60 protein-coding genes and 3 pseudogenes (1 of these 63 cut by a window edge) are annotated in these 56094 nt (G+C 59.9%); 21 read left to right on the forward strand and 42 right to left on the reverse strand.

From position 1 onward, the window contains the following. Positions 1-23 precede the first annotated feature (23 nt). Entirely contained in the window at positions 24-272 is a 249-nt protein-coding gene (locus OKW27_RS06365; RefSeq protein WP_429332942.1) for a hypothetical protein, read from the reverse strand. Here OKW27_RS06365 and OKW27_RS06370 point away from each other — a divergent pair. Genes OKW27_RS06370 through OKW27_RS06380 form a run of 3 tightly spaced genes read left to right on the forward strand, consistent with a single transcriptional unit; the run spans position 271 to position 2183 of the window. Then, entirely contained in the window at positions 271-777 is a 507-nt protein-coding gene (locus tag OKW27_RS06370; RefSeq protein ID WP_429332943.1) for a reverse transcriptase domain-containing protein, read from the forward strand. The genes OKW27_RS06365 and OKW27_RS06370 overlap by 2 nt on opposite strands. A 59-nt stretch (positions 778-836) precedes the next feature. After that, positions 837-1976, forward strand: coding sequence for a patatin-like phospholipase family protein (locus OKW27_RS06375; RefSeq protein ID WP_187614604.1), 1140 nt, complete (start codon positions 837-839; stop codon positions 1974-1976). Between the two features lie 48 nt (positions 1977-2024). After that, positions 2025-2183 (forward strand): hypothetical protein, encoded by a 159-nt coding sequence (locus OKW27_RS06380; RefSeq protein ID WP_429332944.1) that lies wholly within the window; start codon positions 2025-2027, stop codon positions 2181-2183. A 273-nt stretch (positions 2184-2456) separates the two neighbouring features. Here the strand turns inward: OKW27_RS06380 and OKW27_RS06385 are convergent, their stop codons facing one another. Continuing rightward, the gene (locus OKW27_RS06385) at positions 2457-3164 is read right to left on the reverse strand and encodes an IS6 family transposase (RefSeq protein ID WP_429334559.1); all 708 of its coding nucleotides are present in this window, start codon (positions 3162-3164) and stop codon (positions 2457-2459) included. A gap of 275 nt (positions 3165-3439) precedes the next feature. Between OKW27_RS06385 and OKW27_RS06390 the strand changes: the two are divergent. Further along, positions 3440-3554 (forward strand): annotated as a pseudogene (locus OKW27_RS06390) (integrase); the annotation flags it as partial. Between the two features lie 149 nt (positions 3555-3703). On the opposite strand, the gene OKW27_RS06395 reads toward OKW27_RS06390, so the two are convergent. The 6 genes from OKW27_RS06395 to OKW27_RS06420 form a co-directional block, all read right to left on the reverse strand. Then, positions 3704-4441, reverse strand: coding sequence for a dienelactone hydrolase family protein (locus tag OKW27_RS06395; protein ID WP_429332945.1), 738 nt, complete (start codon positions 4439-4441; stop codon positions 3704-3706). Positions 4442-4840: 399 nt separating this feature from the next. Further along, positions 4841-5296, reverse strand: a complete 456-nt coding sequence (locus OKW27_RS06400) for a thioesterase family protein (RefSeq protein ID WP_184062656.1) — start codon at positions 5294-5296, stop codon at positions 4841-4843. 56 nt (positions 5297-5352) lie between these two features. Then, a complete protein-coding gene (locus tag OKW27_RS06405; protein ID WP_429332946.1) occupies positions 5353-6711 on the reverse strand; it encodes an FAD-binding oxidoreductase in 1359 nt (452 codons plus the stop codon). A gap of 450 nt (positions 6712-7161) precedes the next feature. Further along, positions 7162-7431 carry a hypothetical protein gene (locus OKW27_RS06410; protein WP_184062652.1) on the reverse strand — a complete coding sequence of 90 codons (270 nt, stop codon included), beginning with the start codon at positions 7429-7431 and terminating at the stop codon, positions 7162-7164. A gap of 375 nt (positions 7432-7806) precedes the next feature. Then, complete coding sequence (locus OKW27_RS06415; RefSeq protein ID WP_184062650.1) at positions 7807-8607, reverse strand: class I SAM-dependent methyltransferase; 801 nt, start codon at positions 8605-8607, stop codon at positions 7807-7809. Between the two features lie 84 nt (positions 8608-8691). After that, the gene (locus OKW27_RS06420) at positions 8692-10119 is read right to left on the reverse strand and encodes an FAD-dependent oxidoreductase (RefSeq protein ID WP_429332947.1); all 1428 of its coding nucleotides are present in this window, start codon (positions 10117-10119) and stop codon (positions 8692-8694) included. 459 nt (positions 10120-10578) lie between these two features. On the opposite strand from OKW27_RS06420, the gene OKW27_RS06425 reads away from it, so the two are divergent. From OKW27_RS06425 to OKW27_RS06440, 4 genes are all read left to right on the forward strand, one after another. Next, positions 10579-11004 (forward strand): hypothetical protein, encoded by a 426-nt coding sequence (locus OKW27_RS06425; protein WP_429332948.1) that lies wholly within the window; start codon positions 10579-10581, stop codon positions 11002-11004. A 100-nt stretch (positions 11005-11104) separates the two neighbouring features. Further along, on the forward strand, positions 11105-11920 hold the full coding sequence (locus OKW27_RS06430) for an IclR family transcriptional regulator (protein WP_429332949.1): 816 nt from the start codon (positions 11105-11107) through the stop codon (positions 11918-11920). A 164-nt stretch (positions 11921-12084) separates the two neighbouring features. Then, positions 12085-13449 (forward strand): MFS transporter, encoded by a 1365-nt coding sequence (locus tag OKW27_RS06435; protein WP_429332950.1) that lies wholly within the window; start codon positions 12085-12087, stop codon positions 13447-13449. Between the two features lie 76 nt (positions 13450-13525). Further along, the gene (locus tag OKW27_RS06440) at positions 13526-14203 is read left to right on the forward strand and encodes a hypothetical protein (RefSeq protein ID WP_429332951.1); all 678 of its coding nucleotides are present in this window, start codon (positions 13526-13528) and stop codon (positions 14201-14203) included. 89 nt (positions 14204-14292) lie between these two features. On the opposite strand, the pseudogene OKW27_RS06445 reads toward OKW27_RS06440, so the two are convergent. The 5 genes and pseudogenes from OKW27_RS06445 to OKW27_RS06465 all read right to left on the reverse strand — a co-directional run bounded on the left by OKW27_RS06445 (position 14293) and on the right by OKW27_RS06465 (position 18938). Next, positions 14293-15452, reverse strand: a pseudogene (locus tag OKW27_RS06445) (IS30 family transposase). Between the two features lie 345 nt (positions 15453-15797). Then, positions 15798-16598 (reverse strand): IS21-like element helper ATPase IstB, encoded by an 801-nt coding sequence (gene istB, locus OKW27_RS06450; RefSeq protein WP_429332102.1) that lies wholly within the window; start codon positions 16596-16598, stop codon positions 15798-15800. After that, positions 16576-18075 carry an IS21 family transposase gene (gene istA, locus OKW27_RS06455; RefSeq protein WP_429332103.1) on the reverse strand — a complete coding sequence of 500 codons (1500 nt, stop codon included), beginning with the start codon at positions 18073-18075 and terminating at the stop codon, positions 16576-16578. Before istA ends, istB begins: the two co-directional genes overlap by 23 nt. Then, positions 18068-18457, reverse strand: coding sequence for a hypothetical protein (locus OKW27_RS06460; RefSeq protein WP_429332952.1), 390 nt, complete (start codon positions 18455-18457; stop codon positions 18068-18070). The genes istA and OKW27_RS06460 overlap by 8 nt, the downstream gene beginning before the upstream one ends. Next, on the reverse strand, positions 18429-18938 hold the full coding sequence (locus tag OKW27_RS06465; RefSeq protein ID WP_429332867.1) for a hypothetical protein: 510 nt from the start codon (positions 18936-18938) through the stop codon (positions 18429-18431). Before OKW27_RS06465 ends, OKW27_RS06460 begins: the two co-directional genes overlap by 29 nt. Here OKW27_RS06465 and OKW27_RS06470 point away from each other — a divergent pair. From OKW27_RS06470 to OKW27_RS06485, 4 genes are all read left to right on the forward strand, one after another. Continuing rightward, positions 18937-19161, forward strand: coding sequence for a hypothetical protein (locus tag OKW27_RS06470; RefSeq protein ID WP_429332105.1), 225 nt, complete (start codon positions 18937-18939; stop codon positions 19159-19161). The genes OKW27_RS06465 and OKW27_RS06470 overlap by 2 nt on opposite strands. Before the next feature lie 497 nt (positions 19162-19658). Continuing rightward, on the forward strand, positions 19659-20492 hold the full coding sequence (locus OKW27_RS06475) for a DUF932 domain-containing protein (protein ID WP_187629872.1): 834 nt from the start codon (positions 19659-19661) through the stop codon (positions 20490-20492). 77 nt (positions 20493-20569) lie between these two features. Next, a complete protein-coding gene (locus OKW27_RS06480; RefSeq protein WP_429332953.1) occupies positions 20570-21196 on the forward strand; it encodes a hypothetical protein in 627 nt (208 codons plus the stop codon). A gap of 85 nt (positions 21197-21281) precedes the next feature. Further along, the gene (locus OKW27_RS06485; protein WP_187619994.1) at positions 21282-21527 is read left to right on the forward strand and encodes a hypothetical protein; all 246 of its coding nucleotides are present in this window, start codon (positions 21282-21284) and stop codon (positions 21525-21527) included. Here the strand turns inward: OKW27_RS06485 and OKW27_RS06490 are convergent. The 3 genes from OKW27_RS06490 to OKW27_RS06500 all read right to left on the reverse strand — a co-directional run bounded on the left by OKW27_RS06490 (position 21428) and on the right by OKW27_RS06500 (position 23360). Then, entirely contained in the window at positions 21428-22201 is a 774-nt protein-coding gene (locus OKW27_RS06490; RefSeq protein ID WP_429332954.1) for a hypothetical protein, read from the reverse strand. The genes OKW27_RS06485 and OKW27_RS06490 overlap by 100 nt on opposite strands. Next, positions 22194-22886, reverse strand: a complete 693-nt coding sequence (locus OKW27_RS06495) for a protein mobD (RefSeq protein WP_429332955.1) — start codon at positions 22884-22886, stop codon at positions 22194-22196. The genes OKW27_RS06490 and OKW27_RS06495 overlap by 8 nt, the downstream gene beginning before the upstream one ends. A gap of 210 nt (positions 22887-23096) precedes the next feature. Next, on the reverse strand, positions 23097-23360 hold the full coding sequence (locus tag OKW27_RS06500) for a hypothetical protein (protein WP_429332956.1): 264 nt from the start codon (positions 23358-23360) through the stop codon (positions 23097-23099). A 769-nt stretch (positions 23361-24129) separates the two neighbouring features. Between OKW27_RS06500 and OKW27_RS06505 the strand changes: the two genes are divergently transcribed. After that, positions 24130-24699 carry a PucR family transcriptional regulator gene (locus OKW27_RS06505; RefSeq protein WP_429332957.1) on the forward strand — a complete coding sequence of 190 codons (570 nt, stop codon included), beginning with the start codon at positions 24130-24132 and terminating at the stop codon, positions 24697-24699. A gap of 260 nt (positions 24700-24959) precedes the next feature. Here OKW27_RS06505 and OKW27_RS06510 read toward each other — a convergent pair whose 3' ends face one another. From OKW27_RS06510 to OKW27_RS06585, 16 genes are all read right to left on the reverse strand, one after another. Next, a complete protein-coding gene (locus tag OKW27_RS06510; protein ID WP_429332958.1) occupies positions 24960-25838 on the reverse strand; it encodes an intradiol ring-cleavage dioxygenase in 879 nt (292 codons plus the stop codon). 127 nt (positions 25839-25965) lie between these two features. Continuing rightward, positions 25966-26271 carry a YciI family protein gene (locus OKW27_RS06515; protein ID WP_429332959.1) on the reverse strand — a complete coding sequence of 102 codons (306 nt, stop codon included), beginning with the start codon at positions 26269-26271 and terminating at the stop codon, positions 25966-25968. A 58-nt stretch (positions 26272-26329) separates the two neighbouring features. Beyond that, entirely contained in the window at positions 26330-26968 is a 639-nt protein-coding gene (locus OKW27_RS06520) for a glutathione S-transferase family protein (protein ID WP_429332960.1), read from the reverse strand. Further along, on the reverse strand, positions 26968-27582 hold the full coding sequence (locus OKW27_RS06525) for a glutathione binding-like protein (RefSeq protein ID WP_429332961.1): 615 nt from the start codon (positions 27580-27582) through the stop codon (positions 26968-26970). Before OKW27_RS06525 ends, OKW27_RS06520 begins: the two co-directional genes overlap by 1 nt. A 103-nt stretch (positions 27583-27685) precedes the next feature. Then, on the reverse strand, positions 27686-29035 hold the full coding sequence (gor, locus tag OKW27_RS06530; RefSeq protein ID WP_429332962.1) for a glutathione-disulfide reductase: 1350 nt from the start codon (positions 29033-29035) through the stop codon (positions 27686-27688). Positions 29036-29217: 182 nt separating this feature from the next. Next, complete coding sequence (locus tag OKW27_RS06535) at positions 29218-29520, reverse strand: Dabb family protein (protein ID WP_429332963.1); 303 nt, start codon at positions 29518-29520, stop codon at positions 29218-29220. Between the two features lie 200 nt (positions 29521-29720). Next, positions 29721-30635 carry a LysR family transcriptional regulator gene (locus tag OKW27_RS06540; RefSeq protein ID WP_429332964.1) on the reverse strand — a complete coding sequence of 305 codons (915 nt, stop codon included), beginning with the start codon at positions 30633-30635 and terminating at the stop codon, positions 29721-29723. Between the two features lie 209 nt (positions 30636-30844). Further along, positions 30845-31363 carry an RNA polymerase sigma factor gene (locus OKW27_RS06545; RefSeq protein WP_429332965.1) on the reverse strand — a complete coding sequence of 173 codons (519 nt, stop codon included), beginning with the start codon at positions 31361-31363 and terminating at the stop codon, positions 30845-30847. A gap of 1 nt (position 31364) precedes the next feature. After that, positions 31365-31577: a YgaP family membrane protein gene (locus OKW27_RS06550; RefSeq protein ID WP_429332966.1), complete on the reverse strand. Its 213-nt coding sequence runs from the start codon at positions 31575-31577 to the stop codon at positions 31365-31367. 247 nt (positions 31578-31824) lie between these two features. Next, entirely contained in the window at positions 31825-32898 is a 1074-nt protein-coding gene (locus tag OKW27_RS06555; RefSeq protein WP_429332967.1) for a porin, read from the reverse strand. Positions 32899-32979: 81 nt separating this feature from the next. Beyond that, entirely contained in the window at positions 32980-33294 is a 315-nt protein-coding gene (locus OKW27_RS06560; protein WP_429332968.1) for a hypothetical protein, read from the reverse strand. A gap of 146 nt (positions 33295-33440) precedes the next feature. Then, the gene (locus OKW27_RS06565) at positions 33441-33947 is read right to left on the reverse strand and encodes an SCO family protein (protein ID WP_429332969.1); all 507 of its coding nucleotides are present in this window, start codon (positions 33945-33947) and stop codon (positions 33441-33443) included. A 519-nt stretch (positions 33948-34466) separates the two neighbouring features. Continuing rightward, the gene (locus tag OKW27_RS06570) at positions 34467-35135 is read right to left on the reverse strand and encodes a class I adenylate-forming enzyme family protein (protein ID WP_429332970.1); all 669 of its coding nucleotides are present in this window, start codon (positions 35133-35135) and stop codon (positions 34467-34469) included. Next, positions 35128-35997, reverse strand: a complete 870-nt coding sequence (locus OKW27_RS06575) for a class I adenylate-forming enzyme family protein (RefSeq protein WP_429332971.1) — start codon at positions 35995-35997, stop codon at positions 35128-35130. The genes OKW27_RS06570 and OKW27_RS06575 overlap by 8 nt, the downstream gene beginning before the upstream one ends. A 40-nt stretch (positions 35998-36037) precedes the next feature. After that, positions 36038-37141: an NAD(P)-dependent alcohol dehydrogenase gene (locus OKW27_RS06580; RefSeq protein WP_429332972.1), complete on the reverse strand. Its 1104-nt coding sequence runs from the start codon at positions 37139-37141 to the stop codon at positions 36038-36040. Positions 37142-37176: 35 nt separating this feature from the next. Beyond that, positions 37177-38619, reverse strand: a complete 1443-nt coding sequence (locus OKW27_RS06585; RefSeq protein ID WP_429332973.1) for an aldehyde dehydrogenase family protein — start codon at positions 38617-38619, stop codon at positions 37177-37179. A 268-nt stretch (positions 38620-38887) separates the two neighbouring features. On the opposite strand from OKW27_RS06585, the gene OKW27_RS06590 reads away from it, so the two are divergent. From OKW27_RS06590 to OKW27_RS06605, 4 genes are all read left to right on the forward strand, one after another. After that, on the forward strand, positions 38888-39586 hold the full coding sequence (locus OKW27_RS06590; RefSeq protein WP_429332974.1) for a TetR/AcrR family transcriptional regulator: 699 nt from the start codon (positions 38888-38890) through the stop codon (positions 39584-39586). A gap of 250 nt (positions 39587-39836) precedes the next feature. Further along, a complete protein-coding gene (locus tag OKW27_RS06595; RefSeq protein WP_429332975.1) occupies positions 39837-40280 on the forward strand; it encodes a nuclear transport factor 2 family protein in 444 nt (147 codons plus the stop codon). Between the two features lie 263 nt (positions 40281-40543). After that, positions 40544-42073 carry a hypothetical protein gene (locus OKW27_RS06600; RefSeq protein ID WP_429332976.1) on the forward strand — a complete coding sequence of 510 codons (1530 nt, stop codon included), beginning with the start codon at positions 40544-40546 and terminating at the stop codon, positions 42071-42073. 283 nt (positions 42074-42356) lie between these two features. Further along, positions 42357-42824, forward strand: a complete 468-nt coding sequence (locus OKW27_RS06605) for a hypothetical protein (RefSeq protein ID WP_429332977.1) — start codon at positions 42357-42359, stop codon at positions 42822-42824. Positions 42825-42932: 108 nt separating this feature from the next. On the opposite strand, the gene OKW27_RS06610 is transcribed toward OKW27_RS06605, so the two are convergent. The 9 genes and pseudogenes from OKW27_RS06610 to OKW27_RS06650 form a co-directional block, all read right to left on the reverse strand. Continuing rightward, the gene (locus tag OKW27_RS06610) at positions 42933-44024 is read right to left on the reverse strand and encodes a DUF2167 domain-containing protein (RefSeq protein ID WP_429334560.1); all 1092 of its coding nucleotides are present in this window, start codon (positions 44022-44024) and stop codon (positions 42933-42935) included. 459 nt (positions 44025-44483) lie between these two features. Continuing rightward, a complete protein-coding gene (locus tag OKW27_RS06615; protein WP_429332978.1) occupies positions 44484-44912 on the reverse strand; it encodes a DUF3331 domain-containing protein in 429 nt (142 codons plus the stop codon). A gap of 331 nt (positions 44913-45243) precedes the next feature. Continuing rightward, positions 45244-46170: an NAD-binding protein gene (locus OKW27_RS06620; RefSeq protein ID WP_429332979.1), complete on the reverse strand. Its 927-nt coding sequence runs from the start codon at positions 46168-46170 to the stop codon at positions 45244-45246. 13 nt (positions 46171-46183) lie between these two features. Further along, on the reverse strand, positions 46184-46981 hold the full coding sequence (locus OKW27_RS06625) for a c-type cytochrome (RefSeq protein WP_429332980.1): 798 nt from the start codon (positions 46979-46981) through the stop codon (positions 46184-46186). Further along, a complete protein-coding gene (locus OKW27_RS06630) occupies positions 46978-48600 on the reverse strand; it encodes a b(o/a)3-type cytochrome-c oxidase subunit 1 (RefSeq protein ID WP_429332981.1) in 1623 nt (540 codons plus the stop codon). Before OKW27_RS06630 ends, OKW27_RS06625 begins: the two co-directional genes overlap by 4 nt. Continuing rightward, the gene (locus tag OKW27_RS06635) at positions 48590-49159 is read right to left on the reverse strand and encodes a cytochrome C oxidase subunit II (protein ID WP_429332982.1); all 570 of its coding nucleotides are present in this window, start codon (positions 49157-49159) and stop codon (positions 48590-48592) included. Before OKW27_RS06635 ends, OKW27_RS06630 begins: the two co-directional genes overlap by 11 nt. A gap of 41 nt (positions 49160-49200) precedes the next feature. Next, complete coding sequence (locus OKW27_RS06640) at positions 49201-49392, reverse strand: hypothetical protein (protein WP_429332983.1); 192 nt, start codon at positions 49390-49392, stop codon at positions 49201-49203. Positions 49393-49399: 7 nt separating this feature from the next. Beyond that, positions 49400-51103 carry a c-type cytochrome gene (locus tag OKW27_RS06645; RefSeq protein WP_429334561.1) on the reverse strand — a complete coding sequence of 568 codons (1704 nt, stop codon included), beginning with the start codon at positions 51101-51103 and terminating at the stop codon, positions 49400-49402. Between the two features lie 21 nt (positions 51104-51124). After that, positions 51125-51319: pseudogene (locus OKW27_RS06650) on the reverse strand (c-type cytochrome); the annotation flags it as partial. A 388-nt stretch (positions 51320-51707) separates the two neighbouring features. Between OKW27_RS06650 and OKW27_RS06655 the strand changes: the two are divergent. The 4 genes from OKW27_RS06655 (at position 51708) to OKW27_RS06670 (ending at position 56024) form a co-directional block, all read left to right on the forward strand. Further along, positions 51708-52934: a CaiB/BaiF CoA transferase family protein gene (locus tag OKW27_RS06655; RefSeq protein ID WP_429332984.1), complete on the forward strand. Its 1227-nt coding sequence runs from the start codon at positions 51708-51710 to the stop codon at positions 52932-52934. A gap of 93 nt (positions 52935-53027) precedes the next feature. Beyond that, on the forward strand, positions 53028-53774 hold the full coding sequence (locus tag OKW27_RS06660; RefSeq protein ID WP_429332985.1) for an acetoacetate decarboxylase: 747 nt from the start codon (positions 53028-53030) through the stop codon (positions 53772-53774). 55 nt (positions 53775-53829) lie between these two features. Further along, positions 53830-55035, forward strand: coding sequence for an acyl-CoA dehydrogenase family protein (locus OKW27_RS06665; protein WP_429332986.1), 1206 nt, complete (start codon positions 53830-53832; stop codon positions 55033-55035). A gap of 35 nt (positions 55036-55070) precedes the next feature. Continuing rightward, on the forward strand, positions 55071-56024 hold the full coding sequence (locus tag OKW27_RS06670; RefSeq protein WP_429332987.1) for a 3-hydroxyacyl-CoA dehydrogenase NAD-binding domain-containing protein: 954 nt from the start codon (positions 55071-55073) through the stop codon (positions 56022-56024). Between the two features lie 20 nt (positions 56025-56044). On the opposite strand, the gene OKW27_RS06675 is transcribed toward OKW27_RS06670, so the two are convergent. Beyond that, positions 56045-56094, reverse strand: partial view of a PucR family transcriptional regulator gene (locus OKW27_RS06675; RefSeq protein ID WP_429332988.1) — the end only. The gene runs 1189 nt beyond the window's last position; the window shows 50 of its 1239 coding nt (coding positions 1190-1239); the start codon falls outside the window, past its right edge; it ends in the stop codon at positions 56045-56047.

Genomic DNA, 56094 nt, shown 5'->3' on the forward strand with positions numbered 1-56094 from the left:
TGAAAAGCAACGCCTGCGTTCGTCTAGCGCTCAAGATATCCGCAATGCGTGCAGCGCTTGCCGAGGCGGACGGCGCACGTGGCGTCCTCGCTGAGCACGCGGCGCGCGGCGTCGTCGGCGAAGTCGCGCTGTGCGAGAGTCTGGCCGCCGAGGTGTCGGCACTGAGCGGGATCGTGTCCGAGGCTCAGGTGGCGAATGCTGCATGCGACAAGTTCATCGCGGACGCGCGTAGCCGGTTCACCCATCTCACCACTGCTGGCAAACGTGTACATGCGCCGGTTTGTGCTGGCATGGAAGAAGCTCGGACTTCAGCGCACGCTTGGCAGTCGAATCGTGACCTACGCGGACGATCTGGTGATCCTGTGCAAGCGAGGCAAGGCCGAAGAGGCCATACTGCAACTGCGCGCAATCATGGGCAAGCTGAAGCTGACGGTCAACGAGGAGAAGACACAAATCTGCAAGGTTCCGGAAGGGGAATTCGACTTCCTGGGTTACACGTTTGGGCGGATGTACTCAGCAACGACTGGCCAGGCCCGTATGGGCATGCGTCCGTCGAAGAAGAGTATTCGGCGCATGGTTGAGAAAGTCCATGCGCTACCGGAGGTTGAGCGCGCTTGGTCGCCAGATGAAATGGAGGTCAGCGTGCGTCGATCGCCTACACTTGCTAATGGCATTCGGGTCCCATCGTCGCACGCCGTCACGCAACGCCAGGGAAACAGGATCGCATCCTGGCAATCGATTCGCGCTCGCCCCGCGCACCGCTACCCCCAACTGTGAAACTGCGCGTGGGGCGCCTTACTCAGGTCGCGCTACCGAAAAGATCAGCGAGGCAATCGATGAGAGTGAACCCCCCAGCGCGCACAGAGTTGCCCGGGCAAGTCGTACTCGTCTTTCAGGGTGGCGGGGCGTTGGGCGCGTATCAGCTTGGTGTCTATCAGGCGATGGACGAAGCGGGCATACAGCCGGATTGGGTGATCGGCACCTCCATTGGCGCGATCAACGCAGCCTTGATCGCCGGGAATCCACCGGAGCGCCGATATCGACGGCTGGAGGAATTCTGGAACCAGGTGACCGATCGCACCCGCCTGGACGTGCCTGCTGCCTGGCCTGGCTGGGACAAAATCTTTGCAAAATGGATGATCATCGGCGGCGGCATCGAGGGATTCTTCCAGCCCAATCCGGCATCCTGGCTCGGACCGCTCGCCCGGCTCGGCGTGGATCGAGCGTCGTATTACCTGATTGCGCCGTTGCGCGATACGCTTTGTTCGCTGGTCGACTTCGATCTGCTGAACGCCGGGCATCCGCGACTGACCGTGGGCGCAGTTCACGCCTGCACGGGCGCGATGCGCTACTTCGACTCGCGCGACCAACGGCTGAATGCCTCGCACATCATGAGCTCGGGCGCGCTGCCACCCGCGTTCCCGGCCGTGCGGATTGACGGAGAGCCGTATTGGGACGGCGGCGTTTATTCCAACACCCCGGTCGAGGTGGTGCTGGACGACAAGCCCCGCAAGAGTTCGGTCATCTTCTCGGTACAGGTATGGAACCCGATCGGCCCTGAGCCGGAAAGCATATGGCAGATCTCGGAACGGCAAAAGGACATCCAGTACGCCAGTCGCACCGACAGTCACATCGCGCGTCAGCAGCAGATACACCGTCTCCGCCATGTGATCCGCGAACTGGTTAAGCGCTTGCCGGAAGCCGAGCGCGCCTCGTCCGAAGTTCAGGAGCTTGCCGCCTGGGGGTGCCAGACCACCATGCGTATGATCAAACTTGCTGCACCCCGCCTGGACGGGGACGACCAGTTGAAGGATATCGATTTCACCCCAGCCGGCATTGCTTCCCGACAGCGCGCGGGCTATGAAGCAGCAATGCGGGCCATTGCCGCGTGCCCGTGGGAAGCACCGATGGACCCAGTAGAAGGATTGACCGTCTACAGCGCGGATGAAGACGTAACCGGTGAGAGACGCGTTTGACGCCTGCCCGAATAAGGACCCGTCGCCGTTGACCGAATGATGCGATTGATGAAATTCCCGGTGGCCGGTGATGGCGTAATGCCAACTTTCTTCGACGCTCCGGGTGCAGGCAAGGCCGCGCTGATTGGCCGTCCGCAGGATCAGGGCTGGCGACGTATAGCGCGTCGCGCAGCGATGAACTTTACTTCGGCCGCCCGCCGCAGCTGATGCACTGCGCCAGGTCGAATGGGCGGCCAAGGCCGTGCACCGTGCACCAGGAGAGAGGACGTGCGCAGCGATGCGGTCTCGCCGATTTGCGCGACTTCGCTGTGCAGCCGGCAACATGGCGGGGCGTCGGGCGTCGGGCGCCGCAGCGAGGCTGCGCCGCTCGTTCTTCTCCCGCCCGTGCACGAAGCGCGAATCTGGGCGCCACCTAAGCGCCGCGGCTCTGGTGCAATTAGGCGGTCCGGACGAGATTTTTGTTATAGAAAGGATACCTCATCAAGCAGACAGGACGGCCTCCCAAACTGCGGGCGCAGCGGTATCTTTGAGGCCGAGCTTCGCGAGGCTGAATTGGCCCTTGCGAATACGATGGACCAACTCAATACCTGAGAGAGTAATCGCTGCGTTCCTGAAACGTTTGAAGCCGAGCATGACTTTCGTCCGGGACTTGATGTTGCGGTGGTCCTGCTCGACCAAATTATTGAGATATTTCGAGGATCGGATCTTCGTGTCCTCAGGCAGCAAGCCATCGGCCTTCATCTCGCGCACGGCGCGGTGCGAGGCTGCATAACCATCAAGCGTGATGGTCTTCGGTGGCTGGCCTTGAAGTTTGATTGCCTTCCTGAAAAAGGTTTTTGCCGCCTTCACGTCGCGTCTGGCGCTGAGCATGAAGTCTACCGTCTGGCCCACCCGATCCACTGCTCGATAAAGATAGACCCACTTGCCGCGCAGCTTGAGGTAAGTCTCGTCGACACGCCACGACTGGCCGGTGGGCCTGCCAAAGCGGTTCCACCGTTTGACGAACTCCGGCGAAAAGCGCCGCACCCAGCGCAGGATCGTCGTGTGCGCCAGCGACAGACCCCGTTCCGCCATCATTTCGACCAGATCGCGCAGGCTAAGCTTGTAGCGCAGGTACCACCGAACACACAGAATGATCACATCGCGGTCAAAGTGACGGCCTGCGAACAGTTCGTCCAGGCTCTTCAGCTTGCTCATCGTCGGTTCTCAATTCGTTCAGCCCGACAGCTTAACCGATTCGCCCCCCGCGCTATTTGCACCAGAGACCTCGGAACGACCTGGATACGGTTGCAGTCATCTGCGGAGAGGCTGTGGGTCTGTTAAAAGACCGCCCGGGTGCGGAATCAATCGTGCAATCGATGGCGGCACAGGCGGCCGATCTCCTCAGTAAGGGCAGCAAGCTCAAGTTCACCTCAACGTCGTGATAGTAGGTGAGTTGATCTGCCACCGGGCTGACCGAGCACCACCTCCGCGCCGTTCAGATGACTCCTCGGCCATACCAAACGTGCAAGCACCGTGCGGTACCGTGGCATCGAGGTCGACGATGCCCTTGAGATGGCAGAGCAGACCGAAGTTTGAACCGAGGTACCTCCGGACGGTGGTCTGCATCGGGCGCTGTCCCGGCCACCAAGGGACGTTCGCCTGGCCGTTTGCAAGGACGCTCGAGCGGCGGCTTCCGCACTTGAAACCGGCCATTCAAAGACGCCATTCTGGCGTCGGACTGATTTTCAACCGCCCAAGTTTTGATTCAGCAGCGCAAACAACGCTTCCCACCCGCGCTCGGCGGCGGCATGGTCGTATACCGGGAAGTCCGGCACCATCCAACCGTGAGCGGCGGTGTAAATTTCCGCGCGGTAATTTACACCGGCTTCGACGAACGCCTTCTCCAGGCGCTTGGCCATCGCCGGCGGATAGCTGTCATCGTTCTCTGCGCTAGCGAGGTAGACCGCTGCTTTCAGGTTGGACGCGAGCAAGTGTGGACTGGTTGGCGCGTCGGTCGCCAGATTGCCACCATGGAAGCTAGCGACCGTCACAAAACGATCAGGATAGGTGGCCGCCGCGGTAATCGCCATACCGCCACCCATGCAAAAACCTATTGCGCCGACCTTGGTGCCCGTAACATCGCTGCGGGCATCGAGATAGGCCAGGAAGGCCTCGGTGTCATTCGCAGCCTTATCATTCCCTGTCGTAGCCATCAATGGGCCTAGAATTGCGCGCACGTCGCCCTTAAACACTTCCTCTGGCACGAGGGTTTCGTAGGGGCCGTAGCGGTAGAACAGGTCGGGGAGTAACACGACGTAGCCGGCGTTTGCAACGCGCTGTGCCATCTCAAGCACCGCAGGCCTGATCCCGCCAGCGTCCATAAAGAAAATCACCGGTGGCCACGGCCCCTCGCCAGCAGGCGTCATAATATTCGCGGGGCATTCGCCGTCGCGAGTTCGAATAGTCACTCGTTCGTGGGGCATGAAATTCTCCTATTGCCGATGGGTGTGCCGAGAGTAGTCTATCGTCAACATCCGTTTCCGGTCAGCAGTGTGTATTTAACCTCCTGAGTCATTAAACCGATCCCTCGTCTCGCCAAACGTCTAATGGTCAGGGAATGGCCGTTGTACCTGGTTCGGACGTTCGGAGACCTTTCTTGAGCGTCTCAAATGGGTCGTTCAAGGTCCGACCAGCGACGCAACGCCGCGAATCTCACGTGCGACGGGATGACCGGCAAGCTTCGGCCACAAAGTGTCATTCGGCGTAGCGCCGGTCGGCCGTTCAGACGTCCGTTCCACTCTTCAAACGGTCATTGGTCTTCCAAAGGCGCGCGTTGCCTGACCGGACCAGGACTTAACTCCGACGGAACCGGAGCCGAGGGCTCAACTCGATTGCGCTCGGTTTACGCTGCTCGGCAATTCGACAAAATCCTCGGTCTTGTCCAATGCATGCATCGCATCGAGCAGGGCGGGAGGTGGACACGTCAGCTTGCGCTTTTCCAGATCGAGCCAACCAACCGCTGAGGTCACGCGGGCCACCAGCTTGCCTTCGCGAAGAAACTCGTTGCACAACAGCGTACGGCTTCCATCGGCAGACAGGCCAGCGAGCGCAAAGCCTACTGTTATCCGATCAAGCAGATGGATCTCGCGAAAATATTCGATCTCGTCCTTCATCACCACCGGTCCGATACGGAGCTTCATGAACTCCGACATCGAAAAACCCTGTTTCGCGAAGTACAGCATCCGCGCATCGACCGACTTGTCGAGATAGGCGGTGTTGCGCATATGTGAGTTGAAATCCATGTCGCCCCAGCCGGCGAAGAGTTCCGTCTCGAACATAGTGTGGCCTTACAATAGGTGTTGCGTGATATCTTCCTGCCGGTCTTGTGTTCGCATCACGGGAGTGGAATGGCCTTAAGAACGCCTGAAGGGTTGAATTGCTCTTTAACGCTCGCTAGACGCGCGGCGTTAGGTCCATAGGCGCGCGCGATTTGTTCTGCGGACGTGTCGGGTAGCAGGTTGGCGTACCCGCCCGGGAGTGCTGTCGGGCTAAGCGCCGCGTTGAGCCTATGTGCCCACGCGCGATGGGGTTCAGCGTCATCCCTCTCAGGCGTCCAGGTCGCATAGATCAAGGCCGTAAAGTGAGGCTTGCGCATCCCAAACGCGGTATCCCCGGGAGCGACGTCGGTTGCTGCTCCGTGGCAGTGGTGAATGATGATTGACGTGAGCGGCGAGGTACGGGCCTCGAACGCAGAGACAAGAGCGTCGATTGTGGCCGGGCCGAGCGCGTCGAACCATCTGGTCGCGACCTCGTAACCGCGGCCTTGCGCGAGCTTCCCGTCGGTGAGAGACAAGAGGCTTGACGCCGGCATCGGAACGGCCTTGACGAGAAGCGGAGTTCCCACGGACCCGACCCTGGCCAGAATTGCCTCGCCGGTCGCCACCTCGCCTGACCAGACCATGGAAAACACGACGACCGGTTTGCCATCAGGTACAGGCGACAGGACGGCAGAGGCGAACAGATTGGCGGGTGCCTGACTTGCCACGTCCGCAAAGCGAGCCAACACCGCGCGCGCGTCTGCCAAAGGGAAGACTATCGTGCCACTGAGCACCGTTCCGGGATCGTACAGGCGCAGCCGCATGGCGGTGACGACGCCGAAGTTCCCACCGCCGCCTCGCAAGGCCCAGAACAGATCGGCGTTGCGCTCCGCGTCGCAGACGACAATCCTCCCGTCAGGCAGCACGACCTCCGCGGACAGAAGGCTGTCGCAGGCCAGGCCAAAGCGTGTCATGAGCGGGCCGTACCCCCCACCGAGGACGAGGCCGGTCATGCTGACCGCGCCGTCATTGCCGATCACTGCCGCGAGGCCATGCTCGCCCGCAGCCTGATTGAGTTGGGCTGCCGTGACACCGCCGCCGATCATGACCTCGCGACTATCGGCGTCGATCGCGAGTTTCGCCATCCTTGATATGTCGAGAATGACGGTGCCTTCGCGGAGTGAGCGACCGGCCCAGTCCTGCCCGCCGTTGTAGATAGATATTGGGACGTGAGCGTCGTTGGTTACGCGCAATGCACGACTCACCTTCTCGGTGGTATCGCAGCGCGCCAGGAGCAATGGCCGTGGGCAAAGCGCGCCGTTCCACCAGCGCGGCGAAACATTTGCCCAGTCGCTCGGTTCGACGACTTCGAATCCCACTTCTCTGAGAACTTCAGCCAACCTGAGGAGGTCAGCGTTTGTGTGGTTAGCATTCATTGAACTCTCCCGCTCACTGTTCCGAAAGTTGTAGCCGGGTCCGTGCCGCCTTGAGCGCGATGTGGCGGGTCCGAATCCATTGAGGGGCGACAACAGGCTGTCCCCGTGCCGAGGCCGTCCGGTCTCTTTCAATGTTACCGCTTTCCCCTGGGGGCATCATTGGACCGCGTGCGGCCAACTCCGGACGTTCGACTCGTTGCTGTGAACCGTTGACAATCACCGCGCTCGATCCAGCGAGTCGACGGCCCCAATATTTAGCGACCTCGTGGAGCATGCCGGAGCTCATTTCGCAAGACCGGATGTGGTCGCGATGCAAACCATCGGCATTTCTGCTGTCGCAACGGATTACTTGCGTTCCCCAAAATGCACGTCCACTATGCGGAGTGAACGGTTTGTGGTCTTGCATCTTTGCGCAGCAATAGATTGCTAATGTCATGAGTTATAAATTCCCTAAACAAGCAGCGAGCCGCAATCCCGCTGCAAATCATGAACGCTCATCGCAGGACGTTCGACCGCAGGTGGAAACACGCACCACACACCGTCATCGTGGAGGAAGAAATAGATTGCCAATGTGCCTGCTGGCCGCAATGCCTCCACACATACATAGCGCCGCTGATTTGAGTTCATGCGGCCGAACCGGGTCACCCGGGCCGACATGGCCGCAGTCGGCCCAAGCCATTTTTCGACCAGCAGACGTAAAGAGCTCTTTATCGTACTCATCGACCGCTCCTTCAACTTCGCATCTCGTTGATGCAGCTAGCTCCCCGTTTTGTTAGGGGCTACGAATGGCTGGCCAAAGTGTCGTATGCGAATTTCCAACTCATGGCACTAGTTCGGCTTCAGGCACTACACGATAGTTTGGTGTAAGCAAGCGATACAGCGCCTCCCTCAGGCCAGAAGAGGCACTCCCGATCAGGCGGCGACCGGGATAAGTCACCAAGGCGGCAAGGCTCCGTAGCTGTCGGCAGTCAGCGCGCTCGCGCCCGACACCCGCCACGACCCGGGAACAAAGTTTCCAGCCAATATCCAATGTTTGGTCTGTGCAGCCATCTGCGACAAGAGCAGGTCGAGCAGTTTGTCCGCACAGGCATCACCTCATTTCGACTTGCGCCCGACTGCGATGAGCGCCGATGAAGGCAGGTTGATTGAGCCGTCCGACTCTGCATACGCCTGGAAAGCCGCTTTCAGAGCGGGTTGGAGCCGCGCGTGTTGCTCGTCTGTCAAGGCCGCATAGTTCGGCGCGAAGTGAAATAATGGGCCGAATTCCTCCAACAAGGCGTCGACCGAAGCAGCACTTTGGATCGTCTCGCAAACCGTCACGGTGACGTCGGAGCAGCCACTTTCAATCACGGCGCCTCGCAAGCTCGTTTGCGACCACTCATTCAGGCCATTTTCGCCCCACAGCGATCGGCCGGGGAAGACGCGGCTGAACACGCCATCCAGAATCACCATCGGCGTGGCGCCAACCCGGCTTGGCCAGGCTGCCACAACGACCCGCCCATTGGCCCGCACGACGCGCACCATCTCAGCCAAACCCGCCCGCCACGACGCAAACAACATCACGCCAAAGATCGAAAACGCCGCGTCGAAACTCGCGTCACCGGCGTCGAGTGAAGCGCCGTCCATCACTCGCGCCTCACATTCCGGGAACGGACGTAATCGTTCGCTGGTCCGCGCTACCATGGCAGGCGCGATATCGGTGGCAAGAACCCGGGCCCCCATAGCCGCTACAATCAGCGCAAGTGCGCCCGTACCGGTCGCCACGTCGATCACCTGCTCGTTACTGCCTACGCCAGATAAAACCGCTGCCCGCTCGCAAAAACGGCTGGTCAGTGGTTCAGCAAACCGCTCATACGGGTTCGCCAATGAGTTGAAGTCCGGCATGTCTTCGGTCATGAACGCGCTCCTGTCAGAATTGGGTTGACGTATGGCACTGCGGCGGGACGCAACCCGTCTGCGACCTTCGCTATGGACATCTGATTAGCTTGCATCTGCGTAGCCTGGGTTTGCGCCTGAGGCGGAAGGCTCGCTGCGCCGCGCGCCGTGTGGCCCTACACACGCTTTGACCTCTTCACTCGTCACCTTGCGCATGACCTCCGGCGCCTTTAACGCGCTGACCGGCTTCAACAGGTTCAACACCTCGATAAGCAGTTTATGAATATCAGGATCCTGGTGCGCCGCCTGGGTGACCGCAATATGGTGCTCAATGGATTTCTCCAAATCGGCCGGGCGTTTGCCCCGCGCGTCGGGATAGGCCAGATCCGGCAACGCAGCCAGCGTCCACGGGTTCTCGACAATCGACTCGATCGCTAACAGGAACTCACTGCTGAGTGTGGCAAGCGGATCGGCATCGCCGGCGTGCGCCGCGAGCAGATTTCGCAACACGACAGCTTCCTGCGCGGCGGCGCTCATTCCCTGTCCATAGACCGGATTGAAACGGCACACTGAATCGGCGATCGGGATCAGTCCGCGAGGAAAGTCGTTGGAACTGTCGAAGTGACGCCGCCGACTTTCAGGGAACGCAAACTGTTCGATGTGGCCGTGCAGGGTGGCGTTTTTGATCGCGTGATACACGGTGGCAGTCGGCAGGCTTGCGGCGTAGTCGGCGAATGCGTCGCCGTCGGCGGGCGGCGTGTCTGTGCCTCGTCCTCCGAGTGCCGCGAACCACTTGCCGTCTTCACGCAGAAGCACGATACCCATACGGCTTTCTTCCGGCGCCTTGGGCATGGTGTACATGACCTTCATGTCGGGAGTCACATCGGGCGCAATCGTATAGACCGCGGTCGAGTAACCGAAGTCGACGCCGATGACCGTCTCCTCAGGCATGGGTCGGCCGGTAGCCTCAAGTAAGTCCAGCGTAGGCTTGCCGCGTCCGGACGCATCGACGACGAGGTCGGCCGGCAATATCTCCAGCTTGCCCCCGCGGGTCTTGTACGAAACCGAAGCGACCGAATTGCCGTCAGGCGTGGCGCCGATGGCGACGACGCGACACCCGTCGCGAAAGACGACGTTCGGGCGTTCATGCACACGACGACGCACGGCAAGCTCGAGCAGCGGACGCGTCATCGTAAAGGTTGCTACACCGAGACTGCGAGCCGGAAACGGATCCTGTCCTGGATACTCAAGGTATACCTCGAGACCCGAGTCGACCGAGTGGGCGCCTGCCTGCACGAGTGTGGATGAAAAACCCGGAAACAGGTCGCACAGTGCCTTGAAGCCGCCGGCAAGCAGCCCATGCGGGTGCTTGCCCTGCGGCACGCCAGGCCGAGGCGTCGAGTCGGACGGAAGCGCATCCCGTTCGAGCACGACGACTTCCCTGAAGTAGTCGGCAAGCGCCTGTGCTGCGGGCAGTCCGCCCATTCCTGCGCCAATGACAACTGCGCGTTCACCTGAAAAACGATTCGGCATCCTAGCTCCTGCGACGTTAATTGGAAGTAAAGCACCTGCTCGGCGTAACGTGCACCACGATGAATTCTTGTGAGCGGGACAGTCCGCGACTCAGCGGACTTAGCTAGAAAACAGCCGTAGCAGTGCCTTTATTCCGTGCCGCGGGAGAAGGGCGCGATGCTGTTTTCAGGGAGCCGTCTACAACAAAGGAAGACTGAGTGCGCCGGAAGACCGTCAAGAAACAGGAGGCGCATGACCGCTTCTGGCCGCTTTTGCAAATGCTCTGTCTCCAGCAGAGTGTCACAACATCGTCAACAGAACCAGACATCTACCTATCCGCCAAATACCGCGGAATTTTCTATCTTGTGAGGTGTTATCCGAGGAAGCAATGCAACCGCTTCGTCTGGATCCGTTTGATTTCAGATAGCTAGATGACGATCGGCCTGTTGCATGTCTTTCAGATTGCAAGGGAGATGCACGATGTGTGGAATCGCTGGCTGGGTAGATTACGACCGCGACCTGAACGAGCAAAAACCGTTCATTGAGGCGATGACACGCACCATGGCACTGCGCGGCCCCGACGCACAGGGTATCTGGATCGACCGCCATGCGGCACTCGGTCACCGCAGGCTTTCCGTCATCGATCTGGAAGGCGGGGCGCAACCGATGCAAGCCGCTGAAGAAGGCAAATCGATTGCATGCCTGACTTACAGCGGCGAAGTCTATAACTTCGTTAAACTACGCGACGAGTTGAGAAAGCACGGGGACTGCGTATGCCGATTGCGTGAGACAGTGATCGGCCATGAGCCGCCTGTTGAGGTCGGCTGGCCTCCGTCAGGAGATGCGCTGAGACCGGACGCTGGCCACCTTTCGAAACTGTTGAGTCATTATTCATCGAACGAATAACAGCCTGCCCGGTTGAGCGATTTTGAAAAGTATTTGCTTTTTGGAAATACTTTCCACTATCATGACTCTCACGTCGAATGACTCGACACGGGTAATCATCATGAGCGCCATAGCCGAACGCATCCTCCGTGTACTGGAAGACCTCGCCAGCGCGCCAGAAGGCAAAACGCTTTCAGAACTTTCCGCTAAGCTCGATTTGCCGGTTAGCGCCACACATCGCCTTCTTGCGGATCTGGTCGAGCAAGGTTACGTGCGCAAAGACGAACGACGCGGCGAATTTTCGCTGACCATGAAACTTCCGTCGCTGGGACTTCGCTTTCTCAGCGCAGGCGGGGTCGTGGACGTCGCCCAACCCATTCTGGAACGACTTGCGACTACCTCGGGCGAATTAGTGCGGCTTGCAATTGTCGACGACGAGCAACTGATCTACGTTGCCAAGGCGCAAGGCGCGAGACAAGGCCTCCGCTACGATCCCGAGATGGGCCGCGCGGTGACTCTTTCATGCAGCGCCGCGGGAGTGATCTGGCTCGCTGGCAAGAGCGAAGAAGACGCGCTGAGGCTTGTATCGAAGCAGGGCTTTGGCATGCCGTCAGACTTTGGTCCGCTTGCTCCGACCACGTTCAAAGCGCTACTGCCAATGATCGAGCTTGCGCGCAAGAATGGGTACGCAACGACGCAAGACATGTTTCTACCGGCCATGAGTTCTATGGCTACGCCTGTGCATATGAGCAATGGCGAAGTGCGCGCAGTCCTGATCATCGCGGGACCGATGTCACGGTTGACAGAAGAGAGAATGAAAGAGCTCGCTCCGGCGCTCATGGCGACGGCGACTGAATTGTCCGATGCAAGCGGTGTGTCACCCATGCTTAAGCAAGCGCTGCAAGGCGTCAGCCGCACAGCAAGCGTTGAGCGCTAGGCCAAGGCGTCTAATGCTGGACGTTATCCGTTCGTGACTTGATGTAGTGACGTGGCGAATTGAAATTTGCCAATGTTTCAGATCTGATATTTAGTAGTAGAAATCAAAATAAGCGATTGACGCAAAAGCAGCACGGACTCTTTTTAAGACGGCAGGAGACACGCATGAACCATGTTTCAGAAGAACCTACCTCACATTCCATGGCGAATAGGGCGGTGAGCGCCGCCACGCTTGGCACCGCGCTTGAATGGTTTGACTTCACGCTCTACGGATCAGTCGCAGCCACCGTGTTGCCAAAGTTGTTCTTCCCGGCGATGGATTCGAGTTCCGCCATGCTCGCCTCGTTGGCAACTTTCAGCGTCGGACTGGCCGCGCGTCCACTTGGCGCGATCATTTGCGGGTACTTTGGCGACAAGGTTGGACGTCGCAATCTCATGCTCGGTACCGTGTCGGTGATGGGCCTGACGTCGGTATTGATGGGTTTGCTGCCAACGTATGCGCAGATAGGTGTCTATGCGCCTCTGCTGCTTGTCATTCTCCGCATTGTTCAGGGTTTTGCACTTGGCGGCGAATCTACCGGTGGCCAACTGATGGCGCTGGAGCACGCTCCAGCAGACCGGCGAGGTAAGTATTCTGGTTTGATCGGTATGTGCGCTCCGCTGAGCCAGATAGTTGCAAATGCTGTGCTTCTGTTACTTTCTTCGACAATGAGCGCCAGTGCTTTCATCACCTATGGTTGGCGGATTCCGTTCGTGCTGAGCTTCGTTCTGGTGCTTGTCGGCATTTACATCCGACTGCGCGTTACGGAAACTCCTGCTTTCGTCAAGATGCAGCAATCCGCCGTTGCGAAGGTCGGAAGCCCTTTAAGGGATGCGTTCCGTCTGCACTACAAGACGATCATTCGCATGATGCTGTTCTTCTGCGGACCGACTGCACTTTTCTATCTTGCCGTCGTGTTCACCTTGAGCTATCTGACGAATACGCTCGGCGTGCCCAAGCAGACCGGTTTCATGTTGTTGATGATTGCCAATGCATGTGCCATCGCAGGCTCGATCTTTGGTGGCCTGTTGAGTGACCGGATCGGTCGTAAGCGCGCATTACTGTTCGCTTCCGCCGCGACCTTCGTAATCATGCTGTTTTATTTTCAAGTCCTCGCTACTCGAAGCTTCGTACCGATGGCGATAGCCATGGGGCTTTTCATGGCATTCACGCAGGTCCAAACGGGGATTCAACCGGTCGCGTTCGCTGAGGCGTTCCCAACCAATGTTCGCTATTCCGGTTCGGCCCTCGCATTCACCGGCGCAAGCCTGTTTGCTGGTGGGCCGATTCCGGTGGTCGCCGCATGGCTAATACACCTTGGCAACGGCTCCCCGTGGCCGCTCGTTGCATTAGTAGGAGCACTCAATATCCTGTCGTTCTGCATGATCTTCATCGGACCAGAGACCGCGGGCATCGACATGAACCGCCTCGACTCAGCGGCCGAGATCGCCGGTGAGCATCAACGTGTCTCTGGGCAGGCGACATATTGATCTCGCACTGTGCCTTCGCTTTGCACTGGAAGAAGCACAGCCTTTAAGCACTCGAAAGCAGATGGAGCAAACTCAGATGGACAACGAAAACACTGGCCTGCTCGCGATCTGGAGCACGATCGCGGCCGAATCAGAAATTGACTACATGCACTGGCTCACCCGGGAGCATATTTTCGAACGGGTAGCCGTCCCGGGTTTTCGATCAGGGCGGGTCTTCAAACGACGCAACAGCCGGCCCTCGGAGTACATGATGCTGTACGAACTGGACAATGCGGAGGTGATGGCGAGTTCTGGCTATCTCGATCGGTTGAATAACCCGACTACGTGGACGCGCCGAATAATGCCGACGCTCGAACGGTTTCGCCGAGGCGGCGGAACTATTCTCGCCCAGGGTGCGAACTCTGCCGGACACGGCGGTCACCTCGCCATCACACGATTTGAAGACGCATTACCGGAATGCCTGACAGCCCTGCAAGGGCAGGCAATCGTTGATGCGCTCGCGAAAGGCGACTGGGTCGTGAACGCGCAGATCATGGCCGTGAAGAACGAGGCGACGGCCATTGCCACGCAGGAAAAATCGATGCGGCGAAGTTCAGAAGGTGAATTCGCGGGCCTATTTCTTGTGGAGTCGCTCGATAATGGCTCGCTTGACCGGGCGATTATGCAGGCGAGCAAGGCGGCCGGGGTCAATCCTGACTTGTTCGATTCGTACGATCTCGTCTTCGTCTGCCATTCTAGGTGGGCCGCTGCGTAAGGGCATCTGATGCCTGGAATAATTCAGGGAGGGTAGCGGTCCGGCCAACGCGAGACGTTGCATCGAATGTCCGTGACAACGTGGCGGATTCAACCGGTGGATGCAATAGTTTGCTGGAATCGTTCGGCGGGCGTCTCGTAGTCCAGTGTCTTTCTTGGACGCTCGTTCAGTCGTCTTGCCACAGCGTTGAGTTTGGCCTGCGAATACACTGACAGATCGGTACCTTTCGGGAAGTACTGCCTCAATAGTCCATTCGTGTTCTCATTCGACCCACGCTGCCAGGGATGTTGCGGGTCGCAGAAGTAGACGGCAATGTCGGTGGCGAGGTGAAGCGCTTGTGCCCGGCCATCTCCGTCCCCCGATCCCAGGTGAGCGACTTGTAGAGTTCCTGCGGTAACTTGCTGGCATGTCTGATGAGCGCATTGATGACCGTTTCGCTGTCCTTGCTGGCTATCTTCACCAGCATGACATAGCGTGTCTGGCGCTCGACGAGCGTCGCAATCTGGCTGCTGCCGCTACCGCACAGCAGATCACCTTCCCAGTGGCCCGGTACCGCGCGGTCTTCAACGCTAGCCGGGCGTTCGCTGATCGATACGGTGTCACGAATCCTGCCGTGATCCTCCGTCTTTAGCGTGTGATGGCGCGAACGGCGCATGGCCCGGGTGCGCCGCAGGTGCTCCAGCAACTCCTTCTTCAGGGCCCCACGGGCCTGTATGAAGAGAGAACGATAGATTGTCTCGTGGGACACGTGGTAGTCCTCGTTGTCTGGGTACGCGCGTCTGAGCCATCCGGCGATCTGCTGCGGTGACCACTGCAGTTGTAGCTTGGCTGCCACGATGTGCGCCAACATCCGGTGCTCAACCAGTTTACAGGCTTTGGGTCGCTGCGCGCGATCCCACGCGAGCTGATCGGCGTGGCTTGCCCGATAGCCGTCCGGGCCGCTGTTACGTTTGATCTCACGACAGATGGTGGAGGGAGCTCGCGAAAGTCGCATGGCGATTGACTGGATCGAATCGTCGGCCGCAAGTGCCCGTGAGATCTCTTCGCGCTCCTCCAGCGTCAATGCCAATCCCGATCGATGCCTTTGTGGTGGCTGGATTCCACCTGTCTCAGCCAGAATCCCCTGTACAGACGAGTGGTTCCGGTCAAAAAGCTGGGCGATCTTCTGGAGAGACTCTCCCTTCCGCCAACGTTCCCACATCAGCGCTTTCTGCTTCTCGCTGTAGTAAATCCGGCGTCGCTGTTTCATCTGCAACACTCCCACTGCTTGCGCAGTCTTCAGTGTGTTGCATCCACCGGTTGAATCCGCCCGTCTGTAGCGGTCATTCGGTCAATTTATGCGGCGGTCTGCTGTGGGTCGCAAGTACGCATTCGGTTGCAGTGGCAGCAGACGCTCGCCGCCGCCGAAGTGCGAATGTCGGCAAAGCGACTCATAGCTGCCTGACAGATGCGATACCTGAATGTCGGGAATGGCCGAGAAGCTGTATTCAGCCTCGCGTCGGTGAATGGCCGCTAGTCGTGGTTGAACAGCTGTCAGCGGCGGCGTCAATTTCACGCGAATCGGGCGGTTTGAAACTCACGGTGGTGAACGGCGTCAAGCGGCGGGTTCGGGGTCGCTCTGGTCTTTCATGCGATAGCTCTTGCCTTCGATGACGACGGTCTCGGCATGATGCAAGACGCGATCGAGCAGCGCGGAGGTCAAGGTGCTGTCGTGGTTGAGGATGTCGGGCCAGTGCTTGAAGGCGCGATTGGAGGTGATGATGGTGGCGCCGTGTTCGTAGCGTTGACTGACGATCTGAAACAGGATGTCGGCGCCTTGCTGGTCGATGGGCAAATATCCGAGTTCGTCGATAATCAACAGGCGCGGCTTGGCGTAGCGGCGCAATTCACGCCTGAGCCCGCCATGGGCACAGGCGGCATTCACCGAATTGATGATGTCCACGGCCGTGGCAAATAGCACCGAGTAGCCGCGCAGGCAGGCGGTATGGCCCAGCGCAATGCTCAAGTGGCTTTTGCCCAGCCCGACGCCGCCGAGGAAGATCACGTTGGCGTGCTCCTCGATGAAGTTCAGGCGAAACAGATTCTGGACCTGCAGACGATTGATCTTGGTGGGCCAGTTCCACTCGAATTGGTCCAATGTCTTGAGTACCGGGAATCGCGCGAGCGCGACGCGTCGGGCGACGCTGCGATCTTCACGCCGATGCGCCTCGCCTTCGACCAGGCGGGCCAGATACCCGACATGCGACCAGTGCTGGGCGGCTGCCTCGCTGGCCAAAGCCTCGTAGTGTTGCAGCGTGTAGGCCAGATGCAGCTGCATAAGCTGCGTGCGCAGCGTCGCCGCAGAATCGGCGCCTGACTGTGGCGCGCTGGATTCAGCTTTTGTCTTTGTCGTCATCCTGGTCATCGTTGGCCTCCGGCACGCGGTAGCACGAGAGATCCGGCTGCGCGAGTTCGAACTCCAGCCAATCCTGATGGCGGATCAGATGCAGTGCTCCGGCCTCGGGCCGCTGCCGCGCTCTGGCCTCGAGCATGTTGGCGATGTACTCGCAACTGAAGGCCTGGAACGCGAGCCCGTCCTGCAGGGCGCGCGCAACGGCCTCGATGCCGTAGATTTCGCTCAACGCGACGATCTTGCGCACATGCTGGCGCGCATTGATGCGCCGTTGCTCGAGGCCTTCGCAATAGGCCTGGGCGTGCGGGCCCAGGCTCAGGAAGCGCAGCATCAGCCGCTGTTCGCGCGCATGGCGACGCTGCGCGAGCAGGGCCTTCGGATGCTCGGGATCCTCGATATCGAGGTGACGCTCGTAGCTGCGCACATGGCGGGCAATCAACTGGTTCTCGTAGTAGATGCAAATCCGATCGGGATAGGCCTTGAGCGTGACGCGCGTATTGGCGTAGCGCGCCGGCACCGAGTAGTGGTTGGTGTCCAGCGCTACGCGAAACTGGCTGCTCGTGCGCACCGTGAGGATGCGCGCGACGTCGTAGGGCGAAGCATTGAGCGGCTTCAGATGCGCGCGCTCGGTCTCGAACAGATCGACGGGGCGTTGGTGCGTCTCGCCGTGGATGCGCACGTTGCCAATGGTATCGAGCCAGAGTCGGGCCGCGGGGTTGATGGCGCTGAACTCGGCGAGCTCGAGCCCGTTCAAGAGATTCTTCTTGACGTAGCCCACGCCGTTCTCGACGCGGCCCTTCTCGTTGCCTTTGCCGACGTTGCAGGCGACGATCTCGAACCCCCAGTGGCGCGCTGCATCGAGGTAGCGCGGATTGAATACCGGCGCCTGGCCGATCAGCCGCTGCAGCACCGCGGACTTCAGATTGTCCACCATAATCTTGGCCGGACAACCCCCGAAGGCGGCAAAGGCATGTTCGTGGCAGGCGAGGAAGTGCTCCATCGTCTGTGAGACGGTGAACTCCAGATACATCAGCCGGCTGTAGCACAGCACCATGACGAAGAACGAGAGCCGCCGCCGCGTCGAGCCCACGGCGATCGAACCGTATTCGCCCCAGTCGACCTGGGCACACTCGCCCGGGGCGAACGCGAGCTTCAGGAATGCCTCGCGCCGCGGCGGGCGGATCTTGCTCACGTAGTCGCGCACGATCGTATAGCCGCCGTCGAAGCCCGCTTCACGCAAGCGCTGGAAGATCTGCTGCGCGCTGTACGGGTGCGCATCGAGCCAGCGCACCACCTGCGCCTTGAACGGATCGAGCCGGCTGGTGCGTGGCGGCTGCGCGCGATGTGCGTACCGCGCGGCCTTCAACCACTTGGACACCGTTTGCGGATGCAGGCCGAGCGCGCGCGCCGTCTGCGTGATCGTCAGGTGCTGCCGATCATGGCAGTCGCGAATCTTGCAGTACGTTTCATAATCAAGCACGACGCTTCCCCAGCGCCGCGTGCAACCGCTCAAGCTGCGTCGTCACGTCCGCGTGAGGCAGCGGCGGCGCCGGCACCGGCGCATCCAGCGCCAGCACCTGATAGATCGGCCTTTGCCAGGCGATCAGGCCGACGCGAATCAGGTCGCTGCGGGCCATCTCCAGACGCGCCGGCGCCATCGACAGGCGCCGTGCGAGCGTCGCGTCGGCGTAGTAGCTCAGGCCCTGCGCATCGGCGACGGTGACCAGAAACAGGTACAGCGCAGCCGCACAGGCGTCACAGCGCTCGATGTAGCGCTCGCGCACCAGCCGGTGATCGACCCAACTGAAGTGCGCCGGAATCTGCCGGATCCGCTCAGGGCAAATCACACGCTTGCTCGGCATGCTCCCCCCTCCCATGCAAGATGTCCTGCCCCAGTTGTAGCAACCGCCGGCTGCTGCGCACGATGTCTTCTTGTAACGGGCTGTCGGTCAAATGGGCGATCAGCCCAATCAGGACGGCCGGTTGCGCCGATAAGACTTCTTGTAACGCAGCGCCTCCCGAATCGGCCCCCGAGCCTTGTGGGGCAAGGGTTTGCGCGCGGCAGTTCTCTTGTAACGCATCCCCAGACTTCTCGGACTTCTGCTGCGTTCGGCGCCCGTAGCCCGGATGCTCGGCGCGCCAATGCCGCACCCGCGCGACGTGCTCCGCACCGTGGAAATAGTCCTGGTTCTCGGGTTTGGCCAGCCATTGCCGCTGGCTGACGGCTTTGCTCGCCCGGCGACACGCGGGTTCGCTGCAGTACCGTTGGTGCCGCGCATTGCGGGGATCGGGACGAAACCAGGCCCCGCAATGCCGGCACTTTCGCTGTCCGACGCGCTTCATGACCGACCCTCCTTGGGGGCAGATCATGCGCGCGCCTACGCCCGAGCCTCGCCGTCAGGTTCGGCACGAACAAAAAACAACAGCCGAAGAAGAAGCGAAAAGCGAAGAACAGCCAGGCCTTTATGAAACAAAAGCCGGAAGAAAACGCACCCGGAAGAAAAACCACCACGAAGAAGATGACGTTCGCACCGTCAGATCTCGACGACTTTCAAGTTGCCGATGACAAACAGCCGCAGAACCCGCGGCGCCCCTAACGACGGCAGATGGACTGCAGGGATGATTGAAGACAGCGAGCTGTCGCAGTATGAACCGGGCCGCGTGCCTCGTTCAATCCCGTCTCGGACACCAAGCCGCGGCACAGACCCCACTGTCTATTTCGGTATCACGATCAATCACATCGCCGCGGGTCCTGCGCCAAACCCTGCCCGGTCAACCCGAGGCACGGCATGCACCCGGCTCCCAGCTCCCCGCCCTTGACCCGCGACCGTAGCCGATAGCGGCCACGCATCAAGGGGCGAGGGACCGTGTTGCCCGCACCCCTCCCTCGCCTTTTTCCTTGACGCCTGCCCGCTATCGGCTCCTCGAGTCGCACGGGCGGGAACCAGGGAGCCAGGCGGCAGCAAAGCCAACCCCGAGTTCCACCGGAAAGTGTCCAGCCGCAACGGCAAACCACATTCCATCGCCCGGCTCAGGTCCTCAACCTTGACTGTGGAGACTGCCATGCAACTCGCTTCCTCTTTCCATTACGGCTCCCCGATGCTGCGCGCTGACTCGCCGCTTTCAGACGATCAGATCCGGCGCGTCGCCCCGTCCATCTTCGCTGATGGCAAGCACGAAAGCCGTTCGGAACGTTATACCTATATTCCGACCATCGACGTCCTGCGCGGTCTTCGGAACGAAGGCTTCCAACCGTTCATGATCTGCCAGACCCGCGTGCGCGATCAGGGCAAGCGCGAATTCACGAAGCACATGCTGCGGCTTCGCCATGCTGATCAGATCACTGGCGAGGAAGCCGATGAGATCGTGCTGCTGAATTCTCATGACGGCACCAGCAGCTACCAGATGCTCGCAGGCACGTTCCGCTTTGTCTGTCGGAACGGCATGGTCGCGGGCGACAACATCGCCGATATTCGCGTACCACATAAAGGCAACGTCGTACAGAACGTGATTAACGGCGCGTTTGACGTTCTCGACGGCTTCGACCTGATCCGCGAGCAGAAGGAAGGTATGCGAGCCGTCGAACTGAACCTCGACGAACAGCATGCGTTCGCCCGCTCTGCCCTCGCCCTGCGCTACGACCCCACCGACGCCGAGGCAGCCGCCCCGGTCACCGAAAGTCAGCTACTGGTGCCGCGCCGTTTCGAAGATCGCCACGACGATCTCTGGACGGTCTTTAACCGGGTGCAGGAAAACCTCACCAAAGGCGGCCTGCACGGGCGCTCTCGCAGCGGGCGCGCCATGTCCACGCGCCCCATCACCGGCATCGACCAGAACGTGAAGCTCAACCGTGCGCTGTGGATGCTCGCTGACGCCATGCGCCAGATGAAGGAGTAAGCGCCGCAGGGGCGGGAGCGTTTTGTCTCCCTCGCTCCGTCACATTCCATCAGGACTCCTATCGGGGTCACGTCCTGGTGGAATCGGACAGCACCCGACCCGGAACCTTCCTTTTTATTTTTCTGGAGTCAGTCATGCAAGCTCAAGTCGAAACCGTCAAGGCGAACACCGACGAAGGCGTCTCGCCGCTCGAAACCAACTTCGGCGACGAACAGCCGCTCGTCACCGTGCCGTATTCCAGCCTGCGGCCCTCACCGCTCAACGCCCGCACGAAACCGCTGTCGGGGAGCAAGGCACGCATCGCGGACGTTGTCTCCGCTGCCGTGTCACTGAAAGCCGCCACCGACCTCAACAAGATGAAGAAGACCGACGCGGCAGCCGCCGCCGAGCTTCGGCTCGCAAAGGTGGCATGGCTCCCGGAAATACTCACCGATCGCGAAGCCCCGGCCACGCCGTCACGGGAAAACCGTGACGACGAGGATGAAGACGGCGCCGATGCGGGCGATACCGGCAACGGCGCGGACGACACACCGGAAGACGAAGACGTCGATGCTGAGCCGGATGCCGGTAACGGCACGGAACACGTCAACGATACGCCCGCCGACGCAGAAGCCGCCCCTGTCGCCAGTAGCCCGCTGACGTCGTGGCCGTACCCGACTTCGGACAGCATGGACAGCGCGCAATCCGGCCCCCTCGTAGCGTGATCCCACCTTTCGCCCCGGCAACGGGACGAGGCAGGCGGCAAGCCCGAATGCGCCGCCTGCCAGACTTGAACCGGTGGAACACATCATGACCAACCGCATCCGCATGGCCGTGCTCACCATCAATGCCGAAGGCTCGCCCGACCTCTCCCTGACTTTCGTTGAAGCCACCGATCTGCAATACAACGAAGGCAAGCACTACGACATGGCCCTTGCCCGCGCCGAAGATGAAGGCTACCGGGCACCGATGATCGCCTTCGACCAAAACGACGCGGCTGCAGACGTGCTCCGCCACGCTGCTGAATTCATGGAGGGTGACACCGACGAGGTATAACCCGTGCGGGCAGACGGCGACCCGTCTGCCCGCCCCCAATGGACGCCAGCCCACCATCCGGCCAGCCCGCCTGCGCCCGCGGCCAGCAGCATCACAATCAGTCCGCCGACGACCAGCCCATAGCACGCCCGCACGAGCCGCCGCAGCGCGACGCGCTCGAATGACGTGAGCGTCGTATCGATCCGTTTCTGTTGGTCACGTACGGCGACAGCCGTCGCCCCCACGAGCCGGTTACCGGCAACGCGGGCAATGTGATTCGCCGCCCGCTGCGTGAGTGTAGCCAGCGCCTCATCGTTCAGCGCCGCAAGCGCGGCCCGGTAGCGCGCCTCATGTTCATCGATCATCTGCCCGGCCAGTTCAATCGTGGCCTTGCAGCGCGCGAGCGCGTCACGATGCTGCGTCATCAACGCATCCGTCGCTGCCCGCGCCTCCGACCGCACGACATCCAGACTGCCCGCGCCTGCCTGCCGGATGCGCTCCGGCATGGCCTCGTAGAGTCGCCCGTAGTGCTCGAGCATGACCAGCACAGACCACAGCGCATCGTTGTCGCGGAGGTTGAGCGCACTCGATACCCGACGCATTCGCAGCACACTGGCATCGTCGGGCAATTCGCCCGTGACGTCGAGAAACAGACAGGCGAGCTCGTCCACCGGCCTGCCCTGCCTGCTATCCATCGACCGTTACCTTGGCGAACATGGCATCGCACAACGAAAGCCAACGCAATAGCTCGACCCGTTCACCGATATGCATCGTCTCCGCTGCCTTGCGAATCGACATGCGCTGACTGCGAAGCTCGTCCGCGACCCGATCCGCAAGATCAGGAAAATCCAGTGAGTGACCGCGCGATTCGATGGAACGGCGAAGCTGCGACCCCTGATACAGCGTGAACTTGTCCGCCGGACCGAAGTAGCCATTGCGTACGACGTTCATCACCGCGTCCCGGAACGTCTCGTTGAAAGCGCTCAGCAATTCAAGGCTGTCGCGTTGCCAGTTGATCACCCACAGGACAACAAGCCGGCGCCGAAGCTCGCCAAGCGCGCCGGCCAGTGTCGCCCCGAACTGCTCAACACCCGTCTGGCTCCGCGCCGCCGTGTTGACAACGATCGCTGCGTCTCGTTGCTCGTCGCAGAAATTGACAAGGCCGATCCAGCCGTCTGCATCGTCCAGGTTATAGGCAATGCAGCGCATATCATCCTGGACTGCTTTCATCACGTCTGGGTTGGAGGTATCCGTTTCCACAAGCGCCGCATGAATATCCCGCCGTAGCAGATAATCGGCCAGCGCGAGCGCAACAAAACTCTTGCCTACGCCGCCCTTGCTGCCACCAACGAGATAGATGGGGTAAGTCGTCATGTCCATTTGAATCCTCTAAAGGTTCTCGGTGTCAGGCCTGATCTCGAATGAGAACGCGTCACGCATCACCATGCTTCCCGGCCTACTGACAATCTCTCCCGCATCCTGCTTTTGATTTTCTCTGACCGCCTCTGCGCGCGGTACATCGACCTTGCTTACCTTCTTCGTACGAGGCGATGGCGCGGCATTGTCTCGTGCCGATTCCTTTGCAGACTGTCAAGCTGGTTTGTCTTTCTTCGATGGGTATAACGCGTACTTGACAGAGCCAACGCTAAAATCAACGCCCTTCTTCCGTGCATGTTCAACGATTTCTTCCAGCGTATATCCTTTCTTCCTCACCGCACCGATTACCAGACGCATCTCTTTCATCGCATCGGTAATAGAGACGCGCTGCTCGGCCTTTGGCTTGACCGGCAGTGATTCCAGAGTGCGGACAAGCTCATCCCATTGCGCCCGGGTATAGCTTTTCGCAACTGGCATGGCTCGCTCCGTCGTGCTCTCTTTATCCCATCTTGTTCACTCGGGAAGACCTCGTCAACACCTGTTTTTGGCCGGATTTTCGCTATCGGAACGTCATGGAATCAGACGGATCGCGTTGGAATAAAGGAAATATTTTGGACACGTCTGGCACGAGCAACGGACCGGGCTGATGTCCGGAAAGACGTAGCGAAGGGATTCCGGGCAAACTTCACGACGGCGCAGGCGCAGAACGATCACAGGCAACGGGCTGAATCGTTCTGGCCATCAGGATTCACACAATGGAACTGCGAGCCGATAGAGACACGATAGTCTCGCAGACTATATCCCTTACTCTACGAACTCCCGATAGCCCTGCCTGCATATCTTTGGGAAAGACCGGCGAGATTTTAGGAGATCAACAGCCGCCCGGAGCTGAATCGACGTTGCCGATTCAGCGCGTGCGATTACCGACTCCAGCCGCGGCCCTCGCAGACATTTGACATTCAGGTAGCGGCAGTGGACCGGATCACTACGCAGAAATCCGCCTGCCCAGTATGCAGACTCGTTCAATCGACATCCCGCACCATGAGATACGGTGTGCGGTCGAGCAAAGGAAGAACAGCGGATTCATGGGGTGCATCCCGCGGACGCATCTGGCCACCTTACGGAAATTCCCGGCCAACCTCGCTGAAAGCGCTTAGCCGGGAGATAAAAACGGACATTGAAACGAGGGATGGCAGGATAGGCTACCGCCGGTTTAGGGCGCCCATGTACCGCTTACAAGCACAGCGTGCGTTTTCCAGCCCGTCGATGTTCCGCCGCGGCAGCTACAGCGCGCGGTAACCTTCTTATTGCGCTCATCGCCGGCAACGAAGCTGAACAACTACGTCGCGCGCTAGTCGCCATCCGGGTCAGCGGTGCAATCAGGATTCCCGGCTTCGATCCAAACTGGGGCGTGAGTTCGATCAGCGGAGCCGCGGTAGACTACCGAACGGCACATCGGGAGGCCGCTGTCGCGCTGCTGGCTGCGACAAAATTCGGTGCGAAAAGCATTGCCATCTCCGAAGAACTGGGCGTACTCGGGTTGTTGCTATCCATCCGCAGTGATGTCGATGTAACAGGTGTGGTGGGCGCGATACTCGGAGAGGTGGTCGAACACGACCTGAAGCACAATCGCGTCCTCGCAAGAACCCTCCGGGCGTATTTCAACCTTGACTGCTCGCTGCAGGCGACGGCGCTCAGGCTGCATGTTCACCAGAAAACTGTCCGTTATCGCCTGACGCAGTTTGAACAGCTCAGCGGAATGGATCTGCGCCGCCATGAACACAGAGTGACGGTCGATCTTACATTGCGAATGTAACCTGATCCAGTGCGAGCTACCTCGCGATGTCGCATCGCATATCGCGAATCAGGATTGTGGCAATCCCGCTGTTGGGTAGCGCGGGGGCCATGCACCGATCGGGCGGCTCACTCGATTGTCGGCACGGCGACTCAAAGCCGAGTCGGCGCCCACAGTGTACTGTCCGTTTTGCCGGGCGGCGCTGATTCCCTCCTTCCGTTTCGAGTCTGGATCTGTATCTCCTCGAAACACGTGCCGCCCGGTCGTGGCACCCGGCGTCGTCAGGATTGCTGTATGGGATCAAGAACAAGATCGCAATTCATCGTAAAGAAAGGCTCGTCCATGACCGTTCCGTCCGACGCCGTACCAGGGGGATGCCGCAAAAAGCGGCCGATGCAAGTCGAGCGCACGCCGAACACGGTATCGGAGTCGAGGTACGGATCCCCGTCCGAGAAGATGTGCGTGACGAGCGTATCGTAGCCTGGCTTCTGCACCATGAAGTGGATGTGCGCCGGACGCATCGGATGACGGTGCATCGCCTCGAGCATCTGCCCTACCGTTCCGTCAGTGGGAATCGGATAGTTCTTGGGGTTGACCGTACGAAACTTCAACGTGCCTGATTCGTCGGTGACGAAGCGGGCACGAAGCGCCATGTTGTCGTCCGACCATTCAGAATCTTGGACGTCATAGAACCCTTCTGCATCGGCCTGCCACACGTCCACGTTCGCGCCGGCCAGCGGTTCGCCGTCCGCCGACATGACACGTGCGGTAATAAAGCACGGCTCACCGGCTGTGCCGTTGGAAATATCGGCCCCTTGAGGCGGCAGTTCCGGCGCACCCGGCACATGGAACGGGCCAAATACGGTCTGCTCGGTCGCCGTGCTGGAGCGCCGGTGGTTTTGCGCCACCACCAGTTGCGACAATCCGAGTGTGTCGCTCAGCAAAATGAACTCTTGGCGCGTGTCGGTGCACTTGTGCCCTGTTGCCGTCAGGAAATCGATGCCTTGTTTCCACTCTTCCTCGGTCAGCTTGGTCTCACGGGCGAATGCGTGCAAATGCTGAATCAGATTGACGAGAATGCTCTTCAACCGGCTTACCGGCATGTCGACCAGACGTGCCAGAACCGCTTGAGTAATGTTGTCTTCGTTAAGGTTGCGCACTGGCGCCTCCCTCATGTTGTGGTTCGCACGGGACTAAAGACAGTTATTCCGTCGTGCTGGTTAAAACATCTGCGCGCACTCGCGATACGACGTCGCCGCCACGCTACCTTGCCGTTCTCACGACGCGTTAATGCGCCGCGTCGTCGTGTTTGCCGTGCTTCCAGCGTTCGATGATGGTCGTCGCAAAGAGCCCCGCCTGAGTGAACGGGTCATTTTTGACGAATGTTTCGGCTTCGTTCCAGTCGGCAGCGTCCAGAATCAGGAAGCTACCGGTCATATCGCCGTCGCCGGTTCCAGTTCCCTCGCCCAGTGTCGGGCCACCCAGAAGGATTTTGTCGGAGTACGGTCCGAGATATTCCAGATGACGCGAGAAGTTTTCGAGCCGGACGTGCAAGTTGCCGGGTTTGTCTTTACGGTAGATCAGAAACAACATGGTCACTCCTCCGTTTGTCATTCGAGTCCGCACCCATGCGAACCATGGTCATAAAACGCTAGCTCAGGCCGATTCCGGCAACGTGCTCCTGAAACGCTGGCCGCTGATAGATCAGGTCATACCACCGTCGCAGATTCGGGTATTGGGGGCGTTTGATCGGTAGCTCGAACCAACGATAAGTCAACGGCCCGAGTACGATGTCGGCAAGCGTCAGACTGTTGCCCTCAACGTAGTCTTGCCCCTCCAGCGCTTGGTCGAGGACAGCGAATAGCGTCGCGTTGCGGTCGCGGTATCCGTCGATCAGGTCTTGCACGCGCTCCCCGGCAGGTGTGCGCACGATGCTCTGGAATAACTGCGCGTTCGCCGGGCCCAGCGTCGACAGCTGCCAGTCCATCCAGCGCTCGACCGAAGCTCGGCGCACGTAGTCAGCGGGATACAGTGCATGCGCTTCGAACCGGTTGCACAGGTATCGAACGATGGTGTTGGACTCCCACACTACCGTCTCTGAGTCGATCAACGTGGGCACGACACCATTGGGGTTCTTCTGCAAGTACGCCGGCTCCCTGTTGCCGCCGAACTTGCCACCCACGTCGATGCGCTGACAGAATTGGCCGATTTCCGCCAACAGCCACATCACCTTCTGCACATTCGAAGAGTTCGCGCGCCCCAATACGGTCAGAGTCGAAGGGCTCGTCATCACAGTGCCTCCATGCCGCGCTTCACCGAGGGCCGTTCACTCAGCGTGTCGTACCAGCGCTTGACATGCGGAACCGCGGCCCAGTCAAGCTGATGCAGTTCAAAGCGCGCAACCCACGGATAGATCGCGATATCGGCGATGCTATACGCGCCGCCGGCTACGAACTCGCTTTTCGCCAGCTTACCGTCGAGCACCTTGTATAGCCGGTGGGTCTCGGCGGTGTAGCGCTCAAGGCTGTATTTCTGTTCCGCAGCGTAGCGCCGGAAGTGATGCGTCTGTCCGAACATTGGGCCGATGCCGCCCATCTGGAACATCAGCCACTGAATTGTTTCATAGCGCGCAAACCCGGAAATCGGTAGCAAGCGCTGCGTCTTGTCAGCGAGATAGACGAGAATTGCACCAGACTCGAACAAGGTGACCGGGTGTCCGTCCGGCCCACTGCTGTCGCGAATGACGGGAATCTTGTTGTTCGGATTCAGCGCCAGAAACTCTTCACCGAATTGCTCGCCGTTCGTGATGTCGATCCGGTGCAATCTGTAATCGAGGTTGAGTTCCTCAAGCACGATCGATATTTTTCGACCGTTCGGTGTGCCCCATGTATAAAGATCAATCATGTCGTGTGCTCCAGAATGCCCATGCGCTCGAGGAGCGCGATCTCTTGAATACGGCTGCGACGTCGACGTGCCACTGGATCACCGGTGCTGGCAGACGAATCGGTCATCGCGGCTTGCGCAGCGTGACGAACTCTTCGGCAAGCGTGGGATGAACGCCCAGCGTTGCGTCGAAATCGGCTTTCGTCGCCTTAGCCTTGATCGCAATTGCAATGCCCTGAATGATTTCAGCGGCGTCCGCGCCGACGATATGCGCGCCTAGCACCCGATCCGTCGACGCATCTACGACAAGTTTCACCAGGGCCCGCTCATCGCGACCAGACAGTGCGGCATACATCGGGCGAAACTCACTGCTATAGACCGCGACATTCGCATGCCGGCTCCGCGCACGTGCTTCCGTCAGACCGACCGATGCCGCCTGGGGCTGGCTGAACACGGCAAAAGGCACGTCGTCGTGCACGGTCGCGCGCGGTCTGCCGCCGAACACAGTGTCGGCGAACGCGTGCCCTTCGTGGATCGCAACCGGTGTCAGGTTAAGTCGGTTCGTTACGTCACCAACCGCGTAGATGCCCGGACTGGACGTTGCCGAGTATTCATCGACCTTGATTGCCCCAGTCTCGTCCAGCAAGACCCCTACGGTATCCAGTCCCAGTCCAGACGTGTTGCTTCGCCTTCCAGTCGCAGCCATCACGGCATCGACTTCAAAGGATTCGCCCGTCGTCAGATAGACACGCATGCCGTCGTGGCACTTTTCCGCCGCCGTGACGACCGCCCCGAGGCGCAAATCCACACCGCTCCTTGACACTTCGGCAGCCAGCCGATTGCGCAACTCGTCGTCGAAACCACGCAGTATCTGCCTGCCCCGATACAACTGCGTGACGTGGCTGCCAAGCCCGTTGAAGATCCCCGCGAACTCGCATGCGATATAGCCGCCGCCGAGTATTGCGATACGTCCTGGCAACGTATCCAGATAGAACGCCTCATTTGATGTGGTCATCAGATCCGCTCCGGGGATGACTGGCTTCACAGGGGCCGATCCGGTAGCGATGAGTATGACCTTCGCGGTAAAGATGACGCCGTTGACGTCGACGCGGTGCGGACCCACGATCCGCGCGCGCCCCGCGATCGTTTCTACGCCGGCGTCCTTCAGCATCCGCACGTAAATCGCTTCCAGCCGCCCGATCTCTGCATCCTTCGCAGCGATCAGCGAAGCCCAGTCATGAACTGGCGTTCCCACACCCCACCCGAACCCCGCGGCGTCGTCAAACGCCTGCGCGAACTGGGACGCGTACATCAGAAGTTTCTTCGGCACACAGCCGCGTATGACACAGGTTCCGCCAAAGCGGTGCTCTTCCGCGATGGCAACTCTCGCGCCATAGCCCGCGGCGATGCGGCTTGCACGCACACCACCGGAGCCTGCTCCAATGACGAAGAGATCGAAATCGTAAGTCTGCATGGTGATTCGTTATTGACCGTGCAACCGGTGAGGGTTAATCGGGACGCACAACGTCGTACGCGTGCTTGAGCAAAGGCGAACAGCCTCGTCTCGAGCATCCCGGGCAAGCTCGGCGGGACGTGCATCACCGCCTTTGGAAAGATGCCTGCGGCGCGCTCGTCGAGGATCCGCTCGGGGCACCCTCACTCCACGACGTAGTCAACCTGATGACGCGCTATCCGCAAGTCAGCCAGATCGCGCTTTACCCGGAGATGCTCCGGATGGGTCGCGTAGTTGTCGAGCGCTTCCCTGGAATCGAACTCTGAATAGAGCACGACGTCGCATGCGTAGTCGATTGCACTGAAATCAGCACCGATCTCGAGCTTCTTCAGTCCCGGGATCGCGGCCTGAACGCCCTCAAACGCCGCCTTTAACTTGCGGATACCGTCGGCTTTTTCACTTGGCGTGGTCCCTTTCAGAGTCCACATCACTATATGCTTGATCATGGTGTCGACATCGCCTGCTTGAGACAATCCGGTTTCGCTGGCGCCGCAGGCGACGGTTTGCCGCCGCAGCGTTGATGAAACAAGTGTAGGGAAACATCGCCTGAATGAACATGCTGGCGCCGCAAATGAGTTTCCCACTGGACGGGACAACCAGAGGCCACGCGACCAGAAGCGTGTGATACGCAAAGCACGATGTGCACTTATTGAGTCCACTTTCGCTCGAAATCCATCTTTTCGAAATGCTCGACCAGGAAGTCGATAAAGGTCCGAACTTTTGCCGGAACGAACTTTCGATTTGCGTACGCCAGATTGATTGTCAGCCGCGGCAGATCCCACGCATCCAGCACGGGCACGAGGCGCCCGCTAACGATATCGTCGTAGATCACGTACTTGGGCTGCACCAGGATGCCCAGACCCTGTAATGCGGCCGCGCGGATCACCTGGCCCTCATTGCTTTTCATCGCGCCATTGACGGGCAAAACGGTCGACACCCCATCTCGGGTGAAATGCAGTTCGTCGGGTCGATTGGCATAGCTATAAAGCAAAAGCCGATGGCGATGCAGATCCTCCGGTGTGCGCGGAATGCCTTGCTGCGACAGATACCCGGGCGTAGCGGCCAGCACGCGTCGGGTCTGCGCCAGCCGCCTGATCGTGATGCTGGAGTCAGCCTCATGTTCCCTCGTGCGCACCGCGAGGTCGATATTGCTGTCCAGCAGATTCGCGTACCGGTTGCTGACTTCGACATCGACACGCACGTTCGGAAAGCGCCGCATATAATCGGGCAACAGAGGTCCGATGTGGTTCATGCCGAAAGAAACAGTTGAAGTGACGCGCAAAACGCCGCTCGGACTCAAGGCGCTGGCGCTCACCAGTGACTCCGCTTCATGAAGTTCAGCAAGCAATTGCCTGCAACGTTCGAAATGCTCCTGTCCGATCTGTGTAAGATAGATTCGCCGCGTACTACGATCAACCAGTCGTGCGCCAAGACGCGTCTCGAGGCCGATCAGGTAACGGCTGGCGGACGAGACCGATAAGTCCAGCTTTTCCGCAGCTTTGGTTATGCTCCCCAGTTCTGCGGTTCGCACAAATAGTTCGATTTCAGTCAGACGGTCCATGAACTCACAGCGTTTTGCCGGTTAGCCGCATCCGCGCGTGGCGCGCCAGAATCCTTGCTGCACCGGTGGGTTTGCATGGCGGTTCGACCGCAAGGCCCTCTCGCCTTCATCAACAGTGTGGCCACGCGAAAATTCGCGTCGCGTCGCGCCGGGTGACGACACTGATGTTCGTACCGATGGGGGAATAGCTGGGGCTAGACGGTTTGCAATCAGGCAAGCAGATACTCGCGGGCCAGCGTACGCGCCCTGTGAAGCCTGCTCTTTGTAGCGGAGACGGATAAACCGATCCGCTCGGCGATCTCGCTGATGGTAAGTTCTTCGAAGTCGCGTAGTAGAAGCACGTTGCGGTACTCCGCTGGTAGCGACTCCAAGGCGTCGACGAGTTCGAGCCGCAGCGAATGAACGTCGTGCCGCGCTAACCATTGATCAACTTCTTCTTCGTTGTATGGATCGAAGTTGAAGGTCTTACGGCCGAGCCGCCGGCACTCGTGGCGCACAATGCTGAAGAGCCAGCCAGAGAACGCTGCGACGGCCCGGACAGACTCAAATTTGCGCGACACGATGAGCAACACCTCCTGCACCGCATCATCGACGTCGGAGATAAAACAATGGCGCTGTGCGTAGCGGCGTATGTCCGGCTGGCACAAGCGTAGCAAGCGGTCAAGCGCGACGGGGTCACCCGATCGCGCCGCGTCAACAGCAGCTTGCCGTTGCTCCTCACTGGGCATATCAGAGCTTCGCTTGCTTATTAAGCCGGCGGCCCACAAGGGCACAAGCAGGACAGAATCCGACCAGGCCGGAAAACACGATTCCGATCGCGGCCACCACCCCAACCACTCCGATGATGCCTTTCCAGAAAATGACTGACAGTACTGCGCCTGCGATACCCAGAATGATGCGAACAACGCGCTCCCAGCCCGGGACGTTTTTTACATAAAACATGATCTTAATTCCTTTATCAAGTTAAGAGAGGAGATCTCCGGAAGCTAAGAGGCGTTGGAAGGACCGACCGGTTCGCGCCCCGATTAGTTTTTTCACATTCGGAGCGTGCACGTTCGCTGAGTAAGGACCCCGCTGCCAGCGCGAACGTCTCGAACAGTCGCGTACAGCAGGGCGTCCCCAGAATCGCCGACGTCTCCTTTTCTTCCATGGAACGATACGGTGCAGCGCAGGCATCTTCAAACTCTCGTCAGAAGGTATGCCGTATCCCGACGTTTGCGCCGACGGTAGTGCCAGCTACGCCTCGAAGGAGACTGAACTCGGATAGGGAGAGTCCGGTGTTCATCGCGCCGTGATTGTTCACCAGCGCGGCCTGAACATAGACCGAGGTGCGCTTGGAGATGTGATAGCTAGTGCCAACGGCAGCGAGCACCGAGTGATTCGCAGTGTCATTCCGGTCAGTGGAGTACCACACTCCGCCGTTCAGGTCGGTCGAAGGCGTGATCTGATATTTAAGTCCGCCTCCGTATACATTGGAATTGAAAGACTGCGCCACCTTGTAATTGACAAAAGACGCCTTAATGATGAGCGATCCGAACGTATATGCCGCACCGATGGTTCGCCCCTCGAAGGCAACTGTGCTCGGGAAGGGAGTTTGAACGGTGCCACCGCTATTTCCGTCATAGATCGCCGCGTTGATCATGACCGAACCGTTTTCATACTTTAGACTGGCTGACCACTGACGTCCCGCCGAGAAATCACCCGCCTGCCCACCGAGCGCGAGCATCGCTTGCCCCTGGAAACCCGCAAGCGTTGGGCTCGTATACGACACTGCGTTGGCATTGAAGGCACTCGTAACCAACACGTTGTCCCCGAGGATCACAAGGCCGCTGCCGAACTCCGAAAACTGACGAGGGTCGGATTCGTACAGGGCGCTGAAGAACGGGGAAAGTTGCAAGCCGGCCTTGACCATACCGAATTGTCCCTCGAGCCCGACCCAGGCCTGTCGCCCGAAGAAGTTGCCATTGGAGCTGTTGAAACCACCGTTGGCCATGTTGATACCGCTTTCGAGCCTGAATTCCGCCTTCAATCCTGAGCCAAGATCTTCCACACCACGGATGCCGAACAACGACGGTCCGTCGCCGCCGTCAACCACGGCAAATGTCTGGCCCGCGTTGCCACCAGACGCATTCGCCGTCTTGTTCGTAAAGACAAACGCGGTGTTGGCGATCCCGTAAAGTGTGACGCTCGACTGAGCGTTGGCTGTACTTGCCATTACCGCGACGACGGCGCTTGCCGCAAGCTGCAGTTTTGTGAACCTCATCGTTGACGTGTCTCCAATTTATGTATAGTAATACTAATTACATGTGCGAAATGAATCTACTATCGTGACGTAACTACTTCATCAAACTCCCGTTAGTGCTCGCTCTGGCTTGCCGTCTTCGCTCGCACTACGGCATTGGGCAATTGCCACACTCTTCGCGCCCGCAAACGCGCCCATCGCGCCCGTCATTGCCACCATCATGAAGCCGGCGCTCAGGGTTCCTGCCCAGAGGAAGAGCACGACGATTTCGGCTGCCAGCATTTCGAGCAGCAACTCTCCCGTTCGAGCCAACGCGCCGACCGGATTCCGTGCGCCCCAACTAAAATCCGTCGCGACCACCACAAAAGGAGCGAGCAGCATTCCAACGTGTGTGGCGGGCATCGCGGCGATATCCAAGTGAAGACTATCGATCGGCGAGCTCGACGAGCTACAAACAGCGCCGAACGATCCAGTTGGACTCCGCAGAATATCGATTTAATACCCGAGAGCCATAAGCAGCAACGACAGGCCGGTACAGCGCCAGGACGATGCGACACGCCGAGTCATCCCGCCTCTCCGGGAGACAGGCATCGCCTTAGCCTGACTGCGAGTTCCGTCGCGTCACCCGCATCGACAAAATGCGCAAGGTAGTCGCCCTTGCGATCGAGCAGGAAGGAGAACGCAGTGTGCAGCACCACATACCCATCGGGAGCATCAGGATCGTCTTTGCGTTCCGCGTAGACCTTGTATGCACTCTTGACGGCGGATATATGCTCCCGATCTCCCGTTAAGCCCAGGAAGCGTGGATAAGTGTGTTCGAGGAACGCTCGCATGACATCAGGTGTATCGCGATCGGAGTCAACGGTGATGTACAGAGGCTGAATATCGCCAGCCACATCGCCGATCATTTCCAGCGCCTGGGAAAGCCGCGCAAGTGCGCGTGGACATACGACTTTGCAGTGCGTGAAGCCAAAGAACAGCAATACATACTTTCCGTGAAAGCTTGTGTTGGTAACTGGCTGTCCATAGTGATTGGTAAGCGCAAACACGCCTCCTACAGGTGCACTCATCGTTCAGCTCCGAGTCAAGATGAAATTCACTGCTTCACCGATCGAGGTCCGAACCACCAGGAACTCATCCTGCCATTCGACATGCACGGTATCGTAAGCATCGACTCGACTCGCGTTACCGGAAGCAACTCTTTCGGCGTTCCTGTATAGCGTCCAGTGACCGAAACGATGACGCACGTTGCTGATTTCTAACCGGGCAGAGCGTTCACCCCCAACGCTCCTCGAAGTCAGAATCAGGGCGTCGCGCGCTTTCAGGTAGACCGCGCGCAGCACATCGGTCTTTTCGCTGAGTCCGTGAAGTGCCGGCTGCCGGAAGTGAGGTTCCTCCCAAGAATGAAACCGGTGCTCGCCGTAAGCACCCCGCCAGCGACGATAAGGAGCGGTGCAATGTCATTGTGCCGGATACTCACGGGCAAAAGAGCGGAAAACTTCATGCAGAAGCGGCATGTCGTCTATGCGATCGACCATCGTGCACCGCCATGCTGTTCTCGTGCTAGACCCGCGTTGGGAGCACGCAGCTTACGTATCGAGCCTGAACAGATCTTTTCGAAGGATCTTGCCGGTGCTGGTCTTGGGCAAATCATCCACGATCTGGTAGAGCCGCGGGACCTTGTAGGCGGCAAGCCTCTCACGGCAATGCCGGTCGAGATCCGCCACATCGAGTGTTACACCGGATCTCGCAACGACATAGGCCTTCGCAAGCTCACCCTTGGTTTCGTCCGCGACGCGGCCTACGGCCGCCATGGCAACGCCGGGATGCTCGGCGAGCACGCGTTCGAGTTCCGCCGGGTAAATGTTGAAGCCGGCGGTAATGATGAGATCTTTCGATCGGTCGACGATGAAGATGAACCCGTCCTCGTCTGTGCGCGCCAGATCGCCGGTGCGCAGCCAGCCGTCGGCCAGCAACGCGTCGGCGGTTGCGGCGGGATTCCCGACATAGCCTCGCATCGTTACCGGGCCGCGGATCTGCAGTTCGCCGACCTCGCCCGCAGCCAGCCCGGTTTGGCCATCTTCGCTATCGACAATGCGCGCCTGCAGGTGCGGCAGCGGAATACCAATCGATCCGTGCTTCTTTGGCCCGTAGAGCGTTTGCGTGGCGCCGAGGCCGCCGAGTTCGGTCATGCCCCACAATTCGATCAGCGGGCACCCGAACGCCGCCTCCACGGCGCGCATCTTCGCTTCAGGCATGGTCTGCCCGCCTACGGTCGCCCCTTTTCAGCGATGCCAGATCGTACTCCCCGAGCCGCGGGAAGTTGAGCAGGTACATGTACATCGTGGGGACGCCTTCCAGCAGCGTCGCGCAATGGCGCTGAATGCTTTCGAGCACCTGCGCAGCGTCGAACATCCGGTGCAGCACCAGCGTGCCGCCATACGCCAGCATCGTATGCATGACGATATTGCCGTAGACATGCGTGCACGGCAACGCGCTCACAACGATGTCTTGTGCGGTACGCACGTGCATCACCGCAGTCATCGCGGTATTCATGACGATGGCTCGGTGAGATAGCAAGGCGCCTTTCGGATTCCCGGTCGTGCCGGAGGTGTAGCCGATCGAGCACGGATCGTCGAGGCCGATACCTTCCACCGGATACCGCTTCGACGCGGGCGGCACCTCTTCGAGAAGGCCAGCGAACGACAGTGCACCGGCCGGCAGATGCTCGCCGAATGCAATCTGCCATTCCAGCCGGGTTTTGTGCGACACGGCTTGCACGGCGGCGATCTTTTCGGCCGCACCGACCACCGCACGTGCGCCGCAATCGTTCATAGCGTACGCAGCTTCCTCGGCGGTCAGCATCGAGTTCAACGGATTGAGCACCGCACCAATCTTGACTGCGGCGTAGTACCCGATTATCCATTCGGGGCAATTCGGCGCGTACAACGTGATGCAATCGCCGCGTACGAGCCCCAGTCGCTCGAATCCTGCGGCGAGTGCCGAAGACGCGTTATCGAGTTCGGAGAACGTCCAGCTTCGATGCTCGAATATGAGCGCGACCTTGTCCGGATGTCGCTGCGCGCTCCGGGTGATGAATTCGCCGACAGAATTGTGCATATGAACTCCCTGCGCCGATGTTGAGATGCCGGGCTACCGGTCAGGGGATAACGATCGCCTTCAGCACTTCGCCCCGCTCCGATGCGTGAACGGCCTCGTTGATCTGCGACAGAGGGTACTTTTTGACCAGCCGGTCGAACGGAAAGCGCCCCTGCTTCCATAGATCGATGAGTTGCGGAATGAAGATGTCCGGGATGCTGTCGCCTTCGATAATTCCCCTGACGTTCCGCCCGAAAAGGATGGAATTCAGGTCGAGGACGACTTCCGTCCCGAGTGGCGCAACGCCGATGACACCGCAAGTGCCCGTCAGCCGAAGGCTGTCGACTGCCTGACGCACCACCTTGGGAACCCCTGTGCACTCCAGCGAATACTGAACCCCTTCTCCTGCGGTAAGCGCCTTGATTTGCTCGACCGGATCGTTCGCGCCAGCTTCGATCGTGCGTGTCGCACCCAACTCGCGGGCAAGCGCGAGCCGGCCGGCGTTGAGATCGACTGCGACGATCGTCGTACATCCAACCACCCGCGCCGCCATGATTGCCGCCAACCCGACCGACCCAGCACCGAACACCGCGATGCTCGACCCGGCACCAGGCTTGAGTGCGTTCATCACGGCCCCCGCACCGGTCTGGATGCCGCAGCCTAGCGGCCCCATGATTTCTATGGGCACATCGCGCCGCACTTTGACGACATTGCGCTCGGTTGCAAGAGCGAATTCGCCGAACGACGATTGCGCAAAGAAATACCCGGAAAGGGGCTGACCGTGCGCAGAACAACAAGGCGACGAACCATCGGGCCGCGCACCCGAAAAGTTGCGTGCGTACAGATCCGGGCAGTAGCCGTACAGTCCCTTCTGACAGTTCGCGCACACACCACAACTCGCGTAGCTAAGCACGACATGATCACCCGGTGCGACCTTCGTCACGGCGCTGCCCACCTCCACCACGACGCCAGCCCCTTCGTGGCCGAGTACAGCTGGCAATGGCGTCGGGAAGTACTGGTCGCGCACGACCACATCGGTGTGACATATGCCGGTACCGCGTATCTCGACAAGCACTTCGTGCTCGCGCGGCGCATCGAGCTGGATCTCCTCGAGTTCGAACGGGCCCGACTTCTCCCTTACTACAGCAGCCCTGATGGCTCGCATGTTAGTGGTCTCCAATTCGTTTGGCTGGGTCCGGTTCACGCCATCAGCAACTTGCGCCGGACCGTCTGCAAGTTGGCGTACTCTGAGAGTCCATGCAGTGAATTCTCGATGCCCACGCCCGACTGCTTGTGACCGCCGAACGCAACATGCGGTGAAAACACGTGTACCTGGTTGATCCAGACGGTGCCTGCCTCCAGACGTGTTGCGATCCGCTGTGCGGCCTCGGCGTCGTGACTCCAGACCGACGCGGCCAGGCCATAGCTGGTGCGGTTCGCGCGCTCGACGACGTCATCGACGTCGCGCCATTTCAGAAGCGGCAACACCGGTCCGAACGCTTCCTCGGTGACGCAGCGTGCATCCTCGGGCGGATTGTCGATCAGCGTCACGGGGATGAAATAGCCTGGACTCTTGTACACATCGCCGCCGAGCAGGAACGTGTGCCCCTGGGACTTCGAGTCGGCAATCAGATCACGTACCTTGTCGTATTGCATCCGGTTTTGCAGCGGCCCGAGTTCGACCCCAGGTTCGAGCCCTGCGCCCATCTTTACGCCCTTCGCATAGGCAACGAGTTCGGCCGCGACGTCGTCGTAAATGGATTCGTGAACGTAGAGCCGCTTGCATGCGACGCAAAACTGCGCGCTATTGGCGAACGATGCCCAAAAAAGGTCCTTTGCGATCGTCTTGGGATCGACATCGGGCAAGACGATCGCAGGATCGTTTCCGCCCAATTCCAGCGTGAGGCGCTTCAGGTTGCTCGCCGCGCTTTGCATTACCTTTTTGCCCGTCGCCGTCGAACCTGTGAACGAGATCTTGCCGATGCCCGGATGCTCGCTGAGCCAGCGACCCAGATCGTCACTTCCCGACACGATGTTCAATACGCCGGGCGGCAGCACTTCCTGTGCGAGTTCGCCAAACCAGAGCGTGCACAGCGGCGTATAGGGCGATGGCTTGAGTACCATCGTATTGCCTGCAACCAGCGCGGGCGCAATCTTCCAGATAGCCAGTAGAAGCGGAAAATTCCACGGTGTAATGCCACCGACCACACCGATAGGCGTATACCGCGTGACGATCTCCTCGTTGCTGTCCGTTTGGGAGACCTCGTCGTCAAGCCGCTGCTTTGCGATTTCCCGGCACCAGTGAATAGATCCGCCGATTTCCCATTCAGCCGCTGTACGACCCTTGCCCTGCTCCGTGCTCAGCAACTGCACGAACGCCTCAAAATTGCGCTCGATGAGATCGCCAAGCCTGGAGACTGCCCGCTGGCGATCCTCGATCGGCATCGCGCTCCACGCCGGGAAAGCGCGTCGGGCGGCCGAAACGGCTGCCTCGAGGTCGTCTCGCGAACCTAGCGGAAAGCGACAAATTTCCTGTTCAGTGGCAGGGTTGATTGCCGCACCGGTGTCCGCAGACAAAATTCGCTTGCCATCGATCGTCATCGCATAGGGCGTTTGCCCAAGCTCGATTGTGGAAACTTTCATTGACTTCACCCCTGGTTGAATGCGCATTCGACATCAGTAGTCCGCAGCGCCGCGCATGACAGCCGCAAACGCCCCAGGCCCATGCGCTCCGATCTACAAATAAACGCGATTAATTACAATATCCTATTCGATCTCGCGTTTGTCAAGAAACACCCTGCTAGTGGTTTTCCCGCGAGGCGCACGAAGTCATGCGCACAAGCCGGCGCCCGGCACAACCGCCAACGGGTCTGCGCTATACTTGCCCGTCGATTTTCGTTGAACACACAAGTTGAGCAAACGTATCCCCGGAAGCGGCAGCCTGGGTCGCGCGAAAACCCCCGAAGACAAGGCACAGGTCAGGCAGGCGTTCATCAACGCAGGCCGCCGCCTTCTTGCGCAAGAGCACCCCTCCCAGGTTTCGCTTAGGCGCATAGCGGCCGAAGCCGGCTATTCGCCTGCGTCCATTTACCAGTACTTCAAGGACCACCGGGCGTTGTTCGTGGCGGTCCGCGAAAACGACCTCGCTGCTGCGGCCGAGTATTTCGAGAAGGTTGCGGCTGGAGTCAAGGATCCCGTCGAACGCGTGCGCCAGGTGTCGACACGGTCGATCGATTACTGGCTTAGCCGTCCCGAGCAGTTCGATTTTTTGTTTTCGATGGGTGGTAAAGGGCAGTCCACAGCCGAAGACGGCGAAATGGGCTTCGGTGAATCGCCTGTCGTCGCACGCACGCTCAACGTGTACTACGATGCGGTCGACGCGCTATTCGATACGCTCCCGGAGTCGCCGCTACCCAATCGCCTCGCTGGGGACACCCTGATCGCCGCGATCTATGGCGTGGTGCTGGTCCCTCGCACGACGCCGACAAAGCATTGGTCCGACATCTACCGGATGGTCGAATTGACCGTCAATGCGATCGTCAACAGTTGGGTGGCCGACGGCGCCCAAGGCGCCAACGCGAAGCGCATCCTCACGACGAAACGAAAGTAGAAGCACGCACCCGAGCGCGCCCCGCCGCGTACTTCGGCACCCTTCCCCGCGCCCCATGATCCACGCTTAGGCACTAGCGCAACCGGTGCTTCCTGCTCGCGGGTAACCGCCATCGCCCCACCCTTGCGCCTTGACAGAAGCGACCTTGTTGTGTACGTTAACTGAACGCGTTAATTAAAGTGTTTTATTAGAAATGAAGCGGCCACATTTCTGTCGGTTTCTGGTTGGCCGGTGTTCAGAGGACAATGTTATGACGAGAAGCCATTACGAACTTGCCGTCGAGTGGACGCAGTTGCTGGCGTCGCCCGATTCCGATGCCTTTGTAGCGATTTTTGAAGAGGACGGAGCCTATATCGATCCCATTATCGGTATCGAAAGGCAGGGGAAGGCGCAAGTCCGCCTCCATCATCAGCGGTGGCATGCAGCGGTGAGCGACTGCAAGATAACGGTTGAGAATGTCGTCGTCGGGGATACCGGCACGGCCGCTCAATATTTGTGTATAGGGGTTTTTGATGGAGAGCCGTTAGGACCACCCGATAATCCGATCCGACCGACCGGCAAGCCCTTTTCCGGGCGCTGCGCGGTGATCCTGGAAATTAGCCCAGCGGGGAAGATAAAGTCCTGCACGGAATATTATGACCTGGCGCAGGTACCTTACGGTGATGCCCCCAAGTTTCGAAAGGAGCGCTTTTGATGTGCCTGTCGGCCTCTTGCCAGGATCGGGGATCAGTTCCCCGCCCGGTTTGACCAGGTTCATCAACCTGAAGCACGAACTGGTGCACCTGGCGCGGTGGAATTGGTTTCGCGCCAGTCCACCGGTTCGGCGATCACCGGTTTAGGCGGACAGGCGGCTGTCCGTTCGACGCCGACCATCCAAGGCTGACATTGCGCGCGGCCTGGGATCACCCGTTCGAGCACGAAATTAGCAACGAGACGACAAACGCCCAGCGAGCAACGGTGCCCTCGCTGGACGACCTTCAAGCCGGCCATCTGCAGCACATCCTCAACCTTGCCGCCAGACTCCCTGATGACTGGTCGGGCATGCAAGGCAAAACCTCGCTGCAGGAGGATTTCGGCTCGATCCGATTCCAGTTAGCCTACATGTCGTATGCGCTGGCGCTGACCCATGTTCACCGCCTGCCCGCGGCGCCCGCCGTGTTTCGCCAGCCTTTCGACGCACTCGTGCAGAAGATGTTGTCGCCGGACGTCTGGACCTATTGGCATTACGTCAGCACCGGCAACGGTCCGTTCAATAGCTCGCTGGGCGAATTGCCGCCGCAATGGGACCCTGTCGCGACCGACAACATCATGTACAGCGCCTATGTGCAATCGATGGCGCTTCTGTATCACTACCTGTTCCGCGACGCCCGATACGCGGCACCGGGCGCGCTGACCTTCTCGGTCAATCCTCTGTTCTGGGCCTTGGGCGGCAAGCACTTCGCGTACGACGAGCGTTCGCTGAACGAGCACCTTTACTGGAATATGGTCGAGCGCGGCTACCTCGGCATTGCCTGCGAACCGAACTGCGTGTTTCAGGTATGTAACCAGATACCCATTCTCGGCTTTCGTCTTCACGACGTGGTCTACGGTGGATCGTTGGCTAACGAGGTGACCGAAGGCTATCTGCGAGCCTGGTCCGACTTCGGCGTGTTGAGCGGCACGGGTCACTTCAACATGATGGTCCAGGAGAAGGAACGTCGGGTGATCACACCGCCGAACGGGGCGCCATGGACCGACTTCTGGACGGCAGCGATGATGCATGCGTGGAATCCGGCGTTAGTCGAAGAGCACTATCCCGGGCAAATGGCGAAATGGTCGATCGAGGGACCTGACGGCACGCTGACTATCCGGCCGTCGCCGCCGCTGTCGCCCAGCAGTGCCGCGGCACCGTCGGCGCGCGATTTCGGATGGGCGGCAGTGTGCGCCGCCGAGGTCGGCGACAACGACACGTTGGAACGCTTGCTTGCCTACGCCGACCGCTTCCTTCAGCCCAGCTGGAGGGACGGGGGGTATTTCTATCCGCGCCGCGACGAAGCGCTCGACCGCGCGGGGCTACCGATCGCGATGGATCCGCATACTGGCAATGCCTTGCTTTCCTATGCGCGACTGAATGTTCCGCATGGACTGCGCAAACTTTACGACGATCCTTGGGCGGCCACCGCACATTTTGATGAGCCGGCGCTCGTTGAAATGAGCCCTGCTCTCGATGTCCGCAGCGCCTGGTTCGACGCAAACGTGTCCCGTTTGACGCTGAGGCTCGGCCCTCCACCTGGGCAAGCCCCTGTGGCTACGCTGTCAATCGGCAATCATTGGAATCGGGGCAACTGGACGCTAGCGATAGACGGTATACAAGTCGCTTCCGGCGATGCACGCGAGGTAATGAGCCGCACTGGCATCAACCTGCACCGAGCCGATGACGTCTTGCTCGTCGAATTGCCACTCAACCGATTTCTGACCATCACGATCGAATGGAACGACACGAATTGAACGTGACTCCGAAGCGGTGTGACTCACTGGCACACCGAACGCATCGTAGCGGCTTTCACACTTATCTCCGCACAACAATTTCCTGGATTGTCATTGGGTTGACCGGCTTGTGGATGAACGACGCGTCCGCCCAGCAACCGGCTTGGGGTGCAAGCCTCTTTGCGCCTTCTCTCGAAGCCGGAAAGGCCATCGATGCCACCCGGGCATTGCCCCTGGCGCAAGCGATCTCGACGATACAGTCGGCGGAATCCTTAAGGCCAGGCTCCCCGTACTAAACGGGCTCGTGGCGTTCTGGATTTATGGAGTAAAGACGGTCTACCCGCAATTCGAGCCACGCGATGTGCTGACCAGCAAGGCGCTCTCGATATACGACACCTCCGTGGAAGACGGCTGCAGCGCGGCAAGCGGAGCATTTGCAGCGCTACCCACCGACGAACTGCTATTGCCCGGCTGGCGCGAAAACCGCTACGTCAAGCTGTTCCTCGCGCGCAACCGGCCGGGCACACAACCGACTTACGGATCGATATTGCTGGTGGGCGGCGGCGACGACATTCTGTTTACCAAGGTCGCAGGACAGAAGGTTTTCGATCGCATCTGCGCCGCCGGCGGACAGGTGCAGCGAAAGCTTTACCCGGGTCTTGGGCACGATGCCGTCGTGTACGGTTCCCTGAAAGATCAACTGCAATGGATCACACAGCGGTTCCGCGGAAATGCCGTACCAAACGACTGTGCGGCGAGCTCAGCGGATTGAGTCCTGGAAGAGACTGCACTGAGCCCCCGAAACGGATGCCCCACGCGCAGGCGAGATGTCAGCCCCGCCTTGGCGCAGTTTCCGTATTGAGTTCTATGGCGGCACGCTCTATTCGCGTTGGGCGGTATCGATCATGGTTGGTTTTCGCTTTCGCCCCCTCGAGGCGCGCCGCGCGATACCGAACAGGACCATTCCGGCAAACAGGATCATTCCGGAAAACATCACTACCAGCCACCCGCTCAAAGTAGCACCATGGCCTTCCCGCGTGCCGTCTGCAACGAGCCCGCTCACGCCGTACTTCGCCGTTGGATCCCCGTCCCGGTAGTCTTCATATCTCTCGCCCGGTAAAAACGCCAGATTGCGCATGGCGTCCCGAACGCTAGATATTGCCGCTTCAAACCCCGCATCTTCGACTACAAGGTCGACCGAAACGATACCTGTACGACCCAGAATCCGGGTATTGAAGTTTGTCACAGCGACGCCCTCAGAATCGACTGCAGAAACTGCCCATTCAAGTCTCTTCGTTCGTTCATCAAAACGGGGCAAGCGCCGCCACCCCGAAACTGAAATCCGCCCCCACCCACTTGCATCTCGCTCCAGGTTGCTCCCTTGCGTGTTCGCCTTGATGCTATCGAGTATCGCTTTTGGGTCGAGCTGCTCATTTGGTAACACGCGTCCCGTTTCCGTGTACGAAATCAGGGCATACCACGAGAAATCCGGGGGGCAGAAAAAATAGTATTGCCGTTGTATTGGATTCTGAAGAAGCTTCATGAGCCTGTCGGTGTCCCCCTCTTTGAGGAGCAGAAATCCAGCTGGCACGGAAAAGGCAGCCTTCTTATCGATGGTGACGACCCGCGGGCCCCGAATCCATTGCAAGGATTGGATAACGGAATTCACGTATTGTCGCGAAGTAACGGACGCCACCGACTGCTCATCATCTGCGGTCGATATTCCGCCCGCTGTTGTCGACATGAAAGCCGGATCCCGACTCACGCTTATGTTCGGACGAAAGCGCACCGGAACGCCTGAAATATCAGCTGCTTTCGCGGCTGTCATGACGAAGCTGGTTGCCGCTGCAAGCAAGAGATTCGAGAAATTTATCCGCCCCCCTAAAGCCACCAGGTCTTTTGAGTAGTGCCACACAGCCTCAGCTGATCCACCCTCCGATTGAAACAGCCGGATACCGCACTTGCCTCCCATCAACGTCGTGCCTCGTTGCGTAAATAGGTAGCCTCAAGGAATGACCGGTCGATCGTGTATTTTTTATCCCTTTCCGACCACTTATCTATTCCAACTATGATTGCCAGCACAATTACCATAAATACTGCGAAATATTCTATTAAAGTTGTCATTCTTTTCTCACCAAACACATCCATGCCGCAAAGTCGTTGTCACCACCGCGAGGGAAAATCCCCCAAAAACTCTCTCCGCCAACCCGATACGGGATTCCAAGAGATCAACAAATTGCTATCCCGTGGTGATCGCGTAGTAACATAACAATCCATTCAATTTAGTACTTCTACATAGCTCCGCCTTCACAATCATCTCGTTTCGATGCATGTAGTTCATAACTTTAATTCCGGTGCCATTTTGAAAATCTATTAAGCATTCCAAATGCCACAGTAACGCCAGCATTGGTCAAGAACGGATGGAACGGCATCACACAGGTATATCTGGTATCGCAGAAGCGAGAATCATCCGGTTGTGATTGGCGGGAAGCCTCGTTGAGCTTAAGCGAGGTCTAAACACTGGATCACCGCGACGGATCGGCCTCCCCGTCAACGCGCAAAATGAGTCAACCTGCGCAAGACCGAATCGCCAAATCTGATCAGCATAACGGCCTGTACACGGATCGCTCCACGACACGCTCAGTGACTTCGACGACAAACGCTCGAGGACAGACACATTTGCCGGCTGCCGGACAACCTCGACGGATTTGAATGAGCCATCCGGTCGCCACCTCGTCGAACGCAACGGTTTCTTTGGGAGGCAACACGGTTTAACCGTAGCTTCAAGTGTGTCGAAGTCTGGTATCAATACGCCGACTAATGCGCGTCGAACGATGTCGTCTTCTGCGTGACTGGTCATCTATTTGGCTCCAACGCAGTTGTTGCGCACTACCCGCGTGGCGCCACTGTAAGATCCGCGGCCTGCACTCTCCCGGTTCCCGCTCGCGTTTGTATAGGTAACTGAATTCATGTTGATACCAGTACAACGAATATTCTGTATGTCCACTGCTTGATCCTCAAATTGTTCGAACGGAGACCGCTACGCTGCATCCACCTCGACGCCCACGGTCTCGGCGTCCAGAACGCAATGTGTGCAGTCATCCGATGCGGCAGTTGCGCCGGCGTGGCAGGAAATGTTCCCAGTTGGACCGGCATACGATGCAAGCATCCATCGATCGGACCGGCAGGATTCATTTCGCAATCCCGACGAGCTCAGCAAGTTCGCCAACCAGCGCGTTTGCAACGAGTTCGTCTGCGATCAGCACGGTGCTCGCGCCAGCGCTCTCTAGCAGGTCCTTTCGCAGTGCGTTCTCCCCGGACACCGCGATCGCGAGTGAGGCGTTGATTCTGTGTGCCATCAGGGTGACAGCGAGATTGTTGTTGGAGTCAGGGGTCGTCACGACAAGCGCTCTGGCGCTATCCAACCGCGCATGCCTGAGTGCGTCGTCGAATACCCCAGGCAGCCCAAGCACGACGACGTGGCCGCGATCCGCTGCGCGGTCCGCTTGAGTCTGATCGCCGACGAGGATGAGAACCGTCTCCCCTGCCTCTCGCAGGCGCTTTGCGACAAGTTCGCCCAGCGAGTGGAACCCGACGATCACAACATGGTTGGAGAGATGTTCGAGCTTATGTTCCATGACCCTGTTCTCCCTATAGATCATCACGTCGTCGCCAGACAGCATTCCGGTGAGCCTCGACACCGCAAACCCGCCAACCAGCAACGTAGAGAACATGGCCACCAGCATGAACAACTTCTGATGCTCGTCGAATTCTGAGAAACTGCCGAGTGTAGCGACGAGGCTCACTCCGTCCCACAAGGCCGTAAAGATTTTCTTCGTGAATGAAGCATTCGATTGGTCGAGCAAGAGAAGCCCAACTGTTGTGCCCCCCAGTAGCAGGGCAAGCATGCCGACCGTGTGCCGCGCGCGGCGCCGCCATTCGCGAATCCGGATGGCTCCAAGACGCGGTTCGTCAATACGAAAGATCCACATATGTTCCTCGAACGGTCCAGCTGAAGACTCTGCCAACGGCGTGGCACGATGCGCGAACGCACAGCGCAATCGATCGTCAATCGACCGAACATCAACCGTCGAATGAAGCGTAAAGCGCTGTTCCATTGCTCGGGCCCGGTTAGCGTGTCAGGTTTGCGTACCACGACGCTGCCTCGGCCATCTCCGCAGATGTCATGTTCCGCGCAATGTTGCGCATCTGGCCGGAGATGTCGTTGTGACGCGTGCCATCCGCAAACGCCTGCAACTGCGCTTTCGTGTACGCAGCGGGCAGACCGTCGAGCCAGGGGCTCCCCACTTTGTGGTCGATCCCGCCATGGCACGCCGCGCACGCCGGAATGTTGCGCAGCGGCGCACCGTGGGCAACGATGTCCGGCGCAAGCACACCGTTGACGGGCCGCCTCGGCGCCGGCCGTGGCAGCGAAGCGTAGTACGCCGCGAGATCGCGCATGTCCTGATCGGTCAGCGAGCGCACCATCGGCGACATCACCGCGTTCTGACGCGCGCCGTCCGCGAAGTCACGCAACTGCTTGTAGACCACGATCGCGTACTGGCCCGCGAGATTCGGCGTGTTGGCCCCGCTCATGCCGTGCTCGCCGTGGCACATCGTGCAGCGCAGCGCGAGCGTCGCGCCGCGTCCGATCGACAACGGCTCCGCCCCGGCGAGCAGTTGCGGTGTGAGCTCCACCTTGCTCAACTGCACTTTCGACGCGACCGGCATGCCGTCGCTCAGCCAGTTTTGCGGCACCCCCGCGGCGCTGCAGATCGCGTTCCAGATGCCCTGAAACTGCGGATCGCGCTGCACCGACGGCAACCACACAAAGCCCACCACCACGCTGAACACGAACACCGCAGCCGTGGCGCCGACGCTCGCCTTGAACCACCGGTTGCTCCACGAGAACAGGCGTTCGTCGCTCATCGCCCGGCTCCAATCCGAATCGCCGGCACCGTATCGCCCCGCGCCATCAGTTGGGCGATCGGATAGCCGTAGTTAAGCACCGTCAGCGCAACCATCAGCGTGAGCCACAGCGCGAATCCGTTGAGCGCCACCGGCAACGTGCGCGGCTCGTGCACTGCGCTGCTGAAGCGGTATTCCTCAGGGGCGGCGGCTTCGCTGCGATGCCCCTGGATCAGAATCACGAAGAACAGGATCGCCGAGAGCACGAGGATGAAGCCGCCGATCGCCGACATCACCACCCAGATCGCCTGCGCCGCGATCTCCGGGTCGGTGTAGTCGAAGTACGCCATGCGGCGTGGCATGCCCAGAATGCCGACCCAGTGCCACGGGAACGTCAGCACGATCATGCCGATGAACCACAGCCACAGCTGCAGGCGCATGAGCCGCCAGTTCCCCATTGCGCGGCCCGTGATCTGCGGCCACAGGTCGTAGGCGATCGCGAAGTACATGATGACGATCGCGCCCGCGTAGATCAGGTGGAAGTGCCCGGTGATCCACTGCGTGTTGTGGATCGTCAAGTCGAGCTGGTAGCTCATGTTGATAAGGCCGCCCGCGCCGCCGAAGCCGAGCATCACAAACGAGAGCGCCAGCGCCAGCATCTGCGGGTCGTCCCAAGGCAGGGCGCGAATCCACCCGAATGTACCCTTGCCACCTCGCAGGCGCGCCGCGATCTCGACCGAGGCGCAGATCGTGAACACCGTCAGCAGCGTCGGCACCGCTACCAGCGCCGTGAACACCGACTGCAGGAACTTGAAGCCGGAACCCACTTGCGGATCGGCGAACAGATGATGAAGCCCGATCGGCATCGCGACCACGAGGAACAGGATGAACGAGATGCGCGCCATCGCATCGCTATAGAGCCGTCCGCCTATCGCGCGCGGCACGATCGTGTAGAACGCGATGTAGGCCGGCATCAGCCAGAAATAGACGATCGCGTGCAGCGTCCACGAGAAGAACACGCGTGCAAGCCCCGCGTCGATTGTCGTCTTCCAGCCGAAGGCGACTGGCAGGATCTGGAAGATGATTTCGATGGCCGCGCCCACCGCGGTCCAGCCCCACAGATAGGCGGCCGCCACGCTCGCGAACATCGGCAGCGGCACCGGCTTGCCGGGGTTGTCGCGCTTCCACGCTGCGAGGTTCACCGACATCAGCGCCACCCAGATCCACGAGCCCACCACCACCAGCACCACGCCGAGGTAATAGAACACGTTGCCGATCATCGGCGGATAGAACGTGTAAAGCACCGAGGCGAGTCCGAGCGCGACCGTGGTCGAGGCCATGACCGCGCCCGCCGCCACCAGCACGAACCCGGCCCACGCCCAGCGTAGGCCGACGAGCCCGCGCTTGAGGGACAACTCGGTGACCGCATAGCCGAAGCCCATCGCAATGAGCGTCGGGAACACGTAACCCATCACGGTGCCGTGCTCGGTCACCGAGCGGTAGTAGATCTCGGGGTCCCGCAGCCACGGATGCAGCGGGCTGCGCACATACATTTGCCATGCTCCGAGCAAGAGCGCCATGCCGAACACGCCGAAGGCGAGCCAGAAATGCGAGAGTACGAGTCGCCTGTTATTTAACACAGCTGAGCCTCCGCGAATTGGCAGCCATTTGCATGAACCTGTCCTTGTCGATGACCTCCACGTGCGCCCACATCCCCTGGTGGCCCGTGCCGCAATATTCGTGACACGGCATCAGGTGATCGCCCGGCTCCGGGAAGGTAGTTCTGAACGTGGAGATATAGCCGGGCTCGACCATCGAATTGATGTTGGTGCTGGTGACCAGAAAGCCGTGCACGACGTCGGCGCTCGTCGCGCGAAAAGTAATCGGTGTATCGGCGGGAACCAGCAGGCACTGCGGCGTGAACGAATACTGCTGCGCGATGATGCGCACGGTGACCGAGCCATCGGTCTCGAGCGCGCTGCCGAGATTGCTCTCGATGAATTCGCCCGCGATGTTCAGCGTCTCCGGCCGGATCGTCTCGACGCGCGAGGGCGGCATCATCGCCCAGTGCAGTCCGGTGAAGATCACCATCGCGACAATGCTCGCGATGAGCAGCACCACGAGTGCCGCCCAGCGGCGCTCGATGCGCGCGGCGACTGCAGCGGAGGCGTGCGGGTCGGGAACAATAGGGTTCGACATAGCGCTGTCTGGTTCGATGAAGGTTCGCTTGAGTGATTCGCTTAATGGATGACGCCGCGCGGCAGGAACACCAGGAAGTAGAACGCGTACCACATGCCAATCACGATGGCCGTCGCGATACCGGCCACCGCGATCGCGCCGCGCGGGCCGCTGCTGACGATCTGCTCGACGCGGTCTGCTTCTTCGTCGGAGGCGGCGCTGCCGTCGCCTGAAAGGAGAGGGGATTCGATCATCGCTACCTCAAAAGATCGGTGCCGGGCGCAACGCGTTGACTTCCTTCACGCTCACGGGTGTGCCGTGATTGCCCCATGCCGTGCGGATGTAAGTCACCACGGCGGCCACTTCTTCGTCCGACAGAGTCTGGGCGAACGGGGGCATGCCGTACGGCATCGGATTCTCGCTGGTGCCCGGCTCATAGCCGCCGTTCAGCACCATGCGGATCGGATTGACCGACGAGGTCATCTGGATCGACTGGTTGCCGGCGAGCGGCGGGAACTGCGGCAACTTGCCCTGCCCCTGCGCGGCGTGGCAGGTCGCGCACTGGGCGGCGTAGATTTTTTTGCCGAGCGGCGACAGGCGATTCTGCTCCTCGGTCATCGCGACGCCGGGCGGGTTCTGCTGCGCTTCCCCCGAATGCGAAGGCAACGCTTTCAGGTAGACTGCAACCGCGCGCACGTCGTCTTCGCTCAGATACTGGAAGCTGTCGTACACGACTTCGGCCATCGGCCCGTACACCGCACCCCGCTTCGACACGCCTGCGTGAAGCAGGCCCACGATGTCATCAATGCTCCAGTCGCCGAGCCCGGCTTCGCGATTCGACGTGAGCGACGGTGCGTACCAGTTCTGCATCGGTATCAATCCACCCTGGAACTGCTTCGACGTGCTGTTGCCGCCCAGCGCGTTGATCTGCGTATGACACATCGTGCAGTGGCCGAGCCCCTCTACAAGATACGCACCGCGATTCCATTCGACCGACTGCGTCAGGTCCGGCCGATACTCGCCCTGCCGCAAGAAAAGCGTGCGCCAGCCGAGCAGCAACTGTCGCTGGTTGAACGGAAATTTCAGTTCGTGCGGACGGTTCGGTTGGTGAACAGGCGGCACCGACTGCAGGTAGGCGTAGATCGCATCGGAGTCCGCACGCGTCACCTTCGTATACGACGCAAATGGCATGGCCGGATACAGCAGCGAGCCGTCGCGCGACTTGCCTTCGTGGAGCATCGTGTAGAACTCGTCCGCGGTCCATCTGCCGATGCCCGTTTCCTTGTCCGACGAGATGTTCGGCGAGTACAGCGTGCCGAACGGCGTCTCCATCGGCCGGCGGCCACCGAACAGCTTTCCCGCCGGCACCGTGTGGCATGCGATGCAATCGCCGGCGCGCGCAAGATATTCGCCGCGTGCGATGAGCGCGGCGTCGCCTGTGGCCCGTGGCGCCACCTGTGATGCCACCTCTGCTGCCATATGACTCACCGGTTGCGGCGCGGCTACGCCGGCCGGAACGCTGCCGCACTTGAGCGGCAACGTCAACGTCCCCGCCGCCGCAGGCGACGGGTTGGCGGGGGCCGGCAGCGACGCGAGCCACGCCGCGACCGCGGTAATGTCGCGCTCGTTCAGGCGCGTAGCGATGTCGTGCATGCAATCCGGACTGACGCTGCGGCGCGTGCCGTAGCGCGCGGCGCCCAGTTGGGCGCTGATATAGTCGGCGTGCAGGCCTAGCAGCCCCGGTATTGCTGGTTCCACGCCGGTGAGCGTCGCACCGTGGCAGCTCACGCATGCAGGGATGCCGCGCGCATGATCGCCGCCCGTCACCAATGCCTTGCCGAGCGCGAGCGATTGCGCATTGACGGTCGGCGCCGAAGGCGCCGGGAATGGCGGACGTTGCGCGGCGAAATACCCCGCGATCTGATGCAGATAGCTATCGGGTAAATACGCAAGCAAATAATTCATCGGCGGATATTTGCGCCGGCCGTCACGAAACGCTTGCAACTGGTTGTACAGGTAGCCTGCAGGCTTGCCGGCGAGACGCGGGAAGTAGTCGTTGTCGGTCCCCTCGCCATGGGCGCCGTGGCACGCGGCGCAGCCGAGCACGCGTGCGTGCATCGTGTCAGGCGCCGGTTCTAACGCTGGCGCGGCTGCAAACGCGCACACGCTCGACAGAAGCATGGACACGCTTAGCAGGGAAAGCGCCAGCAGCACGACGATGAACAATGCAATGCGATGCGTCACTAGCTTCCTCGTACGGGTTATCGTGGAAAAGACAAAACATCACTGTTGACGGTCACAGCCCGCTAGAGCTGAACGTGACCCCCGATATCCCTGTGCGTAGTTCATGAGACTCTGGCCGGCAACCCACTTCACTTGCGCGGTTGGTTCAATTCAGTGACGTCAAATTTACATGGCCGCCGAACGATACTGAACTGTTGAAACACCTAACCATATTCGTGGGTTTCCCCAATGCTTTAAGGGCGCGGTCCGGATAAATTGAATCGACACGACTGGTGAACCATTCCAGTCTCCCTAACGAAGTCACAGCTCAAGGAGGCACCGTACCGTGCAGCAAGGCAATATCTTTTCCGACCTCAAGGTCGTCGACCTTGCCAGCTACATCGCCGGACCGGCGGCAGCCACGATCCTTTCGGACTACGGAGCGGACGTAATCAAGGTTGAGCCGCCTGGAAATGGTGACCCATACCGCTACTTTTACGCGACGCCTCCGAACCCCATCTGCGAGCGCAATTACTCCTGGCAGCTCACGAACCGCAATAAGCGTAGCGTCGCCCTGGACCTCAAGCATCCTGCCGCCCGCGACGTACTCGCACGTCTCGTCGAATGGGCCGACGTACTCGTTACGAACTTTCCGCCAAAGGTCAAACAGAGCCTCGGGCTCACCTATGAGCAGGTTGGCCCGCTCAATCCTCGCCTCATCTATGCCGACATAACCGGCTACGGTGCCGAAGGTCCGGAAGCGGACCGGCCGGGCTTCGACATCACTGCCTACTGGGCGCGTACCGGCCTGATGGAAGTGACGCACGACGCGGACAGTCCACCCACGCTGCCCATTCCCGGCATCGGCGATCACGCGACGGCGAGCACGCTGTATTCCGCGATCGTGACGGGCCTCTATCGCCGGGAAAAAACCGGCAAGGGCTCGCACGTGAGCACATCGCTTATCGCGGAAGGTGCATGGGCCGCCGCGGCGTGGATCGAAGGCGGCCTCAATGGCGCGCGCTTCTTTGGTCAGCACAACCGGAAAACGCCACCCAACGCACTCCTCAATCCGTATTGCACTGCCGACAAGCGATGGCTGCTGCTCGTTGCCGCACAGGAGAAGGATTGGGCTGGGTTCGCGAACGCAATGCACCTGCCTGGGCTGCTTGATGATCCGCGCTTCGCGGACGCCCAGTTGCGGGCGCAACATGCCGCGGATCTCGTCGGCATTCTCGATCCGGTATTTGCAAGCCGGCCGTTGTCCGACTGGAAAAAGACATTCGACGCAGCGCGCGTCATCTACGGGGTTGTACAGGTGGCGAGCGAGATCATCAATGATCCGCAGATGCATGCAAACCGCGTCTTTCTGCCTGTTGAAGATCCGGAGGTCGGCGCCCAGTACACAGTTGCAAGCCCGCTGCAGGTAGCCGACGTGTCGAAGGAATCGCCGCGGCGCGCGCCACGCCTCGGCGAGCACAGTGAGGGCGTTCTGGCGTCGCTCGGATACTCCGCCTCGGAGGTGGGAGGTCTGATGTTGTCGGGCGCCGTCGCGAAAGACGTCGCATCCTGAGACCCACGGTCAGTTCGCAGATCTATTGCGCTGCGCGCAAGCGTCGGACATTGACCTCCACCTCCACCCTGCCACATAAACAAGGGATTCCCGATGACACAAGACGAAGTACTCGAATCCGCGTTCGCCATGCCGCTGACCAGTCCGGCCTACCCCAAGCCGCCGTTCCGGTTCGTGGATCGCGAGTTCATCATCATCACCTACCGCACGGATCCTGCTGCACTCGAACGCGTCGTGCCCGCGCCGCTGAAGGTGGCGGAGCCCATCGTCAAATATGAGTTCATCCGGATGCCCGACTCGAGCGGACTCGGCGCGTATACCGAGTCCGGCCAGGTGATTCCGGTCACGTTCAATGGCGAAGCGGGCAGCTATACGCACGCGATGTACCTCGACAATCTGCCGGGCATTGCGGCCGGACGCGAGATTCTCGGTTTTCCGAAGGTGCTCGCCGCGCCAAAGCTCGAGATCCGCAACGACAGCCTCGTCGGCACGCTCGACTATAACGGCGTACGCGTCGCGACAGCGACCATGGCCTACAAATACAACGCGCTCGATGTGGCCGCAGTCAGGAAATCTATCGAAAGCCCCGGCTTCCTCCTGAAGATCATTCCGCATGTGGACGGTTCGGTGCGCTTGTGCGAACTGGTCCGCTACCGCGCGTTCGATCTGAACATCAAGGGCGCGTGGGCAGGACCTGCATCGCTCGAACTGCATCCGCACTGCTTCGCACCGGTATCGCAGCTTCCCGTACTTGAAGTGCTCTCCGCCGTGCACGTGCTTGCCGACCTCTCGCTCGGCAACGGCGAGGTCGTTCACGACTATCTGCACGCCACGGCTTGAATTCCGTCTTACTCGCCTCTCGGCGGTACCCGCCCACCCTTTGCCAATGCCTGTCATGACCACTTCTTCGAAAGCAGCACCGCACGCCTTTCCGGAACCGAACGGCGACTTCTACCAACTGACAAGAACGCTCTCCGACGAAGACAACCAGCTCCGGCTCAAAGTGAGAAAGTTCATGGAGCAGGAGGTCCAGCCGATAATCAATGATTTCTGGAGCCGCGACGAGTTTCCGTTCGAGCTGTTGCCGAAATTCCAGGCATTGGGTATCGCCGGGTTGCCCATCAAGGGCTACGGCTGCCCGGGAAAGAGCACCACGTTGATGGGCTTCATCATGATGGAGCTTGCGAGAGTAGATGCGTCGATCTCAACGTTCTTCGGCGTTCACACCGGGCTTGCGATGGGGTCCATTGCGATCTGCGGCTCGGAGGAGCAAAAGCGCGAGTGGCTGCCTGAGATGGCCGCGATGAACAAGATCGGCTCATTCGGGTTGACAGAACCCGACGTCGGCTCGGGCGCAGCGGGCGGTCTGACGACAACGGCTCGCCGTGAAGGCGACATGTGGATCCTGAACGGCCAGAAGAAATGGATCGGCAATGCCACGTGGGGCGATCTCGCGATCATCTGGGCGCGCGACGTCACGGACAATCAGGTTAAGGGCTTCATCGTTGAAAACAAGTCCCCTGGCTTCCACGTCGACAAGATCCAGCACAAGATGGCGTTGCGCGTCGTGCAGAACGGCCTGATCACGCTTACCGACTGTCAGGTCAGCGAAGCCAATCGCCTGCAAAATGCGAACTCATTCAAGGACACGGCGCAGGTACTAAAGATGACACGTGCCGCGGTGGCATGGGAATCGGTTGGCTGCGCGACAGGCGCATACGAGCATGCGCTGCGCTATGCGCAACAACGCGAGCAGTTCGGCCGCCCCATCGCCCGGTTTCAGCTCATTCAGGATCTGCTGTTCCGCATGCTCGGCAATATCACCTCAACCCAGGCGCTGTGTCTGCGGCTGTCGCAACTGCAGGACGAAGGCATCATGCAGGACGAGCACGCCTCCATGGCCAAGGGCGTCTGTACGACGCGCATGCGCGAGACGGTTGGCTGGGCGCGCGAGCTCCTCGGCGCGAACGGCATTCTGCTCGACCATCACGTCGGCCGCTTCGTCGCCGATGCCGAAGCGCTCTATTCCTACGAGGGCACGCGTGAGATGAACTCGCTAATCGTAGGGCGCGCGATTACCGGTTTCAGCGCGTTCGTGTAACCGCGGGTGCGCATTTGACTACAAGAGGTGTTTCCATGACGACTCAAATCAATCGCGTTGCGGTAATCGGCACAGGCGTCATCGGCGCAAGCTGGGCCGCACTGTTTCTTGCGAAGGGACTCGACGTCATCGCCACCGACGTCGCACCCGACGCCGAGAAGCGATTACAGCAATATATCGATGCTGCGTGGCCGGCACTTGAAGCGCTGGGCCTTGCTCCGCACGCGTCTCGCTCACGTCTCACGTTCACGCGCGATTTGCAGCAGGCCGTGACGGGGGCCGGGTTCGTTCAGGAGAACGGTCCCGAGCGGATAGACTTCAAGCGCACGCTTTACGAACAGCTCGACACCCTCCTCCCCGCGGACGTGCCCATTGCCTCCAGCTCGTCCGGTCTCACGATGAGCGAAATACAGGCGGGCTGCAAGTTGCATCCCGAACGCTGTGTAATCGGGCATCCTTTCAACCCGCCGCATCTCATCCCGCTCGTCGAGATCGTCTCCGGCGAGAGGACGTCAGAGGACACGGTGAACAAGGTCACGGCTTTCTACACGTCGCTCGGCAAGCGCACCATTCGCCTGCGCAAGGAAGTGCCCGGCCATGTCGCGAACCGGCTGCAGGCGGCGCTGTGGCGCGAGGTAGTCCATCTTGTGTCCGAAGGCGTCGTGAGCGTGGCCGACGCCGATGCCGCGGTATGCTGGGGTCCGGGCCTTCGCTGGGGATTGATGGGGCCGACCTTGCTGTTTCATCTCGGTGGAGGACAGGGCGGTATCGAGCACTTCCTCGATCAATTCACCGGCCCGATGACCGCATGGTGGAAGGTGCTGGGTTCGCCTGAACTGACACCCAGCGTGCAGCAGATGATCGTCGAGGGCGCAGGTCGCGAAGCATCGGGCCAGTCAGTGGACGAGCTTGAGGCGCAACGCGACCAGATGCTGCTGCGCCTGCTGCAGCTGCGTCAAAGCGGTGAGCAGCCGCCATCCAGCGGTTAATCAAGCCTTCAATTTCCGTTCTATGCCGTATGGCGCAGCTGGAGCGCAACGTTGAGCTTCGCGACCCAGG

This window comes from Paraburkholderia sp. 35.1 (assembly GCF_050436525.1).
Classification (GTDB): domain Bacteria; phylum Pseudomonadota; class Gammaproteobacteria; order Burkholderiales; family Burkholderiaceae; genus Paraburkholderia; species Paraburkholderia tuberum.

What these genes read in the sequence shown, in the direction of transcription:
- OKW27_RS06370 (WP_429332943.1), top strand. Translation starts at nt 271, where the DNA reads ATGCGCCGGTTTGTGCTGGCATGGAAGAAGCTCGGACTTCAGCGCACG.
- OKW27_RS06365 (WP_429332942.1), bottom strand. Translation starts at nt 272, where the DNA reads ATGTACACGTTTGCCAGCAGTGGTGAGATGGGTGAACCGGCTACGCGC.
- OKW27_RS06375 (WP_187614604.1), top strand. Translation starts at nt 837, where the DNA reads ATGAGAGTGAACCCCCCAGCGCGCACAGAGTTGCCCGGGCAAGTCGTA.
- OKW27_RS06380 (WP_429332944.1), top strand. Translation starts at nt 2,025, where the DNA reads ATGAAATTCCCGGTGGCCGGTGATGGCGTAATGCCAACTTTCTTCGAC.
- OKW27_RS06395 (WP_429332945.1), bottom strand. Translation starts at nt 4,441, where the DNA reads ATGCCCCACGAACGAGTGACTATTCGAACTCGCGACGGCGAATGCCCC.
- OKW27_RS06400 (WP_184062656.1), bottom strand. Translation starts at nt 5,296, where the DNA reads ATGTTCGAGACGGAACTCTTCGCCGGCTGGGGCGACATGGATTTCAAC.
- OKW27_RS06405 (WP_429332946.1), bottom strand. Translation starts at nt 6,711, where the DNA reads ATGAATGCTAACCACACAAACGCTGACCTCCTCAGGTTGGCTGAAGTT.
- OKW27_RS06410 (WP_184062652.1), bottom strand. Translation starts at nt 7,431, where the DNA reads ATGAGTACGATAAAGAGCTCTTTACGTCTGCTGGTCGAAAAATGGCTT.
- OKW27_RS06415 (WP_184062650.1), bottom strand. Translation starts at nt 8,607, where the DNA reads ATGACCGAAGACATGCCGGACTTCAACTCATTGGCGAACCCGTATGAG.
- OKW27_RS06420 (WP_429332947.1), bottom strand. Translation starts at nt 10,119, where the DNA reads ATGCCGAATCGTTTTTCAGGTGAACGCGCAGTTGTCATTGGCGCAGGA.
- OKW27_RS06425 (WP_429332948.1), top strand. Translation starts at nt 10,579, where the DNA reads ATGTGTGGAATCGCTGGCTGGGTAGATTACGACCGCGACCTGAACGAG.
- OKW27_RS06430 (WP_429332949.1), top strand. Translation starts at nt 11,105, where the DNA reads ATGAGCGCCATAGCCGAACGCATCCTCCGTGTACTGGAAGACCTCGCC.
- OKW27_RS06435 (WP_429332950.1), top strand. Translation starts at nt 12,085, where the DNA reads ATGAACCATGTTTCAGAAGAACCTACCTCACATTCCATGGCGAATAGG.
- OKW27_RS06440 (WP_429332951.1), top strand. Translation starts at nt 13,526, where the DNA reads ATGGACAACGAAAACACTGGCCTGCTCGCGATCTGGAGCACGATCGCG.
- istB (WP_429332102.1), bottom strand. Translation starts at nt 16,598, where the DNA reads ATGACGACAAAGACAAAAGCTGAATCCAGCGCGCCACAGTCAGGCGCC.
- OKW27_RS06460 (WP_429332952.1), bottom strand. Translation starts at nt 18,457, where the DNA reads ATGCCGAGCAAGCGTGTGATTTGCCCTGAGCGGATCCGGCAGATTCCG.
- OKW27_RS06470 (WP_429332105.1), top strand. Translation starts at nt 18,937, where the DNA reads ATGACCGACCCTCCTTGGGGGCAGATCATGCGCGCGCCTACGCCCGAG.
- OKW27_RS06465 (WP_429332867.1), bottom strand. Translation starts at nt 18,938, where the DNA reads ATGAAGCGCGTCGGACAGCGAAAGTGCCGGCATTGCGGGGCCTGGTTT.
- OKW27_RS06475 (WP_187629872.1), top strand. Translation starts at nt 19,659, where the DNA reads ATGCAACTCGCTTCCTCTTTCCATTACGGCTCCCCGATGCTGCGCGCT.
- OKW27_RS06485 (WP_187619994.1), top strand. Translation starts at nt 21,282, where the DNA reads ATGACCAACCGCATCCGCATGGCCGTGCTCACCATCAATGCCGAAGGC.
- OKW27_RS06490 (WP_429332954.1), bottom strand. Translation starts at nt 22,201, where the DNA reads ATGGATAGCAGGCAGGGCAGGCCGGTGGACGAGCTCGCCTGTCTGTTT.
- OKW27_RS06495 (WP_429332955.1), bottom strand. Translation starts at nt 22,886, where the DNA reads ATGGACATGACGACTTACCCCATCTATCTCGTTGGTGGCAGCAAGGGC.
- OKW27_RS06500 (WP_429332956.1), bottom strand. Translation starts at nt 23,360, where the DNA reads ATGCCAGTTGCGAAAAGCTATACCCGGGCGCAATGGGATGAGCTTGTC.
- OKW27_RS06515 (WP_429332959.1), bottom strand. Translation starts at nt 26,271, where the DNA reads ATGTTGTTTCTGATCTACCGTAAAGACAAACCCGGCAACTTGCACGTC.
- OKW27_RS06520 (WP_429332960.1), bottom strand. Translation starts at nt 26,968, where the DNA reads ATGACGAGCCCTTCGACTCTGACCGTATTGGGGCGCGCGAACTCTTCG.
- OKW27_RS06525 (WP_429332961.1), bottom strand. Translation starts at nt 27,582, where the DNA reads ATGATTGATCTTTATACATGGGGCACACCGAACGGTCGAAAAATATCG.
- gor (WP_429332962.1), bottom strand. Translation starts at nt 29,035, where the DNA reads ATGCAGACTTACGATTTCGATCTCTTCGTCATTGGAGCAGGCTCCGGT.
- OKW27_RS06535 (WP_429332963.1), bottom strand. Translation starts at nt 29,520, where the DNA reads ATGATCAAGCATATAGTGATGTGGACTCTGAAAGGGACCACGCCAAGT.
- OKW27_RS06540 (WP_429332964.1), bottom strand. Translation starts at nt 30,635, where the DNA reads ATGGACCGTCTGACTGAAATCGAACTATTTGTGCGAACCGCAGAACTG.
- OKW27_RS06545 (WP_429332965.1), bottom strand. Translation starts at nt 31,363, where the DNA reads ATGCCCAGTGAGGAGCAACGGCAAGCTGCTGTTGACGCGGCGCGATCG.
- OKW27_RS06550 (WP_429332966.1), bottom strand. Translation starts at nt 31,577, where the DNA reads ATGTTTTATGTAAAAAACGTCCCGGGCTGGGAGCGCGTTGTTCGCATC.
- OKW27_RS06555 (WP_429332967.1), bottom strand. Translation starts at nt 32,898, where the DNA reads ATGAGGTTCACAAAACTGCAGCTTGCGGCAAGCGCCGTCGTCGCGGTA.
- OKW27_RS06565 (WP_429332969.1), bottom strand. Translation starts at nt 33,947, where the DNA reads ATGAGTGCACCTGTAGGAGGCGTGTTTGCGCTTACCAATCACTATGGA.
- OKW27_RS06570 (WP_429332970.1), bottom strand. Translation starts at nt 35,135, where the DNA reads ATGCCTGAAGCGAAGATGCGCGCCGTGGAGGCGGCGTTCGGGTGCCCG.
- OKW27_RS06575 (WP_429332971.1), bottom strand. Translation starts at nt 35,997, where the DNA reads ATGCACAATTCTGTCGGCGAATTCATCACCCGGAGCGCGCAGCGACAT.
- OKW27_RS06580 (WP_429332972.1), bottom strand. Translation starts at nt 37,141, where the DNA reads ATGCGAGCCATCAGGGCTGCTGTAGTAAGGGAGAAGTCGGGCCCGTTC.
- OKW27_RS06585 (WP_429332973.1), bottom strand. Translation starts at nt 38,619, where the DNA reads ATGAAAGTTTCCACAATCGAGCTTGGGCAAACGCCCTATGCGATGACG.
- OKW27_RS06595 (WP_429332975.1), top strand. Translation starts at nt 39,837, where the DNA reads ATGACGAGAAGCCATTACGAACTTGCCGTCGAGTGGACGCAGTTGCTG.
- OKW27_RS06610 (WP_429334560.1), bottom strand. Translation starts at nt 44,024, where the DNA reads ATGGGAGGCAAGTGCGGTATCCGGCTGTTTCAATCGGAGGGTGGATCA.
- OKW27_RS06615 (WP_429332978.1), bottom strand. Translation starts at nt 44,912, where the DNA reads ATGACCAGTCACGCAGAAGACGACATCGTTCGACGCGCATTAGTCGGC.
- OKW27_RS06620 (WP_429332979.1), bottom strand. Translation starts at nt 46,170, where the DNA reads ATGGAACAGCGCTTTACGCTTCATTCGACGGTTGATGTTCGGTCGATT.
- OKW27_RS06625 (WP_429332980.1), bottom strand. Translation starts at nt 46,981, where the DNA reads ATGAGCGACGAACGCCTGTTCTCGTGGAGCAACCGGTGGTTCAAGGCG.
- OKW27_RS06635 (WP_429332982.1), bottom strand. Translation starts at nt 49,159, where the DNA reads ATGTCGAACCCTATTGTTCCCGACCCGCACGCCTCCGCTGCAGTCGCC.
- OKW27_RS06640 (WP_429332983.1), bottom strand. Translation starts at nt 49,392, where the DNA reads ATGATCGAATCCCCTCTCCTTTCAGGCGACGGCAGCGCCGCCTCCGAC.
- OKW27_RS06645 (WP_429334561.1), bottom strand. Translation starts at nt 51,103, where the DNA reads ATGAATTATTTGCTTGCGTATTTACCCGATAGCTATCTGCATCAGATC.
- OKW27_RS06660 (WP_429332985.1), top strand. Translation starts at nt 53,028, where the DNA reads ATGACACAAGACGAAGTACTCGAATCCGCGTTCGCCATGCCGCTGACC.
- OKW27_RS06665 (WP_429332986.1), top strand. Translation starts at nt 53,830, where the DNA reads ATGACCACTTCTTCGAAAGCAGCACCGCACGCCTTTCCGGAACCGAAC.
- OKW27_RS06670 (WP_429332987.1), top strand. Translation starts at nt 55,071, where the DNA reads ATGACGACTCAAATCAATCGCGTTGCGGTAATCGGCACAGGCGTCATC.